60 protein-coding genes and 3 pseudogenes (2 of these 63 cut by a window edge) are annotated in these 57,671 nt (G+C 35.0%); 52 read left to right on the top strand and 11 right to left on the bottom strand.

Going from position 1 to position 57,671, the window contains the following annotated elements:
* The 3 genes in view from K5S59_RS00790 to K5S59_RS00780 are tightly spaced (at most 29 nt apart) and all read left to right on the top strand, a layout consistent with a single transcriptional unit that may run on beyond the window.
* Nucleotides 1–1,547: the 3' portion of a flagellar motor switch protein gene (locus tag K5S59_RS00790; RefSeq protein WP_001114990.1), read on the top strand. 100 nt of this gene lie to the left of the window's left edge; 1,547 of the gene's 1,647 nt are visible here — the last part of the coding sequence; its start codon lies off the left edge, out of view; its stop codon occupies nucleotides 1,545–1,547.
* A gap of 29 nt (nucleotides 1,548–1,576) precedes the next feature.
* Nucleotides 1,577–2,923, top strand: a complete 1,347-nt coding sequence (locus tag K5S59_RS00785) for a transglycosylase (RefSeq protein ID WP_098259027.1) — start codon at nucleotides 1,577–1,579, stop codon at nucleotides 2,921–2,923.
* Nucleotides 2,924–2,950: 27 nt separating this feature from the next.
* Entirely contained in the window at nucleotides 2,951–3,667 is a 717-nt protein-coding gene (locus K5S59_RS00780) for a hypothetical protein (RefSeq protein WP_120449779.1), read from the top strand.
* 33 nt (nucleotides 3,668–3,700) lie between these two features.
* Here K5S59_RS00780 and cheR read toward each other — a convergent pair whose 3' ends face one another.
* Together cheR and K5S59_RS00770 are read right to left on the bottom strand one after the other, a co-directional pair.
* Complete coding sequence (gene cheR / locus K5S59_RS00775; RefSeq protein ID WP_120449781.1) at nucleotides 3,701–4,483, bottom strand: protein-glutamate O-methyltransferase CheR; 783 nt, start codon at nucleotides 4,481–4,483, stop codon at nucleotides 3,701–3,703.
* Between the two features lie 39 nt (nucleotides 4,484–4,522).
* Complete coding sequence (locus K5S59_RS00770) at nucleotides 4,523–5,020, bottom strand: flagellar motor switch protein FliG (RefSeq protein ID WP_073517844.1); 498 nt, start codon at nucleotides 5,018–5,020, stop codon at nucleotides 4,523–4,525.
* Between the two features lie 143 nt (nucleotides 5,021–5,163).
* Here K5S59_RS00770 and K5S59_RS00765 point away from each other — a divergent pair, with 143 nt between their 5' ends.
* The 22 genes and pseudogenes from K5S59_RS00765 (at nucleotide 5,164) to K5S59_RS00660 (ending at nucleotide 23,740) form a co-directional block, all read left to right on the top strand.
* Nucleotides 5,164–5,628: a YaaR family protein gene (locus K5S59_RS00765; RefSeq protein WP_073517845.1), complete on the top strand. Its 465-nt coding sequence runs from the start codon at nucleotides 5,164–5,166 to the stop codon at nucleotides 5,626–5,628.
* Nucleotides 5,629–5,644: 16 nt separating this feature from the next.
* On the top strand, nucleotides 5,645–6,097 hold the full coding sequence (gene flgN, locus K5S59_RS00760; protein ID WP_098872750.1) for a flagellar export chaperone FlgN: 453 nt from the start codon (nucleotides 5,645–5,647) through the stop codon (nucleotides 6,095–6,097).
* A gap of 17 nt (nucleotides 6,098–6,114) precedes the next feature.
* Entirely contained in the window at nucleotides 6,115–7,413 is a 1,299-nt protein-coding gene (flgK, locus tag K5S59_RS00755) for a flagellar hook-associated protein FlgK (RefSeq protein ID WP_120449783.1), read from the top strand.
* Nucleotides 7,414–7,454: 41 nt separating this feature from the next.
* Nucleotides 7,455–8,318 (top strand): flagellar hook-associated protein 3, encoded by an 864-nt coding sequence (locus K5S59_RS00750; RefSeq protein ID WP_001266399.1) that lies wholly within the window; start codon nucleotides 7,455–7,457, stop codon nucleotides 8,316–8,318.
* A 20-nt stretch (nucleotides 8,319–8,338) separates the two neighbouring features.
* Nucleotides 8,339–9,733, top strand: a complete 1,395-nt coding sequence (locus K5S59_RS00745; RefSeq protein ID WP_000929241.1) for a flagellar hook-associated protein 2 — start codon at nucleotides 8,339–8,341, stop codon at nucleotides 9,731–9,733.
* 22 nt (nucleotides 9,734–9,755) lie between these two features.
* Nucleotides 9,756–10,124 carry a flagellar export chaperone FliS gene (locus K5S59_RS00740; RefSeq protein ID WP_001149521.1) on the top strand — a complete coding sequence of 123 codons (369 nt, stop codon included), beginning with the start codon at nucleotides 9,756–9,758 and terminating at the stop codon, nucleotides 10,122–10,124.
* On the top strand, nucleotides 10,114–10,386 hold the full coding sequence (locus tag K5S59_RS00735) for a hypothetical protein (RefSeq protein WP_001058069.1): 273 nt from the start codon (nucleotides 10,114–10,116) through the stop codon (nucleotides 10,384–10,386). The genes K5S59_RS00740 and K5S59_RS00735 overlap by 11 nt, the downstream gene beginning before the upstream one ends.
* Before the next feature lie 314 nt (nucleotides 10,387–10,700).
* Nucleotides 10,701–11,172, top strand: a pseudogene (gene flgB / locus K5S59_RS00730) (flagellar basal body rod protein FlgB).
* A 20-nt stretch (nucleotides 11,173–11,192) separates the two neighbouring features.
* On the top strand, nucleotides 11,193–11,606 hold the full coding sequence (gene flgC / locus K5S59_RS00725) for a flagellar basal body rod protein FlgC (protein ID WP_000484669.1): 414 nt from the start codon (nucleotides 11,193–11,195) through the stop codon (nucleotides 11,604–11,606).
* Nucleotides 11,607–11,623: 17 nt separating this feature from the next.
* The gene (gene fliE / locus K5S59_RS00720) at nucleotides 11,624–11,923 is read left to right on the top strand and encodes a flagellar hook-basal body complex protein FliE (protein WP_097889711.1); all 300 of its coding nucleotides are present in this window, start codon (nucleotides 11,624–11,626) and stop codon (nucleotides 11,921–11,923) included.
* A gap of 22 nt (nucleotides 11,924–11,945) precedes the next feature.
* Nucleotides 11,946–13,520 carry a flagellar M-ring protein FliF C-terminal domain-containing protein gene (locus tag K5S59_RS00715; RefSeq protein ID WP_098237479.1) on the top strand — a complete coding sequence of 525 codons (1,575 nt, stop codon included), beginning with the start codon at nucleotides 11,946–11,948 and terminating at the stop codon, nucleotides 13,518–13,520.
* 13 nt (nucleotides 13,521–13,533) lie between these two features.
* On the top strand, nucleotides 13,534–14,538 hold the full coding sequence (gene fliG, locus K5S59_RS00710) for a flagellar motor switch protein FliG (RefSeq protein WP_000883369.1): 1,005 nt from the start codon (nucleotides 13,534–13,536) through the stop codon (nucleotides 14,536–14,538).
* Nucleotides 14,525–15,190, top strand: a complete 666-nt coding sequence (locus tag K5S59_RS00705) for a FliH/SctL family protein (RefSeq protein WP_212981916.1) — start codon at nucleotides 14,525–14,527, stop codon at nucleotides 15,188–15,190. Before fliG ends, K5S59_RS00705 begins: the two co-directional genes overlap by 14 nt.
* A 17-nt stretch (nucleotides 15,191–15,207) precedes the next feature.
* A complete protein-coding gene (locus K5S59_RS00700; RefSeq protein ID WP_001080962.1) occupies nucleotides 15,208–16,512 on the top strand; it encodes a flagellar protein export ATPase FliI in 1,305 nt (434 codons plus the stop codon).
* A gap of 116 nt (nucleotides 16,513–16,628) precedes the next feature.
* Nucleotides 16,629–17,039 carry a hypothetical protein gene (locus K5S59_RS00695; RefSeq protein WP_000360875.1) on the top strand — a complete coding sequence of 137 codons (411 nt, stop codon included), beginning with the start codon at nucleotides 16,629–16,631 and terminating at the stop codon, nucleotides 17,037–17,039.
* 10 nt (nucleotides 17,040–17,049) lie between these two features.
* Nucleotides 17,050–18,156, top strand: a complete 1,107-nt coding sequence (gene fliK, locus K5S59_RS00690) for a flagellar hook-length control protein FliK (RefSeq protein ID WP_120451085.1) — start codon at nucleotides 17,050–17,052, stop codon at nucleotides 18,154–18,156.
* Between the two features lie 3 nt (nucleotides 18,157–18,159).
* Nucleotides 18,160–18,738, top strand: a complete 579-nt coding sequence (locus tag K5S59_RS00685) for a flagellar hook assembly protein FlgD (RefSeq protein ID WP_098259021.1) — start codon at nucleotides 18,160–18,162, stop codon at nucleotides 18,736–18,738.
* A 16-nt stretch (nucleotides 18,739–18,754) separates the two neighbouring features.
* Nucleotides 18,755–19,984: a flagellar hook protein FlgE gene (gene flgE / locus K5S59_RS00680; RefSeq protein WP_000588329.1), complete on the top strand. Its 1,230-nt coding sequence runs from the start codon at nucleotides 18,755–18,757 to the stop codon at nucleotides 19,982–19,984.
* 49 nt (nucleotides 19,985–20,033) lie between these two features.
* Nucleotides 20,034–20,369 carry a DUF3964 family protein gene (locus K5S59_RS00675; protein ID WP_097843309.1) on the top strand — a complete coding sequence of 112 codons (336 nt, stop codon included), beginning with the start codon at nucleotides 20,034–20,036 and terminating at the stop codon, nucleotides 20,367–20,369.
* A gap of 323 nt (nucleotides 20,370–20,692) precedes the next feature.
* Nucleotides 20,693–21,178: a LysR family transcriptional regulator gene (locus tag K5S59_RS00670; protein WP_120449788.1), complete on the top strand. Its 486-nt coding sequence runs from the start codon at nucleotides 20,693–20,695 to the stop codon at nucleotides 21,176–21,178.
* Nucleotides 21,179–21,298: 120 nt separating this feature from the next.
* Nucleotides 21,299–22,207, top strand: a complete 909-nt coding sequence (locus tag K5S59_RS00665; RefSeq protein WP_000075956.1) for a chemotaxis protein — start codon at nucleotides 21,299–21,301, stop codon at nucleotides 22,205–22,207.
* A gap of 585 nt (nucleotides 22,208–22,792) precedes the next feature.
* Entirely contained in the window at nucleotides 22,793–23,740 is a 948-nt protein-coding gene (locus tag K5S59_RS00660; RefSeq protein ID WP_120449790.1) for a DNA-binding domain-containing protein, read from the top strand.
* Between the two features lie 92 nt (nucleotides 23,741–23,832).
* Here K5S59_RS00660 and K5S59_RS00655 read toward each other — a convergent pair whose 3' ends face one another.
* Together K5S59_RS00655 and K5S59_RS00650 are read right to left on the bottom strand one after the other, a co-directional pair.
* The gene (locus K5S59_RS00655; RefSeq protein ID WP_120449792.1) at nucleotides 23,833–24,633 is read right to left on the bottom strand and encodes a flagellin N-terminal helical domain-containing protein; all 801 of its coding nucleotides are present in this window, start codon (nucleotides 24,631–24,633) and stop codon (nucleotides 23,833–23,835) included.
* Nucleotides 24,634–24,885: 252 nt separating this feature from the next.
* Nucleotides 24,886–26,280 carry a flagellin N-terminal helical domain-containing protein gene (locus K5S59_RS00650; RefSeq protein ID WP_212981915.1) on the bottom strand — a complete coding sequence of 465 codons (1,395 nt, stop codon included), beginning with the start codon at nucleotides 26,278–26,280 and terminating at the stop codon, nucleotides 24,886–24,888.
* Between the two features lie 257 nt (nucleotides 26,281–26,537).
* Between K5S59_RS00650 and K5S59_RS00645 the strand changes: the two genes are divergently transcribed.
* The 19 genes and pseudogenes from K5S59_RS00645 to K5S59_RS00555 all read left to right on the top strand — a co-directional run bounded on the left by K5S59_RS00645 (nucleotide 26,538) and on the right by K5S59_RS00555 (nucleotide 41,240).
* A complete protein-coding gene (locus tag K5S59_RS00645; RefSeq protein WP_120449796.1) occupies nucleotides 26,538–27,317 on the top strand; it encodes a lytic transglycosylase domain-containing protein in 780 nt (259 codons plus the stop codon).
* A 68-nt stretch (nucleotides 27,318–27,385) separates the two neighbouring features.
* On the top strand, nucleotides 27,386–27,610 hold the full coding sequence (locus K5S59_RS00640) for a flagellar motor switch protein FliN (protein ID WP_000775712.1): 225 nt from the start codon (nucleotides 27,386–27,388) through the stop codon (nucleotides 27,608–27,610).
* A 14-nt stretch (nucleotides 27,611–27,624) separates the two neighbouring features.
* Nucleotides 27,625–28,611 (top strand): flagellar motor switch protein FliM, encoded by a 987-nt coding sequence (gene fliM, locus K5S59_RS00635; RefSeq protein WP_120449798.1) that lies wholly within the window; start codon nucleotides 27,625–27,627, stop codon nucleotides 28,609–28,611.
* A gap of 10 nt (nucleotides 28,612–28,621) precedes the next feature.
* Nucleotides 28,622–28,981: a flagellar motor switch protein FliN gene (gene fliN, locus K5S59_RS00630; protein WP_000680019.1), complete on the top strand. Its 360-nt coding sequence runs from the start codon at nucleotides 28,622–28,624 to the stop codon at nucleotides 28,979–28,981.
* A gap of 12 nt (nucleotides 28,982–28,993) precedes the next feature.
* Nucleotides 28,994–29,314 (top strand): hypothetical protein, encoded by a 321-nt coding sequence (locus K5S59_RS00625; protein ID WP_000121176.1) that lies wholly within the window; start codon nucleotides 28,994–28,996, stop codon nucleotides 29,312–29,314.
* Nucleotides 29,311–30,069 (top strand): flagellar type III secretion system pore protein FliP, encoded by a 759-nt coding sequence (locus K5S59_RS00620; protein WP_001220586.1) that lies wholly within the window; start codon nucleotides 29,311–29,313, stop codon nucleotides 30,067–30,069. Before K5S59_RS00625 ends, K5S59_RS00620 begins: the two co-directional genes overlap by 4 nt.
* 33 nt (nucleotides 30,070–30,102) lie before the next feature.
* On the top strand, nucleotides 30,103–30,378 hold the full coding sequence (locus K5S59_RS00615; protein ID WP_001098085.1) for a flagellar biosynthetic protein FliQ: 276 nt from the start codon (nucleotides 30,103–30,105) through the stop codon (nucleotides 30,376–30,378).
* A gap of 15 nt (nucleotides 30,379–30,393) precedes the next feature.
* A complete protein-coding gene (locus tag K5S59_RS00610; protein ID WP_001055716.1) occupies nucleotides 30,394–31,155 on the top strand; it encodes a flagellar biosynthetic protein FliR in 762 nt (253 codons plus the stop codon).
* A 10-nt stretch (nucleotides 31,156–31,165) separates the two neighbouring features.
* Nucleotides 31,166–32,212, top strand: coding sequence for a flagellar type III secretion system protein FlhB (gene flhB, locus K5S59_RS00605; RefSeq protein ID WP_001030092.1), 1,047 nt, complete (start codon nucleotides 31,166–31,168; stop codon nucleotides 32,210–32,212).
* A gap of 24 nt (nucleotides 32,213–32,236) precedes the next feature.
* Nucleotides 32,237–34,303 (top strand): flagellar biosynthesis protein FlhA, encoded by a 2,067-nt coding sequence (gene flhA / locus K5S59_RS00600; protein ID WP_120449800.1) that lies wholly within the window; start codon nucleotides 32,237–32,239, stop codon nucleotides 34,301–34,303.
* 14 nt (nucleotides 34,304–34,317) lie between these two features.
* Nucleotides 34,318–35,628, top strand: a complete 1,311-nt coding sequence (gene flhF, locus K5S59_RS00595) for a flagellar biosynthesis GTPase FlhF (protein ID WP_098259015.1) — start codon at nucleotides 34,318–34,320, stop codon at nucleotides 35,626–35,628.
* Nucleotides 35,629–35,670: 42 nt separating this feature from the next.
* Nucleotides 35,671–36,444, top strand: a complete 774-nt coding sequence (locus K5S59_RS00590; RefSeq protein ID WP_001013926.1) for a flagellar basal-body rod protein FlgG — start codon at nucleotides 35,671–35,673, stop codon at nucleotides 36,442–36,444.
* 167 nt (nucleotides 36,445–36,611) lie between these two features.
* The gene (locus K5S59_RS00585; RefSeq protein ID WP_120449802.1) at nucleotides 36,612–37,910 is read left to right on the top strand and encodes an NtaA/DmoA family FMN-dependent monooxygenase; all 1,299 of its coding nucleotides are present in this window, start codon (nucleotides 36,612–36,614) and stop codon (nucleotides 37,908–37,910) included.
* A 178-nt stretch (nucleotides 37,911–38,088) separates the two neighbouring features.
* Nucleotides 38,089–38,925 (top strand): TrmB family transcriptional regulator, encoded by an 837-nt coding sequence (locus K5S59_RS00580; RefSeq protein WP_098872737.1) that lies wholly within the window; start codon nucleotides 38,089–38,091, stop codon nucleotides 38,923–38,925.
* Nucleotides 38,918–39,643 (top strand): AzlC family ABC transporter permease, encoded by a 726-nt coding sequence (locus tag K5S59_RS00575; RefSeq protein WP_000030496.1) that lies wholly within the window; start codon nucleotides 38,918–38,920, stop codon nucleotides 39,641–39,643. The genes K5S59_RS00580 and K5S59_RS00575 overlap by 8 nt, the downstream gene beginning before the upstream one ends.
* On the top strand, nucleotides 39,634–39,945 hold the full coding sequence (locus tag K5S59_RS00570) for an AzlD domain-containing protein (protein WP_000425942.1): 312 nt from the start codon (nucleotides 39,634–39,636) through the stop codon (nucleotides 39,943–39,945). Before K5S59_RS00575 ends, K5S59_RS00570 begins: the two co-directional genes overlap by 10 nt.
* A 62-nt stretch (nucleotides 39,946–40,007) precedes the next feature.
* Nucleotides 40,008–40,178, top strand: coding sequence for a DUF3951 domain-containing protein (locus tag K5S59_RS00565; protein WP_000243554.1), 171 nt, complete (start codon nucleotides 40,008–40,010; stop codon nucleotides 40,176–40,178).
* An 86-nt stretch (nucleotides 40,179–40,264) separates the two neighbouring features.
* A pseudogene (locus K5S59_RS00560) lies at nucleotides 40,265–40,849 on the top strand (TetR/AcrR family transcriptional regulator).
* Complete coding sequence (locus K5S59_RS00555; protein WP_120449804.1) at nucleotides 40,842–41,240, top strand: DUF5367 family protein; 399 nt, start codon at nucleotides 40,842–40,844, stop codon at nucleotides 41,238–41,240. The pseudogene K5S59_RS00560 and the gene K5S59_RS00555 overlap by 8 nt, the downstream one beginning before the upstream one ends.
* Before the next feature lie 27 nt (nucleotides 41,241–41,267).
* Here the strand turns inward: K5S59_RS00555 and K5S59_RS00550 are convergent.
* The 4 genes and pseudogenes from K5S59_RS00550 to K5S59_RS00535 all read right to left on the bottom strand — a co-directional run.
* Nucleotides 41,268–41,526 (bottom strand): annotated as a pseudogene (locus K5S59_RS00550) (hypothetical protein); the annotation flags it as partial.
* Between the two features lie 2 nt (nucleotides 41,527–41,528).
* Nucleotides 41,529–42,122 carry a dienelactone hydrolase family protein gene (locus K5S59_RS00545; protein WP_000727624.1) on the bottom strand — a complete coding sequence of 198 codons (594 nt, stop codon included), beginning with the start codon at nucleotides 42,120–42,122 and terminating at the stop codon, nucleotides 41,529–41,531.
* Between the two features lie 2 nt (nucleotides 42,123–42,124).
* Entirely contained in the window at nucleotides 42,125–42,460 is a 336-nt protein-coding gene (locus K5S59_RS00540) for an antibiotic biosynthesis monooxygenase family protein (RefSeq protein WP_000426492.1), read from the bottom strand.
* 179 nt (nucleotides 42,461–42,639) lie between these two features.
* Complete coding sequence (locus K5S59_RS00535; protein WP_098259007.1) at nucleotides 42,640–44,865, bottom strand: glycosyltransferase; 2,226 nt, start codon at nucleotides 44,863–44,865, stop codon at nucleotides 42,640–42,642.
* A gap of 284 nt (nucleotides 44,866–45,149) precedes the next feature.
* Here K5S59_RS00535 and K5S59_RS00530 point away from each other — a divergent pair, with 284 nt between their 5' ends.
* From K5S59_RS00530 to K5S59_RS00515, 4 genes are all read left to right on the top strand, one after another.
* The gene (locus tag K5S59_RS00530) at nucleotides 45,150–48,485 is read left to right on the top strand and encodes an isopeptide-forming domain-containing fimbrial protein (protein ID WP_002071228.1); all 3,336 of its coding nucleotides are present in this window, start codon (nucleotides 45,150–45,152) and stop codon (nucleotides 48,483–48,485) included.
* A gap of 47 nt (nucleotides 48,486–48,532) precedes the next feature.
* Entirely contained in the window at nucleotides 48,533–50,194 is a 1,662-nt protein-coding gene (locus K5S59_RS00525) for a SpaH/EbpB family LPXTG-anchored major pilin (protein WP_120449807.1), read from the top strand.
* Nucleotides 50,195–50,284: 90 nt separating this feature from the next.
* Nucleotides 50,285–51,085: a class C sortase gene (locus tag K5S59_RS00520; protein ID WP_000827786.1), complete on the top strand. Its 801-nt coding sequence runs from the start codon at nucleotides 50,285–50,287 to the stop codon at nucleotides 51,083–51,085.
* Between the two features lie 21 nt (nucleotides 51,086–51,106).
* A complete protein-coding gene (locus K5S59_RS00515; RefSeq protein WP_002071230.1) occupies nucleotides 51,107–51,928 on the top strand; it encodes a class C sortase in 822 nt (273 codons plus the stop codon).
* A 56-nt stretch (nucleotides 51,929–51,984) separates the two neighbouring features.
* On the opposite strand, the gene K5S59_RS00510 is transcribed toward K5S59_RS00515, so the two are convergent.
* A complete protein-coding gene (locus K5S59_RS00510) occupies nucleotides 51,985–52,164 on the bottom strand; it encodes an H-type small acid-soluble spore protein (RefSeq protein ID WP_001025745.1) in 180 nt (59 codons plus the stop codon).
* 66 nt (nucleotides 52,165–52,230) lie between these two features.
* A complete protein-coding gene (locus K5S59_RS00505) occupies nucleotides 52,231–53,445 on the bottom strand; it encodes a helix-turn-helix domain-containing protein (protein ID WP_000212374.1) in 1,215 nt (404 codons plus the stop codon).
* Nucleotides 53,446–53,564: 119 nt separating this feature from the next.
* Here K5S59_RS00505 and K5S59_RS00500 point away from each other — a divergent pair, with 119 nt between their 5' ends.
* A complete protein-coding gene (locus tag K5S59_RS00500) occupies nucleotides 53,565–54,833 on the top strand; it encodes an MFS transporter (protein WP_000503117.1) in 1,269 nt (422 codons plus the stop codon).
* A gap of 126 nt (nucleotides 54,834–54,959) precedes the next feature.
* Complete coding sequence (locus K5S59_RS00495; RefSeq protein ID WP_000736422.1) at nucleotides 54,960–55,484, top strand: DUF4398 domain-containing protein; 525 nt, start codon at nucleotides 54,960–54,962, stop codon at nucleotides 55,482–55,484.
* 40 nt (nucleotides 55,485–55,524) lie between these two features.
* Here the strand turns inward: K5S59_RS00495 and K5S59_RS00490 are convergent, their stop codons facing one another.
* On the bottom strand, nucleotides 55,525–56,418 hold the full coding sequence (locus K5S59_RS00490) for a LysR substrate-binding domain-containing protein (protein ID WP_001050592.1): 894 nt from the start codon (nucleotides 56,416–56,418) through the stop codon (nucleotides 55,525–55,527).
* A gap of 162 nt (nucleotides 56,419–56,580) precedes the next feature.
* Here K5S59_RS00490 and K5S59_RS00485 point away from each other — a divergent pair, with 162 nt between their 5' ends.
* Together K5S59_RS00485 and K5S59_RS00480 are read left to right on the top strand one after the other, a co-directional pair.
* Nucleotides 56,581–57,573 carry an ABC transporter ATP-binding protein gene (locus K5S59_RS00485; RefSeq protein WP_000351782.1) on the top strand — a complete coding sequence of 331 codons (993 nt, stop codon included), beginning with the start codon at nucleotides 56,581–56,583 and terminating at the stop codon, nucleotides 57,571–57,573.
* Nucleotides 57,551–57,671: the beginning of an ABC transporter substrate-binding protein gene (locus K5S59_RS00480; protein WP_000714680.1), read on the top strand. The gene runs 905 nt beyond the window's last position; 121 of the gene's 1,026 nt are visible here — the first part of the coding sequence; its start codon is at nucleotides 57,551–57,553; its stop codon lies beyond the right edge, outside the window. Before K5S59_RS00485 ends, K5S59_RS00480 begins: the two co-directional genes overlap by 23 nt.

Raw genomic sequence — 57,671 nt, 5'->3', positions numbered from 1 at the left:
CAAATATATCATTTGGCTCAGCTTCGACAGTATTATCAACAATTTTAAATAGGCAAGTAAGTATAACTGCTCCTCATGTAGAGTTAGTGGACTTATATGATACAAGTGATGTTGAGGTTCCTCATGTTGTATTAAACATTCATTTTACAAAAGGGTTAGATATGGAGAATTTACTTGTCCTTCAGCAAGATGTTGCTTTATCGATTGCTGATTTAATGATGATGGGGACAGGTGAAGTGGAAGAAGGGAAAGAGCTTGGCGAATTAGAGCTAAGTGCTGTACAAGAAGCGATGAACCAAATGATGGGATTCGCAGCGACGTCTATGTCGGAATTCTTCCAAGATACAGTAGACATGTCTCCGCCGACAATTAAAGTTGTAAAGCTATCAGAAGAGATGGAGAAAATCTCTGGAATAACTGGAAATAATACGATTGTTAAAGTGTCATTTGACCTTAAAATAGATAATCTTGTAAACTCTAAACTTGTACAAATTGTTTCAGTTGAACATACGAAACAGATGATAAATAAATTACTACAATTGTCTGGTGAAGCGGAAGAGCAAGAGCAAGACGAGCCGGCAGAAGTAGTGGAAGCTGAGATTGTAGAAGAACATGTTGAAAAAGAGCAGTTAACGCAAGAAGAGAAAGATGTGCTTGGGGAAATTGCGAACATTTCTATCGGTTCAGCCTCAACTGTATTATCAACGCTATTAAATCAACCGGTTACGATTAGTACACCAAATGTAGAAGCGATTAATGTTCGTCATTATGACGGAGTACCAGTTCCTTTTGTTATTTTAAATGTCGATTTTGTTGAAGGGCTAAAAAATGAGAACGTATTCGTATTTACAAAAGATGTTGCTTTGACAATGGTAGATTTAATGATGATGGGAACAGGGGAGATTGACCCAGAGAAAGAGCTTAGTGAATTAGAACTGAGCGGTATTAAAGAAATCATGAACCAAATGATGGGGCATGCTGCAACAGCGATGTCAGAAATGTTTAAAGAGAAAATGGACATGACACCGCCAGACGTGAAATTTGTTACATTAAAAGAAGAGATGGAATATTTGGGAGAAGCAATGGAAGTGGATGAGCTTGTCCAAATTACGTTCAATCTTGAAATCGGCGACCTGCTTCAATCAAAAATGTATCAAATTTTACCGATTTCAGAAGCGAAAGAAATGGTAAGACGACTGCTATATCCAATGGTGGAAGCAGAAGAAGAGATTGCTGAGGAAGAAATAGAAGAAGAGGTTGTAGAACCTGTTGTACAACCGATTGAATTTAAAGAAGTGAAACAAATTGAGCCAGTGTATATGGATACATCCATTCTACAAAATGTAGAAATGAACGTGAAATTTGTATTTGGAAGTACAGTGAAAACAATTCAAGATATATTAAGTTTACAAGAAAATGAAGCCGTTGTTTTAGATGAAGATATTGATGAACCAATTCGAATTTATGTAAATGATGTATTGGTGGCATATGGTGAACTTGTAAATGTAGATGGATTTTTCGGAGTGAAAGTGACGAAATCACTATAAGGCGTTGAAATAGGAGTTTGAACAGGCGGATGAAAAACGTAAAGTTTTTTCTAATATGCTGGCTATGCATACATGTGTGTTTGCTCTTCCCGCTGCAAAGTCAGGCAGAAGAGCAAAATGTGCCAGAGCAAAGTATAAATGAAGTGAATGTGCAAGAAGAAAACAAGGAAGTTCAAGAACAGCCAGAACAAGTGGAAATGAAGCAAGGTAAAGAGGAACAACAAGAAGAAAAAAATGAACAAGAAACCGAAAAAAAGATAGAGACAGATCAAGGAGTTATTACAGTAAATAAGCAAGAATTACAGGTTGGCGAAGAAGTGCGGATTGTTGTAGAGCCAAAAGAGAAAAATATTCAAAGTATAAAAGGTATGTTGCAGTTGCCAAAAAACAGCAATCCGTATGAGCAAGAAAGAATGATATCTTTTAACTATGAAGAAGAAACGAAGCGATGGATTGCTAACTATAAGGTCGGGATTTTTGATTTGCAAGGTGATTGGAACCTGCAGCTCGTTCAAAGTTATAAAGAAAATGAGAAAGAAGAGCTTTTAGAAAATGAAGTGAAAGTTCCTCTTATTCGTATAAATAATGAAACACCAACAATAGATAAAGAGTTACCAAAGTTGCATAAAGTTACTGTTGACGAGGCGAAGGATAACGTAATTGAACGAAAACAAGGCGATTCTATACATGTACGAGTGAAGGCGGCAGACGCAGAATCGGTTGTGAAAGAAGTTCGAGTTACGTTAAAAGGGAAAGACAATAAAGAGATTACAATTTTATTAGATTACAATAAGCGCGATATGGAATGGCAAAAGGTATTTGAAATAACGGATGCGTTGCCAATCGGCACATACGAACTACTTGTAGAGGGAGTGGATGCGGCCGGCAATAAACGGATTGAGGCAAGTGAGTATATCGTTTCTGTTTTGGAGCAAAAAACAGAAGAAGATAAAAAGGTAGAAGAACGAGAGAATGAAGATAAATTAGAAGATGAGAAAGAACCTGAGAAGCAGGAAGACTCGAAAGAAGAGGTACCGCTACAGGAAGAAAAACCGTCAGTTGTTCAAATACCGAAGCAAGACGAGAAAATAAACGATTTTATAAAAGAGCCGCTGAAAGAGCACGAAGATATTACTTACTTTATAAAAGAGCCATTGAAGGATCATAAGGAAGTAAGTGATGGAAAGGCTCAAAAAGAGAAAAAAAGTAGAAATGACAATGGAGTTGTTTCGAAAAAGAAAGAACAAATAGAAGAACCACAAAAGAAAAAGGAAGACAATAGCGAACAAGGAGTGCAAGCTTCTAATGTGTTTGCGATTATGTCAGGGTTATTCGTACTGTTTTTAGTTTTAAAGAGTAATAAAGAATGGGGCTAATTATTTCACCGTAGTGGAGGCGCTTAAATGGAAATTAAACGTACGACAATTGAAAATAAGACGCTACAACCATTAAAACAGCCTGCAGCTATTTCAGAACATGAGATTCAGAAAGAACGAAAACGTAGTAACCTAGTGTTTACTGGGCATTCCAAAATCATTATGAAAAATAATGAAATCGGAATTTTACTTGCTAGCTTAGGTGACGGAAAGATTGTGAAAGAAATGCTTTCTAAAGAGATGGATACAGTGTTACAACTTTTTAAAAAGTTACACGTGTTATCTGGAGAAGGAAAGCAAACCGAAAAAGTATATGAACAAATAATGAGAAGCTTGCAAGGGCTTGTGAAACAGGCACATATAAAAGAACTGCCTTTGTTAGATGGAACGTATGATTTCGCAGAAGTACAACTATCATTTGGTAGAAAGGTACATATTCCGTTATTAGATGTAAGTGCACTCCTTTCTAGAGTGGAAAGTGATTCTTCAGAAGGAAGTATAAATTTAATGGTAACGGTTATTACTGCTTACATAACGAAATTGTCTAACGAAACTATTTTAATTAACGTTACAGATCGCACTGCTAAAGAGCGGGATGTAAGTGTATGGAGAGCGCTCGCAGAAATGAATATGACACAATTATCACAGGCCCTGAAACAAACGATGCAAGAACATAAATGGTCTATGACATTTCTTTTTCTCTTTGTATGGATTGTTGCTATTATTTTAATTCGAGTTATATAAAAAGGTCGTCACTTTACATTGTGACGACCTCTTTTATATTTTTTCGTAGAAGAATGTATCAAATCTCTGAAGATTATAACGTTCAGGTGTTAAAATTTGTTCGGTACTACCAACAAATAGTACGCCGCCTTTTCGTAAAGAACGACTAAACTTTTCATAAAGTTTTACCCTTGCTTCTTCAGTAAAGTATATCATTACGTTGCGACAAATGATTAAATCGTAATTTGTATCGAACGACTGCATTAACAGGTCGTGTTGTTTGAACGTGACGTTTTGCTTCATGTTTTGATGCAATGAGTATATATCATCCTCTTTTGTGAAATGACGCTCTTTCAAATCGCTAGGTAATTCTTTTAAAGAACGTTCCGTATATTGAGCGCGTTTTGCAGTCTCTAAAATATGAAAATCAAGATCCGTTGCTAGTATTTCATAGCGAAATGGAGATAGATGTTTCGATAAAATTAAAGAGAGTGTATATGGCTCTTCACCGGCAGCGCAAGCGGCACTCCATACTTTCAATTTTCCGTTATTTTGTTCGAGTAATTTTGGTAGTGCTTTCGTTTCTAACGTTTGCCAACGTTCTTTATTTCTAAAAAACTCTGAAACGTTTATTGTAATATAGTCAATAAAACTTAAAAATAAGCTTTGATCGACACGTAAAGTACTTAAAAAAGTAGTGTAGTTTTCAAAGCCTTTTCTTGAAATAAAAGCATCGATTCTACGGCGCATTCTATCTTGTTTATACGAAGCGATATCCATATTGAATTGTTGTTTGAAACTAGCGATAAAATGATCATAATCTTGTTCAATTATCATATTTACACTGGGCACAATAAGGATATTGTGCCGCCCCCTTTACATCATACGAATTTTTTGTTCAAAGCTTTTTTTCATTTGCTTTTCATGTAAACCTGGTAAATCATAAATGACAGCATCAATCCCGGCATCTTTTGCAATATCAACGGGAATGACAGATGTATGTTTGTCTCCGTTATAAAAACAGAGAACTAAATCGGTATCTTCAATAATTTGTTTCACAAAAAACATATAATCTGATCGGTAAATAGAGTCGGAAGGATGATCAAAAGCAACATACTCGGCTCCGTGTTTTTTTAAATAATCAACGATTTCTTGAAATTCATCTGTTACTGCTTGTAACGGTTGTAGCGTGTAAAGGCATAAATTTTGGGCGAGTCTTTCGTTTTCGACGAAAAAACGAAGTACCTCATTTTCAATAGATTTATAACATAATATGTAAATTTTATGTTTGTGAGCATAGTCAGTTAAAAATTTTTTAATTTCTTCTTGATCTAATGCTGTTAATTGATTTGAACCACAAAGAAAAATATTCATAGAATTGTGCCACCTCATGCTAAATTGTAACATATCTTCTATAAAAAATAACTGCAAAATATTAGTGTTCAGAGTATAATTATAAATAACTAGATTTTACGATTAACTTTAGGAAGAAATAAAAAAATAAATAGGTGATATATATGCTGCGTTCTATCTCGCATAATCCAATTTTATCGCATATACCGCCTGCTACTCAAATGCCGAAAGAAGCAAATGTCAGGACAGGACTTGCATTTTCGGATAATTTGCATGCAGATCCGAAAAAAGATAAATTGTTAGAACAAATGGAAGCGTTCGTTGATAATATTGGAGAAATTAAAGAGAAAATTGAAATGGAATTAACACTTGATAACGTAATGGAATACAAAAATACAGTAAAATCATTTTTGAATTTTTACGTTGATAATGTATTGCAATATAAAGATGTCATGTCTCGTCATCCACGTTATGGATATTCCCAAAAAATGACGATTGTAAAGCAGGCAGAAGTGGGATTGAATGAGTTAGAAGATGTTATGAATTTAATTAATACAAAAACGGGACATTTAGAAATGTTAAATCAAATTGGAGAAATCCACGGTTTAATTGTAAATTTAGTCTTGTAAAAGGGAAGGAAGCTATATGTATATACAATTATATGAAAAGCTCGTTATTATTCAAAAAGCATATGAAAACATTCAAACGCTTGGAGAACAAATATATGAGCATTTAAAACATAAAAATGTAAATGCGGTTCAAAAACTGCAAGTAGAGCAATTGCAGTATATTGATGGTTTAAAAAAGTTATCAAATTCATTTGAAGAAATGGTTGTTCAGTTTTGTAAAGAACAAGGAGTGGAATCATTTCGCGTAAGTGCGTTATTTTCGTATTTTTCTCATGAAGAAATTGAAAAAATAGAAAAATTACAAAAAAACTTAACTGAATTAGAAGAGAATGTAAAAATGATTCTTTTAAAAAATCAATATTACTTAAACGTACTATTAAAAACTACAGAAAGTATTGTGGATTCTGTTTCTGAATATAACTTAGAACGAAATAATAATTCGCAAATCTTTATGAACGAACTATTGTAAAGGGGAAGTGAAACATTATGAGATTATCTGATTATAATACCCCGTTATCGGGCATGCTAGCGGCACAAATGGGATTACAAACGACGAAACAAAACTTGTCTAACATTCATACACCGGGCTATGTACGTCAAGCGGTGAATTTCGGTTCTGTTGGAGCAAGTAATGGGCATACGCCGGAACAGAGAATTGGTTATGGTGTGCAAACGTTAGGTGTTGATCGTATTACAGATGAAGTTAAGACGAAACAGTTTAACGACCAATTATCTCAGCTCGCTTACTATAATTATAAGAATTCTGTTTTATCACGAGTAGAGTCTATGGTAGGAACGACAGGGGAAAATTCACTATCTAGTTTAATGGATGGATTCTTTAATGCTTTTCGAGAAGTTGCAAAAAATCCAGATCAATCAAACTATTACGATACGCTAATTTCTGAAACTGGGAAGTTTACAAGTCAGGTAAATAAACTTGCGAAAAACTTAGATTCAGTAGAAGCGCAGACGACAGAAGATATTGAAGCACATGTTAATGAATTTAATCGTCTTGCTGCTAGTTTAGCAGAAGCGAATAAAAAAATTGGGCAGGCTGGTACACAAGTACCGAATCAACTTTTAGACGAACGTGACCGCATCGTTACAGAAATGTCAAAGTACGCCAATATAGAAGTATCTTATGAATCTATGAATCCTAATATCGCAAGTGTTAGAATGAATGGTGTTTTAACAGTAAATGGACAAGATACATATCCGCTCCAATTAAATAAAACGAAAGAGCCAATGTCAGTTGAAATATATGGCTCGGAAATCCCTTTAACTAGTGGTGCAATAAAATCAGCGGTTGATACGAAAGGACAGATTGCTAGTTATAAGAAAAATCTTGAAGACTTAATGAGTTCAATGAAAAATGAAGTAAATACAGTGATGGGAAAAGATTTCTTCGTTGGAGATTATGCGAAAGAGTTGAAATTAAATCCGGAATTCGCGAATGATTTTTCGAAAATGAAAATATCTGCTGAAACTGCAAATAAACTGGCAGGAATTACAGATGACGATTATAAAGATGGTCTTTCATATAAAAAAGCATTAGACCAATTCATCGTTAAGGTAGCATCTGATAAAAGTGAAGTGAATGGTTATCAAAAAATTCATGGAGATTTATTAGAAGGTATTCAGCAAGAAAAGATGAGTGTCGAAGGCGTGAACATGGAAGAGGAAATGGTAAATTTAATGGCCTTCCAAAAATACTTCGTAGCAAACTCTAAAGCTATTTCTACGATGAATGAAGTGTTTGATAGTCTGTTTTCGATTATCCGATAGGGAATAGTAATTGATTCAAAATAAGTAAGGAGGAGATAGAAATGAGAGTATCTACATTTCAAAATGCAAACTGGGCAAAGAATCAGCTAATGGATTTAAATGTGCAGCAGCAATATCATCGAAATCAAGTAACTTCAGGCAAGAAAAATCTTCTTATGAGCGAAGATCCACTTGCAGCAAGCAAATCATTCGCGATTCAACATTCGTTGGCGAATATTGAACAAATGCAAAAAGATATAGCGGATTCTAAAAATGTACTAAGTCAGACAGAAACTACATTATCAGGTATTGTGAAATCTTTAACGAGAGCAGATCAATTAACAATACAAGCGTTAAATGGACCAAATGGTGAAAAAGAATTAAAGGCAATCGGTGCCGAAATCGATCAAATTTTAAAACAAGTTGTATATTTAGCGAATACGAAAGAGCAAGGTCGCTATCTGTTTGGTGGAGATAGTGCAGAGAAACCTCCATTTGCAGATGATGGAACATACCAGGGCGGCGAAAAAGATGTAATGTGGAAGCTGAATGATGGTTATGAAATTAAAGCGTTTCGTAATGGCGAGAACTTACTAACCCCTGTTATTCAAACGTTAGTAAAGATGAAAGACGCGATGCAAAGTGGTGATCAAAAGGCGTTACAGCCGTTTTTAGCGGAAAATAAGAAAAACTTGGATGGTGTTATTAATCGTACAACAGAAGTAGGAGCAACGATGAACACTGTAGATACGTTTAAGACAATTTTAAGCGAGCAAAATCTAGCGCTTCAAGAAAATCGTAAAGAAATTGAAGATGTTGATTTAGCTGTAGCAATTTCTGATTTGGCGTATATTAATGCGACGTATGAAGCGACGCTTAAAGCGGTTAGCACGATGAGCAAAACGAGTATTTTAGACTACATGTAAAAAAATAAGGAGTGAGAAATATGGCAGGAACGTTAACAGGTATTGGCGGTAGACAACAGATTTGGAACCTCGGAAATAACATGATTGATACTTCTAATTTCGTTGAATTAGAAATGAATGCGCTAGATATGAGGAAAACGCCGTATACAAATGAAAAGAATAGCCTTTCACAAGATAAACTTTTATATACAAGTTTAAAATCGGAATTTAGTTCTTTCACGCAAACATTTAAAAATTTAGCAGCCTTTAAAGGAAATGAAAAAAAGGTAACAACATCACAAGACGGTTATATTAATGTAAAAGCTGATGGCGGTGCGATTGCTGGAACATTTAATATGACAATTACACAGCTTGCGCAGCGTCATCAAATAGCTTCTAAAGAAATTGATGTAGATGCAAAGCTTAATAGAGATGAAACATTAAAACTAGGTGGTAAAGAACTAAAAGTAACATCTGATATGACATACAAAGATTTAATTAATAAAATTAATGATGGAGATTACGGCGTATCAGCATATACACTTGGAAATAAAATTTTTATGTCCTCGAAAAAAGAAGGAAAAGATGGAGAAATTAATTTTAAGGACAACACATCAACACTGTTTCAAGATATGGGGTTAGCTAATGCGGATGGCGTAGCGATTAATGTAATTAATGAAGCGCAAAATGCTGAATATACGATTAATGGTATTAAAGGTGATAGCTCTACCAATACAGTTGAAGCCCTTCCTGGTGTGAAAGTTGAATTGTTAAAAGTAACTGAGCAAAAAGTAGAAGAAAAACCAGATGGTGAAAAGACAGAGGTTGATCCGAAGACAACAGAGGCGAAAGCAAAAGGGATAGAACTGAAGTTTACAGTAAGTGACTCAAACGTAACAGATGCATCAAATATTATTAAAAAGATGGTAGCGGATTATAATAAAGCTGTTTCTACAATAGATATCTTTGCTGGAAAAGGCGGAGCTTTCCAAGGGCAAACTATTATGCAAAGTGTACGCCAAGCGATGAATAACGTCGTAACATTTTCTCAAGATGGTAATTATTTATTCTCATTTGGTATTCAATTAAAACAAGATGGAACGATGGAAGTTAATGATGAAGCATTAACGAAAGCGTTAAAAGAGAAGCCAGATGCAGCGAAGCAATTTTTCTTTAGTTCTAACGGTTTAGGAAAAATGATGGAAGAACCACTTGAGAAATTATTCGGTGATAAAGGTATAGTTGGAGAACGTGTGAAAAACATTGATTCACGTGTAAGTGATTTAGATAAGAAGATAAAAGACATCGAGTCACAAAATTTACAAAAGCAAGATGAAATCGTGAAAAAGTATCAAAAGCTAGAAAGTACATTAGCGGCGCTAGATAGCCAATTAAAAACAATTAAAGCAATGACAAAACAAAAAAGTGATGATTAATGAAAGTTGAGGAAGTGATCGTATGCAAGCATGGCAACGTTATATGCAAAATGATATTATGACGAGTAATCCGATTAAAAATACAATTTTTATTTATGAAAGATGTATTGTAGAGTTTCGTAATTTAGAAGAACTTTTACATACTTTTAAACTACAAGAAGGGGATGCACTTCTTGAAAAGTTGGAACGTATTTTTGAAGAATTAAAGCTGCAATTAAATCCTGAGATTACGAAAGATTTATATGATAGTCTTTATGGTTTATATGACTGGATTAGCGTTCAAATTCAAATGATGAAAGTAACACGTGAAGCGAAAGATATGGATGCGATTGTAAAAGTATTGCAAGATTTAATAGACGGTTACCGCGGAGCGCTTGAAAATGAACAATGATATTTATCGAGCATTTGTCGGCTGTTTTAATGAAATCGGTGAATTGCAAGTGTCAGATGGAGAGTTTGCTGAGAAGAGTGCGATGTTAAATCGCTGGATGATGACATTGGATGAAGGAACGCGCGAGAGAGTTGCGGCAGAAGTAAGCCCATTCATCATTAAGGCAGCACAGCATATTCGTGATAAGCAAAAGATTTTGGAAGAAATGATTATGACAAATGATGGGCGAATGAAAGCAAATTCATTTTACGGTAAATATTAATAATAATGTGCGGGAACGGATCCCCCTTTTTAAAAGGGGATCCATTCCTTCGTGTAAATAAATAGTTCCGCTGGTTGAGGTTTCATTTTATGACTGTAAAAAATAAAAGTAATCTAAATAATATAAAAATAAGATTCGGCTCGTCGTAAATATATTGAAATGTTATATAGATTACTATGCGTATACAGTTTTTTTATATTCTTTTTATATTTTTGTATTTTTCTAAAGACAACAATGTAAAAATGGAATAAAATATGTAAGGGTACATAATAGTTAATATTTTAATAAATACATATAGGAAATTAAATAATGAAGTGAAACTTCCATCAGTGGGTCATTATGTTCAAAATGATAAGTTAAAAAGGAAGGGTGTGGAGTATGCCAGATTTAGTGAGTGATGTAAGCCATTATATGAATTATTTAGTGACGAAACGAAATACTGTTTCTAGTAATATTGCAAATGCGAATACACCTGGCTATAAAGCACAAGACGTTACATTTGCTGAGCAAATGAATAAAAGTAGTGTGTTATATAAGAGCAATGCTGCGGATTTAAACAGCAATCCAGATTTATATCAAACGAATGAAATGCACTTACCGACAGTAAATACGAAAAATACTTATGCAAAGATTCAAACGAAATCAATGCAAACGAATAAAGATGGAAATAGTGTGGATGTAACGACGGAAATGCTAGATTTAATGAAAGCAAACCAATTATATGGTGTTTCAATTAACGCGATTAATACACAATACGCAATTAACCAAGCAGCGCGTGGACGTTAATAGTAGAAGGAGAGACAACGATGTTTCAGGCAATTAATGCAAGTGGCTCAGGGCTGACAACAGCGAGAAAATGGATGGAAGTTACTTCAAATAATATTGTAAATGCAAATACAACGGCAGCTCCGGGGGCAGATTTGTATGAGCGCCGTAGTGTAGTACTTGAATCAAATAATAGCTTTGCAAATATGTTAGACGCTGCACCTACTAACGGAGTGAAAATAAAAAGTATTGAAGCGGACAAAACTGAAAACTTAGTGTATGATCCGACGCATCCGCATGCAAATGAAGAAGGATATGTACGTTATCCGAATGTAGATGTGACTGCTGAAATGACGAATGTAATGGTTGCTCAAAAAATGTACGAAGCAAATACAAGTGTATTAAATGCGAATAAAAAAATGCTTGATAAAGATTTAGAAATCGGCCGAGGATAGAGGGGGAATAGGGGAAGATGAAAATCCAACCAATGTTAAATACACAGCCATTTGGCGCGATTCAGTCAATTGGTGCACCGAAAACTTCAGAAACATCTGTAGTCGAAGGGAAGAAGTTTATCGATTTATTGGAAGATATGAATCAAACACAAAACAATGCGCAAACAGCGGTTTATGATTTACTAACAAAAGGGGTAGGAGAAACACATGACGTTTTAATTCAGCAAAAGAAAGCTGAGTCTCAAATGAAAACGGCTGCTCTTGTACGTGATAATCTTATTGAAAATTATAAGTCACTAATTAATATGCAAATTTAGGAAAATGGACGGGTGTGTTTAAATGGAAAAGTTAAAAAATGTTTTCCAATCGTTAAAAACGTGGCATAAGTTAGTCATTGGTGCTGCGCTTTTAGCAATTGTAACAGGAGCACTTTTATACTTCACCTTGCCAGATAAATATGTTGTTGTATATCAAAATTTAAATGATGCAGACAAGCAAGAGATTACAGCAGAATTATCGAAGCTAGGTGTCGATTACCAATTAGCAGCCGATGGTTCGATTCGTGTGCAAAAGAATGATGCTCCGTGGGTTCGAAAAGAAATGAATGGAATGGGCTTACCGTTTAATTCAAAAAGTGGTGAGGAAATTTTATTAGAAAGCTCGCTCGGTTCAAGTGAGCAAGATAAAAAAATGAAGCAAATTGTCGGTACGAAAAAGCAATTGGAGCAAGATATTGTAAGAAACTTTGCGGCGATAGAAACAGCAAATGTTCAAATTACATTACCTGAAAAAGAGACAATTTTTGATGAAGAAAAAGCAAAGGGGACAGCGGCGATTACAGTTGGTGTGAAACGTGGTCAACTATTAACGGCTGATCAAGTTGCGGGTGTACAGCAAATGATTAGTGCGGCAGTTCCTGGTGTAAAAGCCGAAGAAGTGAGTGTTATCGATAGCAAAAAAGGTGTTATCTCAAAAGGAGCAGATGAAGCACATTCTAGTAGTTCCTCTTCTTATGAGAAAGAAGTAGAGATGCAACACCAAATTGAAGGTAAATTAAAGCAAGATATCGATGCAACATTAATGACGATGTTTAAGCCGAATGAATATAAAGTGAATACGAAAGTATCTGTGAACTACGACGAAGTCACACGTCAGTCAGAAAAGTATGGTGATAAAGGTGTACTTCGTAGTAAACAAGAGCAAGAAGAAAGCTCTACTGCGCAAGAAGGAGCAGATACGAAGCAAGGTGCTGGTATTACAGCAAACGGCGAAGTGCCAAACTACGGTACGAACAATAATCAAAATGGTAAAATCGTCTACGATAATAAAAATGGTAACAAAATTGAAAACTATGAAATAGATAAAACAGTTGAAACGATTAAGAAACATCCAGAATTAACGAAAACAAATGTTGTTGTATGGGTAGATAATGATACGTTAGTAAAACGAAGAATTGATATGACAACTTTCAAAGAAGCAATTGGTACAGCGGCTGGACTTCAAGCTGATCCAAATGGCAACTTTACAAATGGTCAAGTTAATGTTGTAACTGTTCAGTTTGATCAACCGAAAGAAGAGAAGAAGAAAGAGCCGGAAGCAAGTGGTATGAATTGGTGGTTAATCGGTGGAATTACAGGAGGCTTATTAGCGCTCGTTGGTTTCATATGGTTCTTCTTAGCAAGACGTAAGAGAAAGAAAGAAGAAGAGGAATATGAAGAATACTTAGCAGAAGAGGAAGTTGCTGCAAGTAGTGAAAGTATTATGGAAATTCCTGAAGAGAAAATAGTACCAGAGCCAAAACCTGAACCAGAAGAACCGAAAGAACCGACGTTAGATGAACAAGTACAGGATGCTACGAAGGAACATGTAGAAGGTACTGCAAAAGTAATTAAAAAATGGTTAAACGGACAGTAAGGGAGGAACAACGATGTTAGATGAAATCTCCTCCAAAGAAAAAGCTGCCATCCTCATTCGTACATTAAATGAAGAGGTGGCAGCGAAAGTCATTGAATATATGACGGCTGAGGAAAAAGAAGTGTTACTTCGTGAAATCGCGAAGTTTCGTGTATATAAACCGGAAACGTTAGAGAATGTATTAGGGGAATTCTTATATGAACTTAATGTAAAAGAATTGAACTTAGTCACTCCAGATAAAGAGTACATTCGTCGCATATTTAAAAATATGCCAGAAGATGAGCTTGAAAAATTATTGGAAGACCTTTGGTATAACAAAGATAATCCATTTGAATTCTTAAATTCACTTACAGATTTAGAGCCACTTCTTACAGTGCTGAATGATGAATCACCACAAACAATTGCAATTATTGCTTCTTACATTAAACCGCAGCTTGCTTCGCAGTTAATTGAGAGATTGCCAGATCATAAGCGAGTAGAAACGGTAATGGGTATTGCGAAACTAGAACAAGTTGACGGTGAACTCATTAATCAAATTGGTGAGTTATTAAAAGCAAAATTAAATAATATGGCATTTAGTGCAATTAATAAAACAGATGGCTTAAAAACAATCGTGAACATTTTAAATAACGTTTCACGAGGCGTTGAAAAAACAGTCTTTCAAAAGCTGGATGAAGTTGATTATGCGTTATCTGAAAAAATTAAAGAAAATATGTTTGTCTTTGAAGACTTACTTGGTCTTGAAGATCTTGCACTTCGCCGTGTATTAGAGGAAATTACAGATAACGGTGTCATTGCGAAAGCACTTAAAATTGCAAAAGAAGAAATTAAAGAGAAACTATTTACATGTATGTCTTCAAACCGTAAAGAGATGATTCTAGAAGAATTAGATGGCTTAGGACCGCTTAAGATGACGGATGCTGAGAAAGCGCAGCAAACAATTACAGGTACGGTGAAAAAGCTAGAGAAAGAAGGAAGAATTATCGTTCAAAGAGGTGAAGATGATGTCCTTATTTAAAAACAGAATTCCGAAGAATTCTGTTTCTTTTTCTGAAGAAACGTATGAATTACAATTTCCAAAACCAATAGTAGCTCACGTAGAAGAAGAAATCCAAGTAGATCATGAAGAACTTCTTGCGCAGCAACAATCGTTACATATGGAAATGACTCAGCTAAGGAAAGAACAACAAATGTTAGAACAAGAGCGTCAGCAGTTATTACATGATCAAGAGCAATTTCAAATGCATGTTCAGCAGCAGATGAAAGAGATAGAATCAGCACATACGCAGTTTCAACAAGAGCAACAAGAAACAGCATACGAATGGACGGAATTGTTATGGGATCAATCTTTTCAACTAGCAGAAAAAATTGTGAATCAAGCAGTAGATGCTAGATTACTTGATGTGTTACCTATATTAACGGGCATCGTTCAAACATTGCCTACTTCGTTTGAAAAACTAGTTATTACCGTACATCCAGAAACTTTTGAACGTATTCAAGAAGAGAAGGAAAATACGAAAGAGTATTGGTTACTACAATTAGTAGAATGGAAATACGATTTCTCCTTACAGTTCGGTGAATTTGTTCTAGAAGAAGAGAAAGAGTTCTTTGAATTTAAATTTGCACCTATATTTGCGAAGCTTCGCCAGAAATGGGAAGAAGAGAAGTAGTTTGAGGAGCAAAATGTATGAATCGATTGTTAATGAATGAAAACCAAAAATGGAATACATTTATTGAAACGCCGTTTTATACGAAAGTCGGTAAAGTTCATAGTGTACAAGAGCAGTTTTTCGTAGCAAAAGGGCCAAAGGCGAAAATCGGAGATGTTTGTCTCGTTGGAGAACATAGCGTCTTATGTGAAGTAATTGCGATTGAAAAAGAAAACAACATGTTACTCCCATTTGAACAGACAGAAAAGGTATGTTACGGAGATTCCGTTACATTAATTGATGAAGATGTTGTTATCCCTCGTGGAAATCATTTACTCGGAAAAGTGTTAAGTGCAAATGGCGAAGTGTTAAATGAGAACGTTGAAAATATTCCGTTGCAAAAAATAAAGTTAGATGCTCCGCCTATTCATGCATTTGAACGGGAAGAAATTACCGATGTATTTGAAACCGGAATTAAATCTATCGATTCTATGCTAACAATTGGCATCGGTCAAAAGATTGGTATTTTCGCTGGATCAGGTGTTGGTAAATCTACTTTACTCGGGATGATTGCCAAAAATGCAAAAGCTGATATAAACGTTATTAGTTTAGTAGGAGAGCGTGGCCGAGAAGTAAAAGACTTTATTCGAAAAGAATTAGGCGAGGAAGGCATGAAGAAAAGCATCGTTGTCGTAGCGACGTCAGATGAAAGTCACCTTATGCAACTTCGCGCAGCTAAGCTTGCAACATCTATCGCTGAATACTTCCGAGACCAAGGCAATAACGTATTACTTATGATGGACTCTGTTACTCGTTTTGCTGATGCGCGTAGAAGTGTTGATATTGCCGTTAAAGAGTTACCGATTGGTGGTAAAACACTCTTAATGGAAAGTTATATGAAAAAGCTGTTAGAGCGATCCGGAAAAACGCAAAAGGGGTCTATAACAGGTATCTATACTGTACTCGTTGATGGAGACGATTTAAACGGTCCTGTACCAGATTTAGCACGTGGTATTTTAGATGGGCATATTGTGTTAAAACGTGAGCTTGCAACGCTCAGTCATTATCCTGCTATTTCAGTGCTAGATTCAGTAAGTAGGATTATGGAAGAAATCGTGTCGCCAACCCATTGGCAACTGGCAAATGAAATGAGAAAAATTTTATCTATTTATAAAGAAAACGAATTATATTTCAAATTAGGAACGATTCAAGAAAATGAAGAAAATGCCTATGTTTTTGAATGTAAAAATAAAGTAGAAGGTATAAATTCATTTTTAAAACAAGGTCGATCAGATCGTTTCCAATTTGATGATATCGTTCAAGCAGTGCACCATATAGTATAAGACCTCGCACCTGCAGGTCTTATTTTTTTGTTTTTTAATATTTCACAGATTTTTTTGTAAAAAAACTATATAATAGAAAAAGAGAGCGTTATAATAGGAAGGGGCTATGAAAACAGGTGGATAAGCAGCAGTACGACACGATAAAATTGCAAATAAATCAAGAAAAAGAACAGATTTTGAAAGAAGTGTATGAATTAACAGCTGAAAAAAGAAAAATAGAACAAAAAAAAGAATATGATTTATATGTTGTGAAATCGCGTAGTAAAGTCGTACAAACTGGGCAACGTATTATGGCTGGTATGCTTTCCTCACATACGTTTTCACCTGAAAGAATAGAAGAATGGAATCGGAAAATTAAAAAAACAGAAGATTTTATTCGAAAAAATGAAAGCCTTTTAGAGCAAGTAAAAGAAAAAGAACGTGTCATTGATGAGATGTATCAAGAAGATTGTAGAAAGCTTGCAAAAGTACGAGAAAAGCAAGAAGAAAAAATGCTTCTTGATTTGAAAATGTGTATGAATGGATGAGGTGAATGTAGTGATACAGTCTGTATTACCGGTGCAACAAAGTTTACCTCCGCAAAAAGACAAAGGGCTAGAAGTACAATCCAAAAGTGAAGATTCTTCATTCGATCGTGCGATGAGGATGGAAAATAAACAGCAGCCGAAAACGGAGAAAACAAAGCGAGAAGATGCACCAGAAGATAGAAAAGAAAACATTCTTTCTAAAAAAACGGCAACGAAAGAAGAGCCTAATGTAAAGAAAGAAGAAAAAAAAGAGACAGAACAGTTATTATTAGCTGTATCTGAGCAAATGGTTGCAATTGAGCAATTACGTGTGCAGCCAGAATTGTTATATCAATACATACAAAAAATACAAGAGCTATATAAAGAATATGGAAATATAAAACTTAACGAATTACCCGCAGGTGAATTACAACAATTACAAGAACTCCTTTCCAATATGAATATCAAAAATGCTATATGTTTAGAAGATACAATGCAAATGATATTAGATAAAGTGAAGATGCCAGAGCAAACGATGCAAGTATTGAAAGTCGTAGAAACAGAGACTTGTAATATTGCAAAGAAACAAGAAGATTCTAAAGATGTAGATCTTCCGACAGCTGAGAGCGATGATGTAAAGATAGAGTTGCCAGAAGGTGATGTATTCAACGATTCAAATTCTGCGGGTGCGGAGTTATTAAATAAAGCGGCGAGTACTGATCCTATAGGGAAATCAAATAGTGGCGCTGAGAAAGTTTCATTGCCTGACTTAGGAAAGAAAATGGAAGCACAAGTAGAGGCGCTGCAAAAGTTTGTAGTGAAACAAGAACGTGTTTTATTTCAGTTAAATCCAGAAAAACTTGGTACTTTAACAGTGTTTATGAAAAAACATGGAGATCAAATTGATGTTCACATAGAAATGGAAAAACACGATGCGAAAAAACGTGTGGAAATCATTTTTGATGAATTGAGACTGAAGTTAAAAGAAAAAGAAATTAATATTCAAATTAGCTATTCAGATAAAGATGAAAATCGTAAAGAACAGCGAGAACAAGAACAAAGGCAAAAACAGCAATTAGCAAGTACGAAACATGAGAAACAAGAATCAAAAGAATTTGCGGGATTATTGGAGGAATAAAGCGTGCCAACAGTTGGATTAAATACAACGAGTACAAATCATATTCCGTTGCAAGCAGGAGCGCAGAATAGGAACACATCTGTTAACGGTGCACAACCGGCAGTAGGGCAAGCAAATGGAGTATCAGCAGGAGAACAAAAGACTCCTGGTGTAATGGGGAAAGATGATTTTCTAAAATTATTTTTAGCGAGTTTTCAACATCAAGATCCATTTAATGCGATGGACATGAATCAAATGATGAACCAAACAGCGCAATTATCTCTTATGGAACAAGTACAGAATATGACGAAAGCAGTAGACTCTTTAAAATCGACAATGTATTCAACAGCGCTTGATGGTGGAATGAAGTTTTTAGGGAAATACGTAAGAGGTGTTGACGGTGATGGCAAAAAAGTCACTGGCCAAGTAGAGACAGTTCGCCTCGCAGAAAATAATGAGGTACAGCTCGTTATTGATAATAAGGTTGTATCTCTTCGTTTCGTTGAGAGAGTGTCTGATAAACCAATTGGAGAAACGAATCCAGAAGATGCAAAGAAAGATGATCAAAAAGTAACTGAAGAAGAAAAAACTACAAATTTATAAGGAGTGTCCATGCGTTATGATTAAAGCGTTATATACAAGTATTACAGGAATGAATGCAACACAAAATGCATTAAGTGTAACTTCAAATAATATCGCCAATGCACAAACGGTTGGTTATAAAAAACAAAAAGCTATGTTTGATGATTTACTATATAACAATTCTATTGGTTCAAAAGGTGACAATAAATACGCTGGAACGAATCCGAAAAGTATCGGTAACGGTGTGAAAATGAGCGGAACGGTTACAGACTATAGCGACGGAACAATTACGTTAACTGGTGGTAAAACACAAGCGGCAATGGAAGGTAATGGTTTCTTCGTAGTAGGTGATTCAGCAGGCGGGAATATGGAATTTACTCGTAAAGGTACGTTTGGGATATCTTCAAATTACTATATTACGAACACAGAAGGTCAATACGTATTTGCATATCCTGCAAATGCAGCAACAGGTGAAGTTGATTTATCTGGTATTCCAGGACCGTTACAAATACCGATGGGAACTGCAATTGGTGGTATTCAAACAACGAAGGGTACAATTAAAGGGAATATCCCGGTGAATGAAAGTAAAATTACGCAAGATTTACCGTTTTATGATGATGCTGGTAATACATGGACGATGCGTGTAGAATTTACGAAAACGAATGACCACGAGTATACGTATAAAGTGCAAAGACGTAATGACTCGGCAAAAGATCCAAAGTTTGAAGAGGTTACAGGGGCAGGTTCAACAGGTACTTTGAAATTTGATAAAGTTGGAAACCCAGACCCGGTACAACAAGGAGCAGCTATCCCGTTTAACGGCGGAACGATAAATTTAGATTTTAGTCAATTAACAAACCATCCGACAGATAAAACATTATCAGTAACAGATGTAGACGGTAGAGCAGCAGCAACTGTTAAAGATTGCTTTATTGCTGACGGTGGATACGTAATGGTAAAATACTCTGATGGAAGTATGAAGTCAGCTGGTCAATTAGCTGTTGCGATGTTCCCGAACGAAGGCGGACTAATGAAAACAGGTAATGGTAACTATACAGCGACGAATACAACTGGTATTTTAGCACTTGGCGCATCTGGTCAAAACGGCGCAGGTAAAGTACGTGGTGGTGCACAAGAAGGTGCAAACGTAGATTTATCTGTAGAATTCGTTGACTTAATGTTATACCAGCGCGGATTCCAAGGAAATGCGAAAGTAATTAAAGTATCAGATGAAGTATTAAATGAAGTTGTAAACTTAATTCGATAATATATAATAAAGAAAAATCGTAGAGTAGTAGAAAGGGTTTTTTATTCGTATGACAAGACAAGAGCGAATTTTACAATTGCCTTTTTTCGAAAATAAACGTGAACTTGCCGAGCAAGTGTTAAAAATGGAACGAGAAGAGCATGTATATTTACCAGATCAATTTGAAATTAAGCAAGTCCCTCCGTACTCATTTGGTGAAAAACAAGCAATTATCGGCCGTATTCACGAATTTTATTTTGTAAGTGTTGGTAGTGATGAGGTTTGGAAGTATCAACTGTTTAAAGATGAAATGAAGTGTCGTGAGTTTTTTGTTACGTTGCCGGATATTGCGGATCAGCAGATAGCGTTTTGGTTCAATAACATCGAGTTATTGAAAGGATCTTAAAAAAGATTTTAAAAGCTCTTTTTTAGGTTTTGAGAGAGGGGCTGGCGGTGTGTGGTAGCGGTCAGAGCCTAATAGAGTCTCGACCTGTGTTTAAGGACAGAGATATGGAGAGTTACTAGGGTAGTGTAAGAAAAGGTAAGCGAAGTGTAGTGTAGTGGCGCTTAGTACTTAATAGATTCTTGACTGGTATGTAAGCCCGGAGATATCGAGTGGTTCTAAAGCGGTTGACGATAGGGTTTATCCTAGTCTAGAAGCAGTGGTATAAAATACGTTTAAGTTATATACAATTAGACTGAATTTCTATAAAAGGAGAGGTGAGGAGGATGGCGCAGAATAAGTATCGCGTTACATTCATTTCGCCGAGTGAGGTTGAGCAGCGGACTGTAATGGCGGCGAGTAGTTTGCCGGATTTAATTCGTAAAGTAGAGAGTATTATTGCAGATCCAAACGGTTATTTTGTAAATGATAAAAAAAATAATTGCTATTTTAAAGTGATTAAAGAAAATGTTACGTTTATTCAATATGAGTTACTATTTTCGGATAAAGAAATTCATATTGAAAAATTAAAACATATAGCACCGGCAGTATTAAAACGATTATTTGAAAAAATAAATGATCCGGAACTATATGCTCTTGCGCTACTGGATGTTGATATAGCAACGAAAGATTATGTGCTAGAAGTAATGAACGCAGAGTTAAGGATAAGAGTAGAAACAGAGCTTTCGAAAAAATGGGAAGCGATGCCGACAGAAATTGTAGGAGCCCAAGAAGTGTTATTAGAGGCACTTGCTTCGTTTATACAAGAATAATCGCCTTTTAAAATAAATCATGCAACTATCTATATTTTTCATATAGGTAGTTGACTTTTTCGTTTTAATAAAGCTTAATAATTAGATATACGGAAATAATGAAAGGGGAGCGACACCTTTATGTCACAAGCACAAAGTATTTTATTAGAAAGCGGAACAAATGAATTAGAGATTGTTACATATACTGTTGGTGAAAACCTATTTAGTATTAACGTAATGAAAGTACGTGAAATCATTAATCCATTTCCTGTTACAACTGTGCCAGAATCTCATCATGCAGTTGAAGGTGTTGTTCAAGTACGCGGTGAAATTTTACCTGTTATTAACTTAGCGACAGCTCTTAATTTAAAATCGACAAAGCCACTTGATCAAACGAAATTTATCATTTCGGAATTAAACCAAATGAAAGTTATTTTCCGTGTGGATGAAGTGCATCGTATTCAACGTATTTCATGGGAACAAATTGATGAACCAGCTTCATTATCTATGGGACTAGAAGAAACGACATCTGGTATTGTAAAACTAGATGGAAAAATCATCTTACTATTAGATTATGAAAAGATTGTTTGCGAAATTAGCAACACTGGTTATGATAATAAATCACTTGCAGGATTAGAGCAAAAAACAGATCGTGCTGAAAAAGTGATTTATATTGCGGAAGATTCAGCAATGCTTCGTCAAATATTAGAAGAAACATTATCATCAGCTGGATATACGAAAATGAACTTCTTCAGCAATGGTGCAGAAGCATTAGCACAAATTGAAAAGCTAGCAAAAGAGCAAGGAGAAAAAATGTTTGAACATATTCACTTGCTAATTACGGATATTGAAATGCCGAAAATGGATGGACACCATTTAACGAAAGTAATTAAAGATGGTGAAGTAACGAATCGTTTACCAATCGTTATTTTCTCTTCGTTAATTACAAATGAATTATTCCATAAAGGCGAAGCGGTAGGGGCAAATGCTCAAGTAAGTAAGCCAGATATTCAAGAGTTAATTGGCTTAGTAGATAAGTTAGTGTTGTAAAAGAGTTTGGAAAAGCGCTTTTTTTAGCTGGAATAGAAGAGCTAGCCATGTGTGGTGCGGTCAGTGCTTAATAGAGCCCCATGCGATGTGAGACTTTGATCGAGGATTTGCAGACACTATTTACAACTCTATTCTTTTAGTGGAGAGAAGGGAACTAGCCATGTGTAGTATTGGTTAGTTCCTTTTTATTGTTCTATACTCTGTATAGGTAAAAAGATGGAATGTTTTTGGAGTGTTTGTGGTTGTATGTATGAAAAATCTTCATTTGAAGATTTTTGATTTGAAAATATAAGAAAACGTATCTTTGGATTATTTTAGTAAAATTTCGTGATAACGCAAACTTTTTCGGTGAAATTACATTCTAAATACCATATAATATAATTAAATGTGATTAATATGCAATTATACATATTAATTGAAAAATCCTTTTTTCTATTACTATACTTTCTATACGTTTTTGTATGTTTATTATTTGACAGATAATTTCGAAATGTTATAATATGGATATGTAAAAATTGCTATTTTCTGAAAAGACATGGGAGTCAGATGAGAATTGCGAAAGGATGAGGGGGAGTGGCACAGATTATGTATCACCACACAGCAATCAATGTATTAAGTCTCTTACAAAACATGTCAAATAATAAAATGAACGATACGCAACTAGAAGCGGAATTTAAAAAAATAGAAAAACAATTCCAAGTAAAGTATGAAGAACTAGTTGATTTACATAATAGAATGGTATTATTTCAAATAGATATAGAAAAACATGGCGGGATGCGAGCGTATGAAAAATCAGCGATTACATGGCTGAAGTCAGAGCTAGAGTTGCTATATGAAGTGTATCAATTTTGCCAACGTCACGGTTTAAACATTATTAATATTTCAAAATACGTTAGTAAAAACGAACTAAATCTTTTCCCGAAAACAGAAAGTCAATTACAAAATACGTATTACAAATTAAAAAAACATGAAATACCTTTTGAAAATATTGAAAAACAAAAACCTGGACGAAAGCGAAAATATACACCCGTAAAAGAAACAATCGTTGAAATGAAAAAAGAAAACAATTATGTATTAAAAGAGGAAGTACAACATAAAGAAAATGAAAAAAGCCTCGTAACAGTTATATCGGGTATCGTTGATAACTTTGAAACAATTAGTCAACATAGTGAAAGAAAAGAAGATGAACTACATCAGTTTATGGAAGGGATTTATAAGCTTTCTAGCATGGCTGCAGGACACTTTAAAGAAGAGTCTAATAGAAGTAGTCTAGAAAGAGAATTACGAGCACTACAATTGGAAAATGAAAGGTTAAAACGAGAAAAAGAAGAGCTTGTGCAAGATGTGAAAAATATGACACAACATTTAACGTATTTCATTAAAAGTTCGGATGTCGATCAAATTCGTAAATTACCAACCTTCGTACAAGAATGCAAACTAGAATTACACAAACTAGGATTATATAACGCACAAGACGGAAAAATGAAAATAAGGATCGACCGTAGAGGACAAGTTATGACGGTAGCGCCATAGAAGTATTAAGTGAAAAATAAAAGGGAAGTACATAGTTTATATGTATTTCCCTTTTGTTTTGTGTGGAATCGTTTCAAAGAGTGAAATGACAATTATGATTGTAGTAATTTATATACCATTTGCGGAATTTGATTTGCTTGTGAAACCATGCTAAGTGCAACCTCAGTTAACAATTTAAATTTTAAAAAGTCACTCATCTCCTGCGCCATATCCGCATCCTCAATTCGGGAAGTAGTATCTGTTAGGGCCATACTTTGGCTGTTTAAATTTTCAATATTAAATTGTAAACGATTCATCATAGCTCCAAGATCAGCACGATGAAGTGATACATTATGTAGAGCTTCTTCAATTTTACGAATCGCCGCTCTTGCTTCTTGTTCTGTTGAAATCTTGATGTCATGTTGTGTAGGGGAAGGGGGGATGTGTTTCATTATATTTACTGTATGACCAATATCATCTAACGTAACAGGACGGTTTTGTCCATCAAATACGGATAAATCATTAAACTCAGTCGTTTCATCAATATAGCCAATTTGTTCTGTTAAAGACTGAAACTCTTTATTCAGTGAATCACGGTTTTTATTTGAATTTGTACCATTAGCAGATTGAACAGCTAAATCACGCATACGCTGTAAAATATTTGTCACAGTTTGAAGGGCAGCTTCCGCAGTACGAAGCATCGATATTGCATCCTCATTATTACGAATCGCCACACGCATACCACTCGCTCTCGCATGCATACGAGTCACAATCGCAACATTAGCAGGATTATCAGAAGCATGGTTTAACTTCTTACCAGTCACCAAATGCTCCATTGCAACATTCATACGTTTTTCATTCTCAAACAACGACTGCCTAGCATTCATACTTAAAACATTCGTACCAATACGCATAATAGACACTCCTTTTAGATTGATATAGTCGGTAACTCTAAATCTAATAAACGGTTATGGAAGGATAAAGGGCTTATGCTTATTTGCTGCTTGTGTTTTAACGTAAGAGGGGATCAAGATGGGTACTGAACGCTTCTATATATGGCTGGGACTTCTCTCCAGGCTAAAAAGATAGTTTTTAATCTATCTATATAGAAAAAATAAACCTCTCTGCAAACAGAGAGGTTTATTCATGAAACTAACTCAAATGGATTATTGTAATAATTTAGAAACCATTTGTGGAGTTTGGTTTGCTTGAGAAAGCATGCTGATTCCAGCTTCGTTCAAGATTTTGAACTTAGTCATTTCAGACATTTCTTTCGCCATGTCAGCGTCTTCTACTTGAGAAGCAGCAGATGCCATGCTAGATGCTTGGCTCTTTAAGTTGTTTACGTTAAAGTCTAGGCGGTTTAATGTAGCACCTAGAGTTGCGCGGTTGTCAGCAACTGTTTTAAGGGCTTCATCAATTGCTTTAATTGCAGATAAAGGATTAGTTACTGCTGTAGCATCACCCTCGGTACTAGCGACTGGGATTTTATTTGCAGTTAAAAGAGCTGTGAAAGCTTCATCAATTTTTGTAGCAGCGGTAGCTTTCAATGCACCTGTAGTATTTGTTATATCATCATTATAATCAGTGAATTTAGCTTCAACAGCTTGAACATCAGTATCTTTTAAATAGCTTTTAATACTATCAAAAGCGGCTCTAGCTTTGGCCACTTTTTCAGTGTGATTAGCAGCATCAGCGTTTTTAGTATCATTCATGGCAATAGTAACTTTATCTAGAGTTTCTTGAGTGACTTTAGTAGTTTTAATATTACCAGCAATACTAGTGAATGCTGTGTTAATTTTTTCTGCAGTAGTAAGTTTATCACCAGATTGAGCATTAGCGTAGTCTTTAAAAGCTTGCTCCATTTTTTGGGAATCCGCATGATTTAAAGTGCCTTTGACTTGTTCGAAAGCTTCTTTGGCAGCTGTGACTCTATCTGCATGGGTTAGTGCAGTTAAACCTTTTGCTACTGTAAGATCTGACATAGCTGCTGTAACAGTATCCAGAGTACTTTGAGATACTTTATCAGATCCGATACTTAAATCATTAACTTTTAACGCATTAGTAGAAACATCGTTTAGCTTAATTCCAATTTGTTTTGAATCATCATTAGAGTCAAGCGTTTGAATATTGATTGTACCGTTAGAACCATCTAATAGGTTTTTATCATTAAATTGTGTATTAGTTGCAATGTAATCAATTTGTTTTTGTAATTCAGCAAACTCTTTATTTAATGCAAGTTGGTTACCTGTTGTATTCGTACCATTCGCAGATTGGTTAGCAAGGTCACGCATACGAAGTAAGATGTTAGATACAGAGTTTAAAGCTGAGTCAGCTGTACGGATTAAAGAAATACCGTCTTGTGTATTGTTAGCAGCAACTCCTAATCCGCTTTCACGTGCACGCATACGAGTTGCGATTGCAAGACCTGCTGCATCGTCAGAAGCGTTGTTGATACGTTTACCGCTTGATAAACGGTCCATAGCGTTGCTCATTTTTGCTTGGTTTTGACGCATGTATTCTTGCGTACGCATGCTATTAATGTTTGTATTAATTCTCATGTAAAAGAACCCCCATTTTTTTATATTGACTTTTCTGCAAATTGAAAAACGGTAATATGCGAAAAAATCGATTTCGAATTTATTGTAAGCCTTGCTATAATGGGTGTCAACTGAAAATTTGAATTAATAAATATAAAAAAATAACAGTTTAACAATTTAGTCGTTTTTTTATTACAATATAATTGCAAAGGATTATTGCAAACTTTACGAAAAAACTCTAATATTAGATTATCTTTGTTTACCGAAAAGGTGATATTATGGTAGTTGGAAATATAGTAAAAGAAGTACTTGCATATAAAAAAGGACAGTTTCAGCAAAAGTTAAGTAGTCCGCAGGCTTTCGTTAGTAGTAGGTTTCAGGAGAAGCTGCAGAGCGAGCCTATGAAGGAAACGAAGGCTACTACGCAGCCGGAAAAAGTAGAGGATATGAGTCAGCCGGTACAATCTACGAAAATAGAAACGCTCGTTAATAAAGGTGATTCTAGTAAAGTAGAGGAAGTAAGTAAGCCGGAGGAAAAGCCTGAAACGAAGAAAGTCGATGAAGTGCAAGTTGCACAAAAAGAGTTTGAACGACGTTTCCCGGAAACGAAAAATGAGGCTGTTGATACGTGGGGATTAACGAAGAAGTATAATATTCAAAAAATACGTTCTTCAAATGAAGGGAAGTATGAGGATATTATTGATCGCGTGAGCCGTTCATACGGAATTCCGAAAACGTTAATTCAAAAAATGATTGAAGTAGAGTCTAATTTTAATCCGAAAACGGTGTCACATGCAGGGGCGATGGGACTTATGCAGCTTATGCCGGCGAATGTGAAAGAGATGGGTATAAAAAATCCATTTTCACCAGCTGAAAGTATTGAAGGCGGCGTGAAAGAGTTAAGCGGTTATTTAAAGAAAAATAATGGCGATTTAGTATTAGCGCTTGCTTCTTATAATGCTGGTCCTGGTAATGTGAGAAAGTACGGAGGCGTACCTCCATTTAAAGAAACGCAAGGATATATTAAAAAAATATTAAATATCGACGTTTCGAAATAAGAAATTTCATTTATATATAAATAGAGAACATGAAATTTTCGTGAACATGATATGGGAGTTGGCTAGATTTGAAATTACAAGATGATATTCCGTTAACAATTTATTTTGAAATCGGAAATACGAAAAAGAAGATTGAAGATCTGCTTCATATTACGAAAGGTACATTGTATCGTCTTGAAAATTCAACGAAAAATACGGTGCGTCTTATGCTTGAGAATGAAGAGATTGGAACCGGAAAGATTTTGACGAAGAATGGAAAGATGTACGTTGAAATCGTTGAATTGAAAAGGTAGGGAAGGGGATTTTCATGAGTGGCGAAAAATTAAGCCAAGAGCAAATTGATGCCCTGCTGAAGGCGGTAAATGAAGGCGAGGAAATGCCAGCTTTTGCACAAGAAGCAGGGAAGCAAGATAAATTTCAAGAGTATGATTTTAATAGACCGGAGAAGTTCGGTGTTGAACATTTACGTAGTTTGCAAGCGATTGCTTCTACGTTTGGTAAACAGACGTCACAGACGTTGTCAGCGCGTATGCGTATTCCGATTGAGTTAGAGCCTTCGACAGTGGAGCAAGTTCCATTTACGAGTGAGTATGTGGAGAAAATGCCGAAAGATTATTATTTATATTGCGTCATTGATCTCGGACTTCCAGAGCTTGGAGAAATTGTTATTGAGATTGATTTAGCATTTGTTATTTATATTCATGAGTGCTGGCTTGGCGGGGATAGTAAACGTAATTTTACGATGCGTAGACCGTTAACTGCATTCGAGTTTTTAACGCTTGATAATATTTTTGCACTTCTATGTAAAAATTTAGAGCAATCATTTGAAAGTGTTGTGGCGATTGAACCGAAATTTGTAACGACGGAGACAGATCCGAATGCATTAAAGATTACGACAGCGAGTGATATCATTTCATTACTGAATGTAAATATGAAAACGGATTTTTGGAATACGACAGTGCGTATCGGTATTCCGTTCTTATCTGTTGAAGAAATTATGGATAAATTAACGTCTGAAAATATTGTCGAACATTCTTCGGATAAGCGTAAAAAGTATACTTCAGAAGTGGAAGCGAAAGTAAATCAAGTGTATAAACCTGTTCACGTTGCGATTGGTGAGCAGAAGATGACAATGGGTGACATTGAACAAATTGAAGAAGGCGATATTATTCCGCTTCATACGAAAGTTTCGGATGAATTGCTTGGTTTTGTAGATGGAAAACATAAATTTAATTGTTTTATTGGAAAAGATGGAACGCGTAAGGCGCTCCTATTTAAAAGTTTTGTAGAGTAGGAGGATCCATATGAAGCATGAAGTATCTCCTGTGTCATTAATGGGATTAGAAGAATTTGCAGGAAAGCGAAATGAAGCGGGTAAAGCACATATTGATACTGTTTCGGATATTTCGATTGAACTTGGTGTAAAGCTTGGAAAGTCATCTATTACGCTCGGTGATGTGAAAGAGTTAAAAGTGGGCGATGTTCTTGAAGTAGAGAAAAACTTAGGACATAAAGTAGATGTGTATTTAAGTAATATGAAAGTCGGCATTGGGGAAGCGATCGTAATGGACGAGAAGTTCGGTATTATCATTTCTGAAATTGAAGCTGACAAGAAGCAAGCTGCGCTTATGAAAGCGCAAAGTCAAATGCTAGATAAAGAGTAGAGGAGGAGTCATATGTCGTATATGACGACCTTATTTCAAGTCGTTTTACTGTTTGGTGCGCTCGGCTACGGTGCATATTATATGACGAAAAAGACGCGCAAGCAGCAGTTTTTTAAGCAAGGTGAAAATGGACATATTCAAGTGAAAGATGGCGTGTATTTAAATCATCAAACGAGCGCCTTTTTATTTGAAGTAGACGGCAAGCAAGTGTTCACTGTTATTAGTAATAACGGTGTACAATCTGTGCAATTAACAGGAACAGGAAATCAGTTTCAACAAGCGCTAGAAGACGCGGTGAAGAGTGAAACGAAAAAAGTAGAGGATCCATCATGAGAATAAAGAAACAGTTATCATTATTAGCCGTTATTTTCGTATTTTCTATCGTTTTTTCAATTATTTTTGTAAATCCAGCGTATGCGGCCCAAAACGGTTTTATTAATTTCGAAAATGGAAAAGAGTTTACGAGTAATTCAAGTGTACAGTTATTTGCGCTCGTTACCCTTTTATCATTATCTTCTTCTATCGTTCTATTATTTACACATTTTACTTATTTTATGATCGTTCTTGGGATTACACGTCAAGGACTTGGGGTAATGAATTTACCGCCGAACCAAGTGCTCGTTGGACTTGCTTTATTTTTATCACTCTTTACGATGCAGCCTGTACTTGGGCAGCTGAAGAGTGATGTGTGGGATCCGATGACGAAAGAGAAAATAACAGTAAGTCAAGCTGCGGAGACGACAGCTCCGATTATGAAAGAGTATATGTCAAAGCATACGTATAAGCATGATTTAAAGATGATGCTGAAAGTGCGCGGAGAAGAGTTGCCGAAAGATTTGAAAGATCTTTCTTTATTTACACTCGTACCATCCTTTACGTTAACGCAAATTCAAAAAGGATTGTTAACGGGGATGTTCATTTATTTAGCGTTTGTATTTATAGATTTGATTATTAGTACACTTTTAATGTACCTCGGGATGATGATGGTACCGCCGATGATTTTAAGTTTACCATTTAAAATACTCGTTTTCGTATATTTAGGTGGATATACAAAAATCGTCGACATTATGTTTAAAACGGTCGCCTGAAGCGTTTGATGCTATGTGATAGGAGTCATATAAATGAATACGTCACCAATTATAGATATTTTTCAAACCTTTTTTTATAAAGGGGTTATGATTTTAATGCCGGTTGCCGGCGTAAGTATGATTGTCGTTATTATCATCGCTGTCATTATGGCGATGATGCAAATTCAAGAGCAAACGCTGACGTTTTTACCGAAAATGGCGAGTATTGTACTCGTTATTATCATTTTAGGTCCGTGGATGTTTCAAGAGTTAACGACGCTTATTTTAGATTTATTTGATAAAATCCCATCGCTATTGCGTTCGTACTAAGATAGGTGAACTGAAATGAATATGGAATTATGGGCGGCGACGTTTTTTGCGTTTTGCCGCATTACTTCATTTTTATATTTTTTACCGTTTTTCTCAGGTCGATCCATTCCAGCAATGGCGAAGGTTACAGTTGGACTTGCTCTTTCGATCACAGTTGCCGATCAAGTTGATGTCTCTCACATAAAGACAACTTGGGACGTTGCAGCTTATGCAGGTACGCAAATTGTAATTGGATTATCGCTTTCAAAAATTGTAGAAATGCTGTGGAACATTCCAAAAATGGCAGGGCATATTTTAGACTTTGATATCGGTTTATCACAGGCCAGTTTGTTTGATGTAAATGCAGGTTCACAGTCTACTTTACTTTCAACCATTTTTGATATATTTTTTCTCATTATTTTTATTTCACTTGGCGGCATTAATTATTTCGTTGCCACGATTTTAAAGTCGTTTCAATATACAGAGGCGATTTCAAAATTGCTGACGACTAGTTTTTTAGATAGTCTACTCGCAACGTTATTATTTGCGATCACATCAGCGGTTGAAATTGCTCTTCCGCTTATGGGAAGTTTGTTCATCATTAACTTTGTTTTAATTTTAATCGCAAAAAATGCTCCGCAATTAAACGTTTTTATGAATGCGTATGTTATTAAAATTACGTGTGGTATTTTGTTTATTGCGATGAGTGTACCGATGCTCGGTTATGTGTTTAAAAATATGACGGACGTATTGCTTGAGGAATATACGAAACTATTTAACTTTTTCTTAACGAAGTAGGGGGACGCGCATGGCAAAGGATAATAAAACAGAAAAGGCCACCCCGCAGAAGCGTAAAAAATCGCGTGAAGAAGGGAATATTGCCCGGAGTAAAGATTTAAATAATTTATTTTCCATTCTTGTATTAGCAGTTGTCGTTTACTTTTTTGGAGATTGGCTAGGGTTTGAAATTGCAAACTCTGTAGCGGTGCTGTTTGATCAAATTGGAAAAAATACAGATTCAACCGAGTATTTTTATTTAATGGGTATTTTATTATTAAAAGTATCAGCTCCAATCTTAATACTCGTATACGCTTTTCATTTATTCAATTATATGATTCAAGTCGGTTTCTTATTTTCTTCTAAAGTCATTAAGCCGAAAGCGTCGCGTATTAACCCGAAAAACTATTTCACGAGATTGTTTAGTCGTAAAAGTTTAGTAGATATTTTGAAATCACTATTTTATATGGGGTTAATTGGTTACGTTGCTTACGTACTGTTTAAAAAGAATTTAGAGAAGATCGTGAGTATGATTGGATTTAACTGGACTGCGTCGCTTACTGAAATTATTAGGCAAATTAAATTTATCTTTTTAGCTATTTTAATTATATTAATTGTTCTTTCTATTATTGATTTTATTTATCAAAAATGGGAGTACGAACAAGATATTAAGATGAAAAAAGAAGAAGTAAAACAAGAGCATAAAGATAATGAAGGGGACCCGCAAGTAAAGGGGAAACGAAAAAACTTTATGCACGCGATCTTGCAAGGGACAATTGCGAAGAAAATGGATGGTGCAACATTTATTGTAAACAACCCGACTCATATTTCGGTCGTACTTCGGTACAATAAACAGGTTGATGCGGCGCCAATTGTCGTTGCAAAAGGGGAAGATGAGCTCGCATTATATATACGAACGCTTGCCCGTGAACAAGAAATACCAATGGTGGAAAACCGTCCGCTTGCTCGTTCTTTATATTATCAAGTCGAGGAAGATGAGACGATTCCAGAAGATTTATACGTAGCTGTAATTGAAGTTATGCGCTATTTAATTCAAACGAATGAACTTGAAGTATAATAGCGCGGTTGGAGGAGATCTCTTGTGTTTAAGATAGATTCTGCAAGAACCTATTTTTCTATCTTTCTAGCAGCGTCATTCGTAGTGGCGCTCTTAATTCCACTTCCACCATTTATACTTGATATCGTTATCGTTTTTTTACTAAGTATGTCAGTGCTTATTTATATGCGAGCAACAAGTATTAACGAGTGGGATGAATTAAAGTCATTTCCGACAATGCTGTTATTAATCGGGATTTTCCGCGTATCGATTAACGTATCGACGACGCGAGCGATTTTGACAGACGGAAATGCGGGGCATGTTATTGAAGAGTTCGGTCAGTTTGTAATTGGCGGGAACTTATTAATTGGTATCGTTATTTTCATAGTATTAATCATATTCCAGTTTATCGTTGCAAACGGTGCGTCTCGTACAGCTGAAGTTGCAGCTCGTTTTACACTTGATTCTTTACCCGGGAAACAAATGTCAATCGATGCAGATTTAAACCAGCGTATTATTACTGAAAAAGATGCACAGGCAAAACGAAAAAAGTTAAATATGGAAACAGAGTTTTACGGGGCGATGGATGGTGCCGGGAAGTTCATTAAAGGGGACGTTATTTTCGGGATTGTCATTTTATTCGTAAACATTATTTTCGGTTTAATTGTTGGCATGATGCAGCAGGGCATGAGCTTTGCAGAAGCAGCTATTCACTATACACAGTTAACTGTCGGTGACGGAATCGTAAACCAAATTGGTTCGTTAATGCTTGCGATTTCAACTGGTATTATCGTAACGCGTGTATTTGACGGTTCACCGGATACAGTAACAGAAGGAATCTTTAAAGAGTTATTAGCGCATGAAGTCGTTGTATATGCGCTTGGTGGTTTATTTATAGCAATGGGTATTTTTACTCCGTTACCATTTCTACCATTCGCACTCGTTGGTGGAACAATTATCTTCTTAGGAATTCGTAATAAAAACCGAATAAAGAAAGAAAAAGAAGACGAGCTTCAAAAAGAATTAGAAATGATTCAAGGCGAAGATGAACAACTGCAACAAGTGGAAGATTCATTCGGAGTATTTACAGATAAATATCCAATTATAGTAGAACTCGGTTTAGATTTAGCAGCACTTGTAAAGCAGAAGATTAACGGGGAAACAGCTCGTGATAAAGTTGTTCTCATGAGGAAGTCAATTATTACCGACCTTGGTATTAACGTTCCTGGCATTAACTTTAAAGATAATACGAGTTTTAGACCACGCGGACGTTACATTATTCGTATTAAAGGTGCGAAGGCAGCTGAAGGAGTTTTAAAATCAGGGTACTTATTAGCACTGAAAACACCGAATGTAATGGCCGATTTAGATGCAGAACCAGCGAAAGATCCGATTTTCGGTGAAGATGGATATTGGATTTTAGAGCATATGGTACAAGATGCACAAATGAAAGGCTATCAAGTATTAGAGCCACTTAGCATATTAATTACGCATTTAGATGTTATCGTTAGACGTAATCTTCATGAGTTAATTCAACGTCAACATGTAAAAGACTTAATTAACTCGCTTGAAAATGATAACGGCGTTTTATTAGAAGAGATTAAGAAGAAAGAAATCGACTTATCACTCGTTCAAAATGTTATTAAACAACTTCTAAAAGAAGGAATTTCTATTCGTGATTTACCAACCATTATCGAAGGTATTATTGACGGAAAAGAAATTTATCAAAACCACGTTGACGGTGTAACATCATTCGTCCGTGAATGTATTTCAAAAGTTATTTGTGAAAATGCGAAAAATCCTGACGGTAAAATTTATGCGGCGCTCTTCTCAGATTCAATCGAGTTAGATGCGGACGTTGTGAACAATTCCTATCAAGGTTATTTATTAAACTGGGATTTAGATTTAGAAACGCGAGTAGTTGAGCAAGTGCAGCGTGTCTTTAAACAAGCTCGTTTAATGGGAAGAGAACCAGTATTATTAACGCGCAGAAAAGATTTCAGGTTTGCGATTGTAAGACTTCTTGAGCGTTATCAAGTAGAAGCGCAAGTACTTTGTATTAGTGAATTAGCTCCAGAAATTGTTGTAGATCAAATTGCTTACATTGAATAGTAGGGGGTGAAGTAATGGAAAATACAGAAAAGAAAGAAGCGTTAATGCGAATAAAAGCAGCTTCGAAAAATGAATTGTATCGAAAGTTATTTGACCAATATGGTACAGATTATTATTACGTTGTCGATGAAAGTGTAAAACGAAATATCCCGTTTTTTTGGAAAAAGAATTATGAAATGTTAGTTGCTTTTCCAGAGGATAAACAAGAAGCAGTGAACGAAGGTACAGCTCAATTTCATGAACAATTAATGGATGTTGTGAATGATCCTTCAGAACAAATTGTGAAGGCGAACGGAATTCAATCGGTACTGCACAATTTAGAAAACGTGACGACTTCTATGTCATACGCGGCGATGCAAACAGGAAATAGTGAAGAATGGGCAAGAAAGAAAGAGAAACTATTAAAGTTGTTTGAAAAAGGTATCGTCGTTGTGAAACAGACGGAAGAAACGAAAGTAACGAAAAAGAAAAGAACTGTGAAAAAAGTCGTTCCTGTCAAGAAAGAAGAAGTTGTTGTAAAAAAAGAAAAGCAAGAATCTGTACCGTTTATTATTCAAAAGGTAATTCGTATGCTAGAGCAAAACGATGTAGAACAATACTTCATTCATGCATATGCTGAAAAGTTAAAAGTGAAGTTTGAGAATGCAACGATGATTACAGAAGAAGAAGTGATCGGATATATATTAGAAGATATGAGATCTCATTTCAACACAGAAAATGTTTTTGAAAAAGAAGTACAAACAATTGCATTAATCGGTCCAACCGGAGTTGGAAAAACGACGACGCTTGCGAAAATGGCATGGCAGTTTCACGGTAAGAAAAAAACGGTCGGTTTTATTACGACAGACCATTCACGCATTGGAACAGTGCAACAGCTGCAAGATTACGTAAAAACAATGGGATTTGAAGTAATCGCTGTACGTGATGAAGCTGCAATGACAAGAGCGCTTACGTATTTTAAAGAAGAAGCGTGCGTCGATTATATTTTAATAGATACAGCTGGAAAAAATTATCGTGCGTCAGAAACAGTGGAAGAAATGATTGAAACGATGGGGCAAGTAGAGCCAGATTATATTTGTTTAACGTTATCGGCGTCGATGAAAAGTAAAGATATGATTGAAATCATTACGAATTTTAAAGATATTCATATTGATGGTATCGTATTTACGAAATTTGATGAAACAGCAAGTAGTGGTGAATTATTGAAAATTCCAGCAGTATCATCAGCTCCAATTGTATTAATGACAGACGGACAAGACGTGAAGCAACATATACATATCGCTACAGCTGAACATTTAGCGAAACAAATGTTGCAAACATCATAGAAAAGAGGTGAAGGATAAGGCAACTGCCTTATTCAAACGAGTATGAACGGTCTTTATATAGGTTCTATGGGTATGATGAATTACATGCAGCGTATTAATGTTCATTCGAATAACGTTGCAAATGCTCAAACGACAGGATTTAAAGCAGAAAATATGACTTCTAAAGTATTTGATGTACAAGACACATATCGCCGCGGAGATGGAGCTGTGACAAATATTGGTTCGACTGATTACGCTGTAGTACCAGCCGCAACGCATGTGAACTTAGTACAAGGAAATATACAAATGACAAATAGTGCTACGGATTTCTTTTTAGATGACGGTGCGGCCGGCATATCATCATTTTTCGTGACATCTAAAAATGATGAAACGTTTTTAACGAGAGATGGTAGTTTTACATTAAATAGTGATCGTTATTTACAAACATCTTCAGGTGCTTTCGTAATGGGAGAGAATAATGAACGTATTCGTATTCCAGAAGGAGCAAAGGTCGCTGTACAAGCAGATGGTACATTATATGATGAAGTGACACAAAATAATATTGCCCGCTTGCAAACGAAGACAGTAGACACAGAAACGAATGCCCGTCTCGTACAAAGAGAGAACAAAAGCTTTGCACTAGCAGAAGGGAACATTGCTGATTTACCGAATGGAACAGGATTAGTAAAGAACCATATGCTAGAAAATTCAAATGTAGATATGACGAAAGAGATGGCTGATCTTATGACAGATCAAAAAATGATTTCAGCGTCACAACGCATTATGACTTCATTTGATAAAATTTATGAAAAAGAAGCAAATGAAATATTAAGATAGGAGACTTCCCATAGTGGAAGTCTTTTTTTATTATTGCTTTTATTACAATTACGTCATAAAATGATAATGATTATCAATATCATTTTATCTATTTTCATAAGAATGGAATTTCATCATGACAGCAATATTGCTTAACTAGGTAAATTAAAAACAAGGGGATGGTGTGTATGTCTACAAAAAAACAACTTTGTATTGGATTATGTTTAATTTCTAGAAAGAAAGAGCAAGAGAGTGAGTTTAATTCGGGAATTGAAGAGCAAGTAGAGTTGGCACTACAGGCAGAAAAGGCTAAGTTAGATTTTGTTTTTAAAGCAGATTATTTAGTGGCGCACCCAGATTTAATTGCTCGTAATAAGGGGAATGTCATTTTAGATCCGACGTTACTGTTTACTGCTATTGTGTATGCAACAGAAAAAATTGGAGTCGTTACGACTGCTTCAACTTCGTTTTATCCACCGTATATATTAGCGAGGCAATTACAATCTTTACACTGGATTAGTAACGGCCGAGTAGGATGGAATATTGTCACATCCATTGACGGTGCTGAAAACTTTGGTGAGGAAGGAATGCCATCATCTGAGGAACGGTACGCGAAAGCGGCAGAATGTACAGCGTTAGTAAGAAAACTTTGGGGAAGTCATCCTAATGAAGTTTTGAAAGTAGATAATCCTAATGTGATTAGAGAGATGGTAAAGCCTATTGAGCATAATGGTGAATACTTTAAGGTGAAAGGTCCACTTAATATTCCGCAGCATATTTCAGGGGAAATGCCATTATTTCAAGCTGGTGCTTCAGAGTCAGGACGGAATTTTGCTGCTTCTGTTGCGGATGCAATTTTTGCTGCAACACCAGATGTAGAATCAGGAATAGAACTGCGTCAAGATTTAAGAAGAAGAGCGGAACAGCATGGCCGAAAGCAAGATGATATACGCGTATTGCCTGGGTTATATTTCTTTATCGGTGATACATATGAAGAAGCGTTAGAAATGCATAGGCAAGCCCATCAACATCTCACAAAAGAGAAGAGATACTCGTTACTTGAAATGGTTCTCGGATTAGACGCTAGAGGAATTCCGTTAGAAAGTAAGATTACGGAAGAGATGTTGCCAAGTCGTGATCAAACTGTTCGCAGTAAAACACACGCTGAATTATTACGGAACTACATTATTAAAAATGAACCAACACTTGAACAAATACTAGAACGACCAGAAGTTGTTGGCTCGGCTCATTGGGTTGCGGTTGGTACAGCGCAAGATGTTGCGAAGCAAGTTATAGATAGGTTTGAGGTAGGAGCGTTAGATGGATTTATCGCCATTCCAGGAGGACCTCCAAAGTCACTAGATCTATTCTTTAGTGAAGTTATTCCTTTATTCGTGAAGGCCGGTGTATTTAGGGAAGAATATACAGGTTCTACTTTACGGGAGCATTTAGGGGGAAAGTTATCAAAACCTTTGCAGTTAAAATAACAGAAAGATTACGTATAAAAAAGCCTTTCATAAGAAGGCTTTTTATTTTTGGTTAAAATTTCAGAATTATCAATTGACTTTGTGGGTCTGTTTTTTTATATTAGTAGGTATACCAATAACTACTAACATATTTGTATCGTTTTGAGATGAGAGTTATATAGAATGTGAGGGATTGCCGATGGATGAAATTATAAAGGAATTACAAAAGTTAGGTTTTTCCCAGTATGAATGTAAAGCATATATTGGACTACTAAAACATTCCCCAGTAACAGGGTATGAAGTGAGTAAGCAAACAGGGGTACCTCGTTCGATGATTTATGAAGTACTCGGTAAATTGATGGATAAAGGAGCGGTGCATATCGTTCCTACTGAACCAGTGAAATATGTACCAGTACCAGCTACGGAGTTAATGAATCGAATGCGAAAAGATTTTGAAAAGTCCTTTGAATTTTTAGACCGGAAATTAAATTGTTTAGAACAAGAGCGACAAATAGATGTAATTTCGCATATTCGCTCCAATGATCGTGTTATAAAAGAAATATGCAATATAATTAATAGGGCGAAGGAAGAGTTATGGATTTCTGTATGGGAAGATCAAGTACATGAAATTGAACCATATATTCATCAGAAAGAAAAGGAAGGTGTACATATATTTTCAATCTTATTTGGTGCTCCCCATACAAAAATAGGCGCGACGTTTCACCATAATTATATGACGCCTCACGTTGTAGAAAAGAGAATGGGTGGTCATTTAACTGTTATTGCTCGTGATGGAGAGGAAGTATTAATTGCCAACTTCTCAAATGATAGTACTTCATGGGCCGTTACAACGTATGACCCAGCGCTAGTTCTCGTTGCTACAGAGTATGTGCGGCACGATATTATGGTTGAAGAAATCACGAAGGAATTTGGAGCTGATAAGCTAGATACGTTATGGCGTGAAAATATAGATTTAGTTCATGTCGTAACAGGAAAACGAACGATGGAAGGAATGGGGGATGATATGGATGAGTAAAGCTCAGGCACATGTAGCCTTGCAGAGCGATGATACATTTCAGCAAGGAGTAAAAGATTGTTTACCGACTGTATTTGGTTATTTGAGCATAGGTATAGCAGCTGGTGTAATTGCAAAAACAGCAGGTTTCTCCATCATTGAAATTGCGTTTATGTCCACTTTAATTTATGCAGGTTCTGCCCAATTTATATTAGCTGGTATGTATGCAGCTGGTGCTCCTGCTTCAGCAATCATTTTCACCGTCTTTTTTGTTAATTTACGCCACCTTCTAATGAGTGCTGCGCTCGCGCCGTACTTTACGAAACTTCCTCTACTAAAAAACGTAATGATCGGTTCTCAAATTACAGATGAAACATTCGGCGTTGCAGTACAGCACGCAGCGCAAAAAGGATATGTAGGCGACAGATGGATGATGGGGTTAAATGTAACAGCATATTTAAATTGGATTCTTGCTACTATTATTGGCGGGTTGTTTGGTGAGTGGATACCTGATCCGCATACGTACGGGATGGATTATGCATTACCAGCAATGTTTATCGGGTTATTTGTCCTTCAGCTCATCAGTAGTAAACCAAAACTAGCAATTCATCTTACTGTTGCAATTGTAGCGATTATAATCGCATACGTTTCACACTTATTTATGCCAGATAGTATAGCGGTTATTATCGCAACATTACTAGCTGCGACGATTGGAGTTGTGATTGAAAAATGGAAATGAGATTGGACGTACTATTACTTTTACTAGCAGCTGGAGCTGTCACACTCGTGCCACGTATTTTACCTCTACTCGTATTTAGCAAACTACAAATTCCAGACTGGGGTTTAAAATGGTTAAATTACATACCAATTGCGATATTAGCAGCACTTTTAGCACAAGTATTATTTATGCATGAGACGATGCAATGGGATTACCTTATCGCAGCAATTCCAACATTTCTTGTAGCGATATATACTCGTAGTTTATTAGGTACAGTATTAACCGGAGTGATTGTGATTATTTTGTTACGTTTCTTTTTCTAAAAAGGATTACGCTCATATAATAGCGAAAAGTGTAATAACATGAACGATATAGGGGTGGTGTTATGGTACTTTTAACGATAGGCGCAATTTTGTTAACGTTGTTTATTTTCTTTATTATTGGCTTCATTACGTTTATGATGTTTGTTGATAAGGCGACACCTCAAATATATTACACACCTTGTGAATCAGTGACAGTGAAGAATAAAGGTAAACATAGAAGGAAGAAAAGTTGATTGTTGGCTTTTCTTCCTTCTGTTTTATCTGATTTTTCTGTATACTTTAAGTTAGTTATCCAACTAACTTAAAGGAGGTCGTAGAAGTGGCAAAACCGAATGTTGTTAATAAAGAGAAGCTACTAGAAGCAGCAAAAACAATTATTGCAGAGCACGGGATGGAAAAATTGACATTAAAAGCAGTTGCAGAAAGTGCTCAAGTTACACAAGGTACCGTATATTATCATTTTAAAACGAAGGATCAATTATTACTTGAAGTAACTGAATCGTTTTGTAAAGCGTCATGGGAACAAATAGGAAAGGATGTATAGTTAGAGAAGGCTTTACAGTCTGCGGAAAGTAGATGTGTGAAAGATTCAATGTATCATCATTTGTTTTTTCAATTAGTAGCTAGTGGATTAAAAAATGATGCGATGAAAGATAAAATTGGTGGATTGTTACATTATGAAAACCAAGAATTAAAAGGAGTGTTACATAAAAAAATAGGAGATACAATGACCTCTCAAATTTCAACTGAAACATGGAGCGTTTTATGTAATGCGTTAATTGACGGATTGGCATTGCAAGCATTATTCAATCCATCTTTTTCTACAGACAAAGTATATAGTGATTTATATATGCTCTTGGAAAAGCTTACAGTGCTACAAAAGGGAGGTAATGTCAGTGAATAATAGATTTTGGATTACCATATTATTTTCGATTGGCGTTTGGTTTTTTGCCTCTGCATTCTTCATTATTTTTGGTTCGTCCATTTTATTAGAATACACTTCAAATAGATTTTTTCTACAATTGACGTTTCTTGAATTAGGAACAGCTATAGCTTTATACTTTGTAATGTGGTTATACAAAAAACTGGATACTACGAAATATGCAGTTATTAAGTTAGGTATATGTGGTACAGTAATTGGTTTAATTTTAGATTCTTACATCTTATATAATTCTTCTAATCTATTCTCACAATTCTCCTCGCAGCAAATTATATCATTTATCATTTGGATGGTTATTGCTTATGCATTATATTTAACAATCCCTTTCGTCATGGAACGAAAAAAATTGTTGTAAAGAGGTATGTTATCCTCTTTACAACAATTACATCCCCGAAAGAACTAACAACAATAACCCAAATAGAAAACTAATAAAAGAAAGAAAACCGATATATATGGAGAACACACGATTGTTTCTCCATTCGCGCCAGAAAACGATACAACCTAAAATACAAAAAAAACCAAATGGGCAGGAATATGAATTCGCTAACTTTCTCAGGAAGTAACGTATAAAAAGTTGTTACATATAAGATGCAATTTGTAAAAAATAAAATACAAACGATAATAGATTGTAAGTGGGGGTAGTTCAAAAGATTGTTCTTGCAAGAAATGAATCTATTATATTGTATGCCTGTTTTGTAGAGTTCTCGCTATATTTTTCAGTGTACGGATTTAGAAATCCATGTTCACCGTGTAGTTGTTGTATTTCTAGTAAAGGATTATTTTGTTGCTGCAACGATTGAATGAAAGAAGATACTGAAAAACTAGCTTCTTTTTCAGGGAAAATAAGTAAGGTAGCACATGTTGGTTTTAAATGAATATAGTCACGTATACGGGAACCGTAACATCCGATAATAAAATCTATTTTCGGATTGTTACTACATAGCCATGAGATGGTAGCACCAACACTAAAGCCGATAAGTCCAATATGTGTGTAACGACTAGAAAGATGAGTAATAAATTCTTCAATTTGCTCTTTTCCATTATCAAATCCAATATGATTCATAAAAAAATGATATGCTTTTTCTTCATCACTGTAATGAAATGCAGGTTGCGCTTGTAGAAGATTAGGACAGAATACATCTATATGAGATGAAGTGAAGTGGTGGATAACGTGATGCATATGGTCGTTCACACCATATATTTCATGAACAGCAACGAGAGCTAATTTTTTCTTCATCGTTACAATGTACCTCTATGAAACTTAAATTCTTTCTCAACAAGGCATATACGCAGGTGGAAGTCTTCATACCATTGCTCACGGCCTCTTTTTTTCGCTTCTTTATGTAAGGCGTTTTGTTTCCAATTTTCAATTGCTTCAAGTGATTCCCAATAAGAAATGGTGATTCCGAGTCCTGCATGATCACGTGCACTTTCTACACCTAAAAATCCAGGTTGCTGTTTTGCAAGCTCCTCCATTTTGTCGGCAACGCTACTATAATCTGTCGTATCAGTTGATAAATGAGAAGTGAATATAACTGCATAATAATGATTCGCTTTTTGTGGAGCATTTTCCATAGGATTTTCCCTCCTTTTTTATAAATATTGTAGCATATAATGTTCAACTAATCGGACTTTTACAGGCAGCTTGACCCCACCTAACTTCATTGCCTTCACTGGACTTTGAGGCGGGGGTCTTACTGCCTAGCAAATAGCGGGTAAAAAAAGAAAAGAAGCACGAGGCTTCTTTTCTTTTTTTACGCTGTAAATTTTAATCCCGCATATATTTTACGACCCTTTTTTTGAATCCAACATACTTGAGCTTTTTTCTTTTGAATATTACGCTCATTCATTGTTACGTGTATAAATTGATCAATGGCGAGTGGGGTGTTCGTTTGTACTTGGCACCCACCGGAACTATAATCAATAATGGTCGCTTCAATTGGCATCCCGTTCATATGCAATGTTCCAGGAGCCATAAGTTCTTCACGTATATGTTGCCTACGAAATTGCCTTGGTGATTTCTTTGTGTTTTTTATGAAAGATGCAATTGCTAGTGTAAGAAATGCCTTATCGTACACCTTTTCCACCCGGTCATTAACAGGTTTACTAAATAGATGAAGAATGAGTTTACAATATTGCTCATGGGATACATCATCAAATGACACGCCAACTTGCACAGAATTTTCTTGTCTCCGGATCCATTTTTTCGTAATACTAATCTTTTTTACCTCTCCAAAAGATAATATATAGGAAGATAGACTTGATAAAGTTTCAAATGGGATGGAGGAATCTACTTCAAAACGTGCACCAGTTTCACTAATATCAAGAACACGGCAAGAAATGGTCATATCTTCTGCATATAATGTACCTGATAAATTAACGAAGAATCGTTCAGAGTTTCGGAAACGCGGTCTTTCAAATGCTACAAATAGTGAAGTGACAATAGCTATTCCGTTGTAAAGTACCCAGAAAATATTAATATATAAACTTTCTCTTTCAATATGATATTGTTCAGGGTATAAGAGCATAAGTGTAGCTCTTATAAGTGCAATTACTGTTAAAATGAGTAATACGAGGTGAGGGACACTTGCAATCCATAAAAAATGTCTCGTATTATTTTGGACGCCTTTTCTCGTTACATGAAATTGAAACTTTTTCCGTAAGAACGTTTCTGATAAAATAGCAAATCCCATATAAGGAGCCATTGCAACTTCATATACATGACTCCACGTTGTCGTTCGTTTTTTATTCGAAACAGCTTTGAAAATAAGCTGTGATGTTAAAAAGGCAGGTGCCCAAAACATAAATAAGTGCATAAAATTAATTTCTAAACTATAAATATCGAATACTAAAAATAATAGTGGTGCTAGTAAAAATACCATTTTATAAACGCCGAAAAACCAATAATGGATTCCATCTGCATATAAAAGACGCTGCATAAAAGATAATCCTTTTATAGTGAAAGGATTCCATTTTTTTACGACTTGAATGTTTCCTCTACACCAGCGATCACGCTGTTTCAATAAATCACTAAATGTTTCTGGAGATAATCCAACAGCGAGTGTTTCATTGACAAATATAGTTTCCCATTTGTTTGCTTGTAGTAGCATACCAGTTGCCATATCCTCAGTAATAACTCCAGTTGCAAATCCTCCAATTTCTTCTAGCGCAGTACGGCGAAATAGAGCGTTACTACCAACATACATCGTAGCGTTAAAACGATCTTTTCCTTCTTCTAATTGACGCATAAAGAAATCTTGTTCATTGGCGATATTATCTTCAAAAAATAAATTATATTGAAACGGATCAGCATTATAAAACACTTGTGGTGCTTGAACAAATACAACATTATTTTTAGAAAAATAACCAATCGTTCGCTCTAAAAAGTTAGCTCTTGGTACCATATCAGCATCCATTGTAACGATAATATCACCTGCCGAATGGGTCAAGGCATGATTTAAGTTTCCTGCTTTTGCATGCTTGTTTTCAGTACGAGTTATATAGTGAACAGAAAATTCACTAGCAAGATCTTTAACACTTTCCCGTCGGCCGTCATCACAAATGTAAATATTAAGCAACTCTTTCGGATAAGTAATCATTGTACAACCAGCGACAGTTCGTTTTAATAAATCGAGTGGCTCATTGTAAGTTGCGATAAAAATGTCGACAGTAGGTAATGTTTCGAAAGTAGATAACGGTACTTCTTTCCGTTTATACGGCTTCCATGAAATGATGCTGAAAACGATAGACTGTAAATAACCAGCCCACTCTGTAACTAACAATATAATACCGGCAATAATACTTATAAGATTAATAGTTGGTAACGAATAAAAAGTTCGCCAAATAAGATAAATGGCATTACTAACGAGAAATAGAATAATGAGCAGTTTCTTTGACCATAAATATTTGTGGGCGAGAGCATAAATAAAAATTATTAAGAGAAAAATAATGCTTAAACCTTCGTATATAGAAAGGTTCATCAAAAGCCTCCTTTATTAGTAAGGTATGGAATTATAAAACCTTTTACATTTATTTATAAAAATTTTGTAATTACTATCATACAGAATACCATAAAATAGATTAAAAGTAAGAAATTTCTATATTTATATTCAAAGTTTAGTTAGTATTAATCTGAAAATCTCTATATAAAAATGTATAAATAAGTAATAAATCACATATTTTGTTAACAAATCCTATGATTTATATTAGAATAATATATATAAAATATATATATATAATATGTTAGGAAGATATATTGAAGGAGGTGACCTCTTTGCACAGTTGGGGAAAAGAAAATAAAAAAATATTAAATGTATTTGTAGTTGTTATGAGTTTATTCTTGTTGTTATCTCAATTACAGTTTTTAAGTCCGATTGATAAGGTGAGTGCAGCGGTAACAGATGATGAGGGATTCGATAAACCTACATATCAATCTATTCATAAAGGTGATATGTATTCTACTGGGAATGTGAATTTGGGTATTAAAGCCACTGAAGCTCAAAAGAAAACGGCATTGTATTCGGATATTACATATACTTATGGGACAACACCGAATGGTTATACACGTGAACTCATTGATGTAGATGATGACCCAACAACTACAAATTCATCTAAGGCATACATCCCTGTTCCGGAGGATGCTGAAATTGAATGGGCTGGATTATATTGGAGTTCCACACGTTATGAATTAACACAACAGCAGTATGTAGCACCAGTTAAGTTTACTACTCCGACAGGAATGAGTTTTCCAGTAACACCAAGTTACACATATTACGGAAGTGGTTTACTATATAATTTTGGGATTAATGGTACGTATTATTCTAATTATGCAGAAGTTACCGACCTTTTGAAATCATCGAATGCAAAAGGTGGAAGCTATACTGTAGCAAATATTCCCTATCCAAATACAGGCGATGCATATGCTAGTGGTAAATATTCTTTTGCTGGCTGGTACATGCTAGTGATCACGAAAGATAAGTCAAAAACAAGAAAAGCATTTACTGTTTATGATGGCGGATTAAAAAGGGCTACTGGATCTGGTGAAAAAGAGTTTACCGTGAAAAACTTTATTGCTTCAAAAGCAGGCGATTTAGATCCAAAAGTTTCTGTTTTTGCTGTTCAAGGTGATAGATATTGGCAAGGTGATAAACTTTTTGTCCATACAGATAACACCTGGAAGGAAATTACTGATAAGTTGAATCCGACTGGTAATATATTCAATTCTACAATTTCTGAATATGAGGAACATATGCGAGATAAGTATCCAGGTACTTTTAATCCAGATTATAAAAATAATTTAGGAATTGATGCAGATTTAATTAAGTTACCAGCAGGATATATTAAACCAGAGCAAAAGGAAGTACGTTTAAAAGCTGCGACATCTGGTGATGACTATGTATTAAACACATTAGCCTTTGCGGTAAATGCAACAGCGCCAGAGCTTGATATTGAGAAATCAGTCGTTAATGTAAAAGAAAAATACGAACCCGGTGAAGAAATCGTATATCGATTGAAAGTAAGAAATATTGAGATGAATTCGAGTGCAGTTGATACAAAGATTACAGATGTTCTAGACCGTCGTTTAAACTTTATACCTGGATCGGTGAAAATTATTTCTGGCCCGAAAGCGGGGAATCAAACAGATCAAGTTGATTATGATGAAAAGACGAGAAAGTTAACGATTAGGATTGGTGAAGGAGCAAATGCTTCGAAAGGCGGAATTTATACGGATAAAACGCCTGAAACAATCGTTGAATTTAAGGCGACATTAAAAGGTAGAAAGGTAGAAAGTGAAATTCCTAATACTGCCGTTGTTCAAGGAATTGATGAGCTGACAGGAAGTAAAGTTGAAGATAACTCTTCTAATAAAGTAGTAGTTAAAGTATTACCCGAACGAGAAGAGAAACCTGGGAAGTTAGTAGCTACTAAACTAGCTAAAGATATAAACGGTGGTACGCTGAAAGTTGGCGACAAACTAGAATATACAATTCATACTAAAAATAGTGTGCCAGATTCTCTCTTAAAATCTGTTAAAATTACGGATAAACTTCCTGAAGGAGTAGAATATGTTCCAAATACGTTAAAGATAAACGGGAAGGAACAAACGGATGTTGAAGATGAAGATCATGCACATATAAAAGATGGAACGATTTATGCTCATCTCGGCGACCTTAAAGGTGAGGAAGAGAAAGCAATCACGTTTGAAGTGGTTGTAAAATCGGAGATGGCAAATAAAAAAATAAAAAACATAGCAATAGTTGAGACTGATAGCTCGAAAGATAAGGAGAAACCAGAAGTTGAAACGCCAGTTGATCCGTTGTCTGGACAACTAGAATCGAAGAAAGAGATTATTGGCATAAAGCAAGAAAAATTTCATGTCAATGATGAATTTGAGTATCAAATTAAAGCTCGAAATAAGGTGGAAAATGGGCTTATTAAAGATATGCGTCTAATAGATAAACTTCCTGAAGGTATAGAGTATATAGCTGGTAGTATGAAATTGAATGGGAATTTATTGACAGATGCAGTTGACGAAGATGAAGGATCTTATGAGGATAACACAATCAAAGTAAACTTTGGTGACGTGCTTGATACAGAAGAAAGAACGGTAACTTTTAAAGTGAAAGTTAGGCAAGACGCATTAAAAACGAAAGAAATTGAGAACATAGCGGTTGTTGAGGGGAAAACGCCAGATGATGAAGATTTACCACCACAAAAACCGAATGTAAAAACGAATGTGGAAGCAAAGGAACCTAAAGTAAGAAAGATGGTTTCGGATGCAGATGAAAAAGAAGTGGAAAAAGCGACATTACAAAGTATAGATGAAGAGTTTACATGGCATGTAAACTATAATTTTGGTAATGATGTTATGAACCTTGAAAAAGTAGTATTGCAGGATGACTTAGAAGATATTTTAACTATCTTACAAGTAAAACTTGTAAACAGCGATGGAGAAGAAATAGAAGTTATACCGCAAATAGATGAACAATTAAAGAAAGTAAGTATTGAGTTACCGAAGCGGGATGGAAATTATACTTATCTTGCGAATCAATCGTATACAATGCATATTAAGTCAAGACTAAACGATAATGTAGATGCAGATATACTAACGAAATACAATGAGAATGATGGTATTCCAAATAAAGCGGAATTACTGTTTGATCAGAAAAAATCCGCGTCAAATGAAGTATTCGTAGTACCACCAACATTAGGGAAGTTTGAGATTGAAAAAGTAGATGCGAACGATGAAAATCTCAAATTAGAAGGCGCGGTATTTCAAGTGATTAATAAAGATGGAAAAGTAGTATCTGAATTAACAACGGATAAAAATGGTGTAGCTATTTCTAATCCATTGCTAGTTGGAAAATATATGTTAAAAGAAGTACAAGCACCAGTAGGATATATGCTTATGAAAGAGCCAATTGAAATTCATGTGGCTAGCGATGTATCTACTAAAAAAATGAAAATAGTAAATCATAAAAATGAGTGGATTATCCCTGAAACAGGTGGCATAGGAACAATTGTCTTTTATGTAATTGGTGGAATATTGATGTTCATTACATCTTTCTTCTTCTTTAGAAAAAGAAAGGTTATGAAATAGATTAGTAGTTTGCAACAAAGGTAGACACAATAGGGGAGTGACGAATAATGAAAAGGATTTTTAGCTTATTATTAATATGTGTATTAGCTTTTTCTGCATTAATGAATATGACGGTTAGTGCTGAATCAAAAAGTACAGGTACTTTAACGATTCACAAGTTTGAACAAAGTAAAGGTTCTAAAACAACTACAGAAGGTAATGGAAAAGAAGGACAAACTATTCCAGAAGATGCAAAACCTTTAGAAGGTGTAACTTTTGAAATTAAACGAATTGAGTCATTTGAAAAAATTTCAAATGATGGAACTGTGATAAAAGAAGAAGCAAAACCAGTAAAAGACGCTACAATTACAAAGGTAACAGATGCGAAAGGGGAAGCTGTTTTTAAAGATCTTCCGCTAGGGCGTTATGAAGTAAAAGCAATTGAAGGCCCAAAACATATTGCATTGGATAAGACTACTTTTATTGTCGATATTCCAATGACAAGTGCAGACGGTAAAGATTTAAATTACGATGTTCATATTTACCCTAAAAATGAAACAAAACGTGGTTCAGTAGAATTCGTAAAAAAAGGTGAAGCCGGTCAAGTATTAAAAGATGCAGAGTTCCATTTATTTAAAAAGAATAAAGATGGAACAAGTACACAAGTTAAGACACCGAGTTCATTAGTAACAGGGGAAGATGGTAAAGTTCGTGTTGATTCGCTAGAATATGGAGATTATTATTATTTTATTGAGCATAAGGCTCCAACAGGTTATTTAACTAGTAAAGAGGAGCGTCCTTTCTCTATTAATGAATCTGGTGAAGTAGTTAAGCTGGACGATATAAAGAACTATAAAGAACCTACCATTACTAAAAGTATAAATAACGGTTCAAAAGTAGCTGGAATTAATAAAGAGACATATTATACGTATGATGTTAAAACATTACTTCCAGAAGATATTAAATCATATAAAAAATATGTCGTAACAGATATTTTAGATGATCGTTTGGAAATAAAAGGTCAACCAATTGCTATGGTTGATGGAAAGAAAGTTGAAGATGGTATTGTAAAAGTAGTTGTAGAAGGCCAAAAAGTAACTGCTACGATTGAAGATTTTTCAAAAATAAATGGAAAAGAGCTTCATTTACAAATTACTGCGAAAATTAAAAGTGATGTTCAAGCTGGAGTAGAAATTCCAAATAAAGCAGTACTAGATTTTGTAAACAAAGATGATGTTTCATCAGAAAAAGATGGAAAGCCATCTAATGAAGTAGTGGTTACACCAACTATGGGAAATATTAAAATTGAAAAAGTAGATGGTAAAGATAAGTCTCTGAAATTAGAAGGTGCGAGATTCGAATTACGAGATAAAAAGGGAAATGTTGTAACAGTAAATAAGAAAAAAATGGATGATATCACCGATGCAAATGGTATTATTACATGGAATGAAATCCCGTATGGTGAATATCAAATTGTTGAAACAGTAGCACCAAATTATAAAGATGAAGACGGTGCAGTAGAACAATATCAAAAATTAAGAGATCCGATTGATATTAAAGTTGATAAAGATCATAAAGTAATTGAGCTGCAAGTTGAGAATAATAAGAGCGGTTGGATTATTCCAGCAACGGGTGGTATGGGTACAATTCTCTTCACAGTAGTTGGTCTTATGCTAATGGTGACAGCAATGTTTATTTTCTTTAGAAAGAAACCCGAAAAGAATTCTTAATTCATATGTTTATAATATTTGAGTATGGAAAAGAGGAAAGGTATAAGCTTTCCTCTTTTCCACATTTTATCCGTAGTGAAAGAGGCTGTTATGAAACGAAATATTATTTTTGGAAGTATTTTTTTACTAGGATTAAGTATATTTCTCTATCCAACTGTAAGTAATTGGTTTGCAACAAGAACGCATTATTCTGAGGTAAGTATGTATGATGAAGCGGTAAAAAGGTTGGAAAAAGAAGAGATCGTTCGTAAAGAAGCAGAGGCACAAGAATATAATAAGAAGGTCCAAAATACGACGCAAACATTTTCAGATCCTTTTCGTGAAAAGGATGATGAACATAAAAGTTCGACTGTAGATATGTTAAATATTGGTGATGTTATGGGGTATGTCGAAATTCCGAAAATTGATGTAAACCTTCCTATTTATCAAGGAACGACTGAAGAAGTGCTAACCCGTGGAGTAGGGCAACTGAACGAATCTTCATTACCAATAGGGGGAGAAAGTACGCATACAGTTTTAACGGGGCATCGTGGTTTACCATCGGCACTTATGTTTACCAGTTTAGACAAAATTGAAAAGAATGATATATTTTATATTCATTCATTAGATAAGATACTTGCTTATCAGGTAGACCAAATAAAAGTTGTATTACCAAATGAAACGAAAGATTTATTAGTAGTACAAGGAGAAGATTATGCAACGTTAATTACATGCACCCCTTATGGAGTAAATACGCACAGATTACTAGTGAGAGGGCACCGAGTTCCATATGATGCTGGAGAAAAAGAAATGATTCCAAAATCTTTTATTATAGAAGATTGGATGATTGTTCTTCCTATTGTTCTTATTTGTATCATCCTTCTAATGATTTATTTGAAAAAACGAAAATAATATGTATTGTGTGGTGTGTGTGTGAGAAGGGGCTTAATAAGTTTAGTATTGTTCCTTACAGGGTTATCACTATTTCTATATCCATTGCTTGCTGATTATATAAACAATTATGTATATAAAACAAGAGTGATTCGTTACGAAAAGATGGTAGATAATTTAAAAGCAGAAGATGCCAATGAGAAATTTCGGAAGATGGAAACATATAATCGTTTGCTAGGAAAAACTACTTTTAAAATGAATGATCCATTTGTTCATGATATTGAAGTAGAGAATGAGCAGTTAGACTTTATAAACAAAAACGAGATGTTTGGTACGATTTCAATTCCAAAAATAAATGAGGAGTTGCCAATTTACTTAGGTGCAAATCAAGAAAACTTAAGTAAAGGAATAGGCCAAATTGAAGGGACTTCTTTACCAATTGGTGGAAAAGATACACATGCTGTATTGGCAGGGCATCGAGGCTATCATGGTGCGAAGATGTTTCGGCACCTGGATCAATTGGCTGATGGCGATATATTCTATGTCAATGTACTTGGAAAACAACTTGTTTATAAAGTAAGTGGACGTGAAATCATTAATCCAAATCAAGTTGAGAAATTGAGTGTAACAAAAGGACAAGATAGAGTTACATTACTTACATGTGAGCCATATACATCTAGTAAATATCGATTGTTAATATATGGTGAGAGGGTAGAAACAAATCAAAATGGACATGATTACAAAAGTGTAGTAGAAGTTAGGGGTCATGAAGCAAGGGATTTATTTGAGAAACTGGCTTTTGGCATAGTAGGTCTCATTATAATTTGTATAGGGCTGTACGGTTTATTAAAAAAGAAAAACTAGTGATGAAATATATAATATAAGAAAAATGCCACTTCAAAAAAATGAAGTGGCATTTTTTATATTTCCTCTAAGCTATTAACTGGAACCGTTAATTCGCGTCCTGGATTTTTAACTTCATATATGCGGGCGGTTTCGTTGCTTTCGTCGACGTGTTGAATTGTAACAGGCATGCCTTGAAAACTGACATGTGCTTGTTCTGATGACACAGAAAGCTCTTTTGCACGTTGAATATTCATTTATATTCCTCCCATCATTATTATCTTTGCTAAAAAAGAGGAATAATATACCATTTCGAGACATTCTTAAAGTTTTTGTATTATTTGTAATGTTTCTTTAATAAATGAAGAGAATATAGAATCCGGATACGATTGTATCATTTCATTTGCTTTTGTTGCTTCTTCAAGAGCTCTTTTTTTATCATTCAGTTTGACGTAACAAAGTGCACGATATGCACCTGCTGTTGTAAGCCACGATTGATCCAATGGATGGTTCATATAATCTGGTATAATACCACGTTCCAATGCTTCTAAAGCTTCTTCGTAACGTTTTAATCCGTATAAAGATTTTCCTTTTTCAAGATAATACAATCCGTCGTCTTGAAAAATGGGCTGATCTTTTAGTTTTTCTCGATATTGTTCTAGATGTTTTAATGCGATTGTATATTCATTAGTAATCGTGTTGTAGTAGTAGGCTTTTAAAATATTCGTCATCGCAATGGATAGAGTATCTTCTGTAAAAGTGGCAAATTGCTCAGATTTTTTTATGTAATATAAATAACGCTCTTTATCAACTGTAATGACTTTTTGGTAAGATAAAATCCGGTAAAATACATCTGTTTTATAATACACTTGATGTTTTTTTGAAAATGCGAGTGTTTCTAATATCGTTTCTTCACATTGTTCATAATCGCCACATGCTAGTAATATGATGGCTTCATATAAACATAAATCAATATGTATAATAAGATCCATTTCTAAATGTTTCTCTTCATAATCATTTCTAATATTAGATATAAGTTGTAAACATTCTGCATACTTTTTACGTGTGAATATCGCAAAAGATAATTTTAATTTTGTTTCCGTACTGTCTCGGTATAACTTATATTTTTCGAAAATAGAAACAGCTTTTTTTACGTAAGATTCAATGTTGTAATCTTTTATAATCACCGCAGCAGTTACGAATTGTTTGTATATACGAGCCGTATTTAAAGTAGAAGGGAGCTCTTTTTGAACGATAGGTAGTAAAGTCTCATACACTTCATCACATTTGTTTTCCTTTATGAGTTGCTCCATCTTTGTAATGAGTTCTACAATTTCTCCATCATCATCTTCTAATAAAAAACTCGCTTCACATTCAAGTTTTTCAGCGATATATTGTAATGTTTTCATGGAAGGTGTAGCTTTTCCATTTTCAATTTGACTAAGCATACTTTTTGTAAGTTTCGAACCTGCCAGCTCTGTTTGTGTAAGTTTTTTTTCTTTACGTAACGCTTTAATTTTTTCACCGAGAGTTGCCATATTATTGCTCCTTTATAATTGAAAAAGTTAAATTGTATTTAACTTTTTGTTGTAAAAATTAGAAAGTCGATTATATAATAAGTTTAACACAATTTAACTTTTAAGGGGAGAGAGTCATTATGGGAGATGTAAGTATAGGACAACATGATACAAGAATGAAGCTTGCAACAAGAAATATTATTTTAATGATGATTGGAAAGATGACGTCTTTATTAGGGGCAGGAATTTATACATTTGCCATGGGGTTATACGTTTTAAAGACTACTGGTTCAGGGATGGGGTTTGCAACTACACTCGTTTGTGGATCACTTCCAAGGATGATCTGTGGTCCGATTGCGGGTGCTGTAGCTGACCGTGTGAATCGAAAATGGCTTGTTATTGGCACTGATTTATTAAGTAGCTTAACGATGCTTATTATGTTTATTCTTGCTACTATATTTGGACCATCACTTCTTTTTATTTATGTTTCAGCAGCATTATTATCAATTTGTGCCAGTTTTTATTCTGTTGCATTAACTTCGTCTATTCCGAGTTTAGTAAATGAGGAACGTATTCAAAAAGCGAGTGCTTTAAATCAAACGGCAGCTTCTTTATCAAATATTTTAGGGCCAATTATTGGCGGAGTTGTATTTGGTTTCTTTTCCATTAAGTCGTTCTTTTTATTAAATAGTATTACGTTCTTTTTAGCGGTTATTTTGCAATTATTTATCGTATTTGATTTATATAAAAAAGAAATGGTTGAAAGTAAGGAGCACTTTTTGACGAGTATAAAAGAAGGTTTTTCATATGTAAAACGACAACATGAAATATATGGTTTAATGAAAATAGCATTGTGGGTAAACTTTTTTGCGTGTGGGCTAACCGTTGCACTTCCATATATTATCGTCCATACATTGCATTTATCTTCAAGGCAACTCGGTACTGTAGAGGGAATGTTAGCGGTCGGGATGCTAATGGGGGCGATTGCTTTATCAGTGCGTAAAGAAGTGAATAATCCGTTTCGTTCTATTTATACAGGACTGTTTTTGTTTGCAGGTTTAAGTTTATGTACAGTCTTCCCGTTGTTAGTTACGATTCCAAAAGTGGCAAGTTTTATTTACTATATTGCTTTTATGATGTTAACGGGTATAGCAATTATGATTGTAAATATTCCGATGCAAGTACATATGCAAAAAACGACAGATCCGAGCTACTTAGGACGTGTGTTTGGTCTACTTGAAACAATTGCTACTGCAATCGCGCCACTCGGTATGATTGTATATGGATTATTATTAGATATGTTGCCAACTAGTATTGTTATGATGACGATAGGTGGAGGTTTATTGTTAGTTGTATTAGTTGGAGTAAAGCAACATATGGCGAAAAAACAAGTAGATGTGTCGGCTTAAAAACAAGAAAATAATAAAAATTTGACTTATCATAATAAAAATGACCGAATTAGTATTTTAGTTTTTGAAACTCTTTTTCATGTGTGTTACAGTAAAGTGAGCAGGCAAAGAAAAGGAGAAAACATCATGAAAAAATTAAGTTTTGTTATGCTTTTTCTGTTAGTCGTAATGGCTGGATGTAGTAATTATGACACATATATTGATACAGGTATGCAATCATTGAAAGATGAAAAATATAGTGATGCAACGATGTGGTTTGATAAAGCGGAAAAAGAAAAATCAGGAAATGAAGCGAAATCATATAAAGAAATGGCCGAGAAAATGGATCACGGAGCAACAGCATTAAAAGATGGTAAGTATTTAGAAGCGAAAGACATTGCAAATGAAGTGTTGCAAATGAAAAAAGATGATGCACTTGAAACAGCTGTAACACCAAATGCAGAGAATATGCTTCAAAAAGCAAAAGATGTAGAAGAGAAAGTGAATGAAAGAGTAGCAAAGCGGAGAAAAGTAGAAGAAGAAGGAATCGATAAACTCATTAAAGCTGTCGATAGTATAGATGATGTGAAAGAAAAAGAGAAAAAAGTTTCAGAAGCATTAGATAAGGCTGAAGAGGCACAAGCAAAAATTGAAGCGAAGAAAAATAAATAGAGTTATAGTTTAAAAGGCTGTCGTGCATAACGACAGCCTTTTAATTTTTTGCGGCATAAGAAGTGATGTTATGTAGTAAAAAAGAAATAATTTTAGAATTCCATCTGTCCTCATGATGAATCGTATAAATGTTACGTTGAAACTCAAATCCAGGGATGGGTATGTAGCATAGTTCATTTCGGTGTACTTCTTGTTCAATAGCGAGTTTAGAAATAAAAGCAACTCCATTACCGTATTTTAAAATTTGTTTCATCGTTTCTAATGAATCTAATTCAATTTCAGATTGGAACGTAATGTTATGTTCTAACATCCATTGCGTAAGTAAATCTCTCGTTGTAGATGGGTTACGATGCAATAGTATACGTTCTTTTTCGATATCTTGTAATGATATATTTTCTTTTTTTGAAAAATGATGTTCTTTTGAGAAAGCAAGAACAAGTGTATCAGGTATTATTTTTGTTTCTTTTAAAAGTGATTCATCAAACGGTGCCGCAGAAATTACCCCGAGATCAATTTCATGATTTTGTAGCATCGTTCGAATTTCAGGAGCTGTTTTTACCATAATTGTTATTTTTATATTTGGGAATTCGCATTGAAATTGGTGAATAATTTCTGGTAAAAGATAAGTCGCTGGTACATAACTAGCGCCAATTGTTATAGCACCTTTATGAAAATCTTTAAACTCTTGTGTGACCCGCCTAGCTTCTTTCATAAGTGCATCTATTTTACAAGCATAATGATGCAATGCCTCACCAGCCTCTGTTAAGAAATATCTTCCGGAACGTAATTCGAATAAAGGCACACCGAGTTCCTCTTCTAAACTTTTTATATGGAATGTAATAGTAGGTTGTTTAACACCAAGTTTTTCTGCAACAATCGTAAGTTTTTTATATTTCTTAATAAGCACTACAATTTCTAATTTTAAGAGATTCATTATGAGTTGCCGCCTTTTTTATTTTAACTATAGAAAAAATCTATAGAAATAAATAGTTTATTAGAAGTTTTTTAATTTAATCTTTACAGTACATTAACATTCAGTATAAATCTTCCAGATAGAATGAAAGCAGGTTAAGAGTGAGAGGAGAGAGGTGAAACGATGGATATTAAAATTCATGGATTAGAAAAGATGTTTGGAAAAACGCAGGCGTTAAAACCGTTACAGATTGTCATGAAACAAGGTGAATTCACCACACTGTTAGGACCTTCTGGATGCGGGAAAACGACTTTACTTAGAATGATTGCAGGACTTGAAGAGCCAGATAAAGGTGAAATATATTTTGGAGATACGTGCATGTATTCTTCAACCAAAAAAATAAGAACATCTCCTCATGAACGTAATATCGGGATGGTATTTCAAGATTTTGCTTTATGGCCGCATATGACTGTATTTGAAAATGTTGCATTTGGTTTAAGGGCTACAAAGCAAACGAATCAATTACGGGAAAAAGTAGAAGATGCAATAAAGCGAGTTCGCCTGCAAGGGATGGAGAAAAGATATCCGCATGAACTCTCTGGTGGACAGCAGCAACGTGTCGCATTTGCGAGAGCGATTGTAACAAAACCGCATTTTATTTTGTTTGATGAACCGCTGAGTGCACTCGATGCAATTTTGCGAGAAGAAATGCGATTAGAGCTTATGGATATCGTTCATTCAATCGGTTTAACGGCATTGTATGTCACGCACGACCAAACAGAAGCGATGTCAATGTCAGACCAAATTATTGTCATGAAACAAGGAGAAGTATTACAAAAAGGAACACCAGAAGACATTTATGTGAAGCCATCTCATGAATTTGTTGCAAAATTTGTTGGTAAAGCCAATTGGCTTGTAGAGGGGAAACAAATGGTTCGTCCAGAACATGTAAGTTGGACGAAAAATGAAGTGAGCGAAATGTATACAGGTGAAATTCAGCACGTTACATATGTAGGAGAACGGTATGAAATGAAAGTAAACATGGGTGTACTTGGGATATGGACAGCTTATCACAATAGTAAATTAAGCATCGGTAAACCAGTATCGTTATATGTGCCAAAAAAATGTATTCATCATATAGGGGGAGAATCGTATGAAGAAATTCAGTTCGCTTAAGTCTTTATTTGTATGTACTTTATTATTTTCAGCTGTAGTAACAGGGTGTAGTTCAAAGACAGGAAATGCAGATGCAAAAAGTAAAAATACGAATGAAA

This window comes from Bacillus sp. BML-BC051, from assembly GCF_019656175.1.
GTDB lineage: Bacteria > Bacillota > Bacilli > Bacillales > Bacillaceae_G > Bacillus_A > Bacillus_A mobilis.
Note: the sequence above shows the minus strand (reverse complement) of the source record. Positions and strands in the feature narration are given on the sequence as shown.

Bases quoted from the DNA above. Each gene is read 5' to 3' on its own strand.
- K5S59_RS00585 (WP_120449802.1), top strand. From the start codon at position 36,612: ATGTCTACAAAAAAACAACTTTGTATTGGATTATGTTTAATTTCTAGA.
- K5S59_RS00580 (WP_098872737.1), top strand. From the start codon at position 38,089: ATGGATGAAATTATAAAGGAATTACAAAAGTTAGGTTTTTCCCAGTAT.
- K5S59_RS00575 (WP_000030496.1), top strand. From the start codon at position 38,918: ATGAGTAAAGCTCAGGCACATGTAGCCTTGCAGAGCGATGATACATTT.
- fliN (WP_000680019.1), top strand. From the start codon at position 28,622: ATGAAGCATGAAGTATCTCCTGTGTCATTAATGGGATTAGAAGAATTT.
- K5S59_RS00745 (WP_000929241.1), top strand. From the start codon at position 8,339: ATGGCAGGAACGTTAACAGGTATTGGCGGTAGACAACAGATTTGGAAC.
- K5S59_RS00540 (WP_000426492.1), bottom strand. From the start codon at position 42,460: ATGGAAAATGCTCCACAAAAAGCGAATCATTATTATGCAGTTATATTC.
- K5S59_RS00525 (WP_120449807.1), top strand. From the start codon at position 48,533: ATGAAAAGGATTTTTAGCTTATTATTAATATGTGTATTAGCTTTTTCT.
- flgE (WP_000588329.1), top strand. From the start codon at position 18,755: ATGATTAAAGCGTTATATACAAGTATTACAGGAATGAATGCAACACAA.
- K5S59_RS00665 (WP_000075956.1), top strand. From the start codon at position 21,299: ATGTCACAAGCACAAAGTATTTTATTAGAAAGCGGAACAAATGAATTA.
- fliE (WP_097889711.1), top strand. From the start codon at position 11,624: ATGAAAATCCAACCAATGTTAAATACACAGCCATTTGGCGCGATTCAG.
- K5S59_RS00650 (WP_212981915.1), bottom strand. From the start codon at position 26,280: ATGAGAATTAATACAAACATTAATAGCATGCGTACGCAAGAATACATG.
- K5S59_RS00485 (WP_000351782.1), top strand. From the start codon at position 56,581: ATGGATATTAAAATTCATGGATTAGAAAAGATGTTTGGAAAAACGCAG.
- K5S59_RS00610 (WP_001055716.1), top strand. From the start codon at position 30,394: ATGAATATGGAATTATGGGCGGCGACGTTTTTTGCGTTTTGCCGCATT.
- K5S59_RS00615 (WP_001098085.1), top strand. From the start codon at position 30,103: ATGAATACGTCACCAATTATAGATATTTTTCAAACCTTTTTTTATAAA.
- K5S59_RS00750 (WP_001266399.1), top strand. From the start codon at position 7,455: ATGAGAGTATCTACATTTCAAAATGCAAACTGGGCAAAGAATCAGCTA.
- flgC (WP_000484669.1), top strand. From the start codon at position 11,193: ATGTTTCAGGCAATTAATGCAAGTGGCTCAGGGCTGACAACAGCGAGA.
- K5S59_RS00670 (WP_120449788.1), top strand. From the start codon at position 20,693: ATGGCGCAGAATAAGTATCGCGTTACATTCATTTCGCCGAGTGAGGTT.
- K5S59_RS00765 (WP_073517845.1), top strand. From the start codon at position 5,164: ATGCTGCGTTCTATCTCGCATAATCCAATTTTATCGCATATACCGCCT.
- fliM (WP_120449798.1), top strand. From the start codon at position 27,625: ATGAGTGGCGAAAAATTAAGCCAAGAGCAAATTGATGCCCTGCTGAAG.
- flgK (WP_120449783.1), top strand. From the start codon at position 6,115: ATGAGATTATCTGATTATAATACCCCGTTATCGGGCATGCTAGCGGCA.
- K5S59_RS00490 (WP_001050592.1), bottom strand. From the start codon at position 56,418: ATGAATCTCTTAAAATTAGAAATTGTAGTGCTTATTAAGAAATATAAA.
- K5S59_RS00620 (WP_001220586.1), top strand. From the start codon at position 29,311: ATGAGAATAAAGAAACAGTTATCATTATTAGCCGTTATTTTCGTATTT.
- K5S59_RS00655 (WP_120449792.1), bottom strand. From the start codon at position 24,633: ATGCGTATTGGTACGAATGTTTTAAGTATGAATGCTAGGCAGTCGTTG.
- K5S59_RS00590 (WP_001013926.1), top strand. From the start codon at position 35,671: ATGAACGGTCTTTATATAGGTTCTATGGGTATGATGAATTACATGCAG.
- cheR (WP_120449781.1), bottom strand. From the start codon at position 4,483: ATGATAATTGAACAAGATTATGATCATTTTATCGCTAGTTTCAAACAA.
- K5S59_RS00535 (WP_098259007.1), bottom strand. From the start codon at position 44,865: ATGAACCTTTCTATATACGAAGGTTTAAGCATTATTTTTCTCTTAATA.
- K5S59_RS00625 (WP_000121176.1), top strand. From the start codon at position 28,994: ATGTCGTATATGACGACCTTATTTCAAGTCGTTTTACTGTTTGGTGCG.
- K5S59_RS00705 (WP_212981916.1), top strand. From the start codon at position 14,525: ATGTCCTTATTTAAAAACAGAATTCCGAAGAATTCTGTTTCTTTTTCT.
- flhB (WP_001030092.1), top strand. From the start codon at position 31,166: ATGGCAAAGGATAATAAAACAGAAAAGGCCACCCCGCAGAAGCGTAAA.
- K5S59_RS00735 (WP_001058069.1), top strand. From the start codon at position 10,114: ATGAACAATGATATTTATCGAGCATTTGTCGGCTGTTTTAATGAAATC.
- K5S59_RS00645 (WP_120449796.1), top strand. From the start codon at position 26,538: ATGGTAGTTGGAAATATAGTAAAAGAAGTACTTGCATATAAAAAAGGA.
- K5S59_RS00500 (WP_000503117.1), top strand. From the start codon at position 53,565: ATGGGAGATGTAAGTATAGGACAACATGATACAAGAATGAAGCTTGCA.
- K5S59_RS00505 (WP_000212374.1), bottom strand. From the start codon at position 53,445: ATGGCAACTCTCGGTGAAAAAATTAAAGCGTTACGTAAAGAAAAAAAA.
- flhF (WP_098259015.1), top strand. From the start codon at position 34,318: ATGGAAAATACAGAAAAGAAAGAAGCGTTAATGCGAATAAAAGCAGCT.
- K5S59_RS00545 (WP_000727624.1), bottom strand. From the start codon at position 42,122: ATGAAGAAAAAATTAGCTCTCGTTGCTGTTCATGAAATATATGGTGTG.
- K5S59_RS00570 (WP_000425942.1), top strand. From the start codon at position 39,634: ATGGAAATGAGATTGGACGTACTATTACTTTTACTAGCAGCTGGAGCT.
- K5S59_RS00770 (WP_073517844.1), bottom strand. From the start codon at position 5,020: ATGAATATTTTTCTTTGTGGTTCAAATCAATTAACAGCATTAGATCAA.
- K5S59_RS00510 (WP_001025745.1), bottom strand. From the start codon at position 52,164: ATGAATATTCAACGTGCAAAAGAGCTTTCTGTGTCATCAGAACAAGCA.
- K5S59_RS00660 (WP_120449790.1), top strand. From the start codon at position 22,793: ATGTATCACCACACAGCAATCAATGTATTAAGTCTCTTACAAAACATG.
- K5S59_RS00740 (WP_001149521.1), top strand. From the start codon at position 9,756: ATGCAAGCATGGCAACGTTATATGCAAAATGATATTATGACGAGTAAT.
- K5S59_RS00715 (WP_098237479.1), top strand. From the start codon at position 11,946: ATGGAAAAGTTAAAAAATGTTTTCCAATCGTTAAAAACGTGGCATAAG.
- K5S59_RS00780 (WP_120449779.1), top strand. From the start codon at position 2,951: ATGGAAATTAAACGTACGACAATTGAAAATAAGACGCTACAACCATTA.
- fliG (WP_000883369.1), top strand. From the start codon at position 13,534: ATGTTAGATGAAATCTCCTCCAAAGAAAAAGCTGCCATCCTCATTCGT.
- K5S59_RS00700 (WP_001080962.1), top strand. From the start codon at position 15,208: ATGAATCGATTGTTAATGAATGAAAACCAAAAATGGAATACATTTATT.
- flgN (WP_098872750.1), top strand. From the start codon at position 5,645: ATGTATATACAATTATATGAAAAGCTCGTTATTATTCAAAAAGCATAT.
- K5S59_RS00785 (WP_098259027.1), top strand. From the start codon at position 1,577: ATGAAAAACGTAAAGTTTTTTCTAATATGCTGGCTATGCATACATGTG.
- K5S59_RS00675 (WP_097843309.1), top strand. From the start codon at position 20,034: ATGACAAGACAAGAGCGAATTTTACAATTGCCTTTTTTCGAAAATAAA.
- K5S59_RS00495 (WP_000736422.1), top strand. From the start codon at position 54,960: ATGAAAAAATTAAGTTTTGTTATGCTTTTTCTGTTAGTCGTAATGGCT.
- K5S59_RS00520 (WP_000827786.1), top strand. From the start codon at position 50,285: ATGAAACGAAATATTATTTTTGGAAGTATTTTTTTACTAGGATTAAGT.
- K5S59_RS00565 (WP_000243554.1), top strand. From the start codon at position 40,008: ATGGTACTTTTAACGATAGGCGCAATTTTGTTAACGTTGTTTATTTTC.